Origin of the sequence: Streptomyces sp. NPDC050508, assembly GCF_040655155.1 — a bacterium.
Classification (GTDB): Bacteria; Actinomycetota; Actinomycetes; order Streptomycetales; family Streptomycetaceae; genus Streptomyces.
The window spans coordinates 516,469-572,256 of sequence record NZ_JBFAJJ010000006.1; the positions used below are offsets into that span (position 1 = coordinate 516,469).

Consider the following 55,788-nt stretch of genomic DNA (forward strand, 5'->3'; position numbering starts at 1 on the left):
GTTCACGACGACCGTCGAGGGGCACGGCCAGGCGGCGATCATGTCGGACGGCCCGGCGGTGGTGCTCCGGGTCAGCCGGCAGTACCCGCTGACCGTCGACCCCGGTGCCTACATCGCGCACCAGGGGAACCTGCAGCAGTCCTTCCAGTCCGGTGTGACCTTCCGCACCCTCTTCGGGGAGGGCGGCGGCGAGGCCTTCCAGATCCGCTTCGAGGGGGACGGGCTCGTGTACGTCCAGCCCAGCGAGCGGAACACGATCGCGGGGGACGTGTGACATGGCGTTCACCGAGATCAACTCGAAGATGATCCAGGCGACCGTGGTGCCGGGCCAGCGGCTGTACAGCCAGCGCGGCGCGATGCTCGCGTACAAGGGCGAGGTGTCCTTCACCCCCAACATCCAGGGCGGCCAGGGCGGCGTCATGTCGATGATCGGGCGCCGGGTGGCGAACGAGGCCACTCCCCTGATGTCCGTCGAGGGCAGCGGCACCGTGATGTTCGGGCACGGCGGCCACCACATCCAGATCATCGAGCTCACCGGCGACACCCTCTACGTGGAGGCCGACCGCCTGCTCGCCTTCGAGGGCACCCTCCAGCAGGGCACGATGTTCATGGGCTCGCAGGGCGGCGTCATGGGCATGGTCCGCGGCCAGGTCACCGGCCAGGGACTGTTCACGACCACCCTCCAGGGGCGCGGCTCGGTCGCCGTGATGGCCCACGGCGGTGTCTTCGAGGTGCCGATCACCCCCGGCAGACCCGTCCATGTCGACCCGCAGGCCTACGTCGCCCACCACGGCGACGTACGCAACAAGCTGTCCGCGGCGCTCGGTTGGCGCGACATGGTGGGCCGGGGCTCCGGCGAGGCGTTCCAGCTGGAGCTGAGCGGCAGCGGCGCGGTGTACGTCCAGGCGTCGGAGGAGAAGCTGTGAGCCAGTACGCGGGGTCCGGCCCCACGGTCCACGACCCGATGACGCTCCCGGTCGACGACAACGTCAACAAGTACACCTTCTGTGTGGAGCTCAAGGGGAGCCAGTGGTTCCTGCAGAAGGGGAAGATGATCGCCTACTACGGCTCGATGGAGTTCAACGGCATCGGGCACGGGCGACTCGACCGACTTGTCCGCACGTCGTTCCATTCGCCTCTGCACGCGAGCGACTGGGTCGTGGCGGAGGGCTCGGGCAAGATGCTGCTCGCCGACCGGGCCTTCGACGTCAACTCGTACGACCTCGAAGACGGCAACCTGACCATTCGCTCGGGCAACCTGCTCGCTTTTCAGCCAACTCTCGCTCTCAAGCAGTCGATCGTTCCCGGTTTTCTGACACTGATCGGAACCGGCAAGTTCGTGGCTGCCTCCAACGGCCCGGTGGTGTTCATGGAACCTCCGATCCGGGTGGACCCGCAGGCGCTCGTCGGCTGGGCGGACTGCCCCTCGCCCTGCCATCACTACGACCACGGCTACATGACCGGCCTGATGGGCGGTCTACGTGCGATGACGGGCATCGGCGGAGCCTCCGGGGAGGAGCACCAGTTCGAGTTCGTGGGGGCGGGTACGGTGCTGCTCCAGTCGTCGGAGACCCTCATGGCCGAGCAGGCCACGGGGGCCGTTCCGCACGAGCCCGGGGTACCCGGTGGGGGCGGGTCCTCCACAGGCCCTTCACAGCAAGCGGGCGCACCGCGCCTTCCCGGACAGCTGGGGGATCTCCAGCGTCGCTTCGGGCTGTGAGCGGTAGTCTGCGGAGTGTGACGTCGAACGTGTGCGCGCCGTCACGCCACCCTCACTAGTTCGCCTTTCAACATTTTAGGTAGACTTCATTTATGGAGACCGAGACGGCCACGCGCTGGCTGACCGATGAGGAGCAGTGCGCCTGGCGCACCCATCTGGAGGTCAACAGGCTGCTGACGTACCAACTCGAAAAGGACCTGCAGCCGTTCGGCCTGACGATGAACGACTACGAGATCCTGGTGAACCTCTCCGAGGCGGAGGACCAACGGCTGCGGATGAGCGACCTCGCGGCCGCCACCCTCCAGTCCAAGAGCCGCCTCTCGCACCAGATCACCCGCATGGAGAACGCGGACCTGGTACGACGTGAGAACTGCGAGTCGGACCGCCGGGGACTGTACGCAGTGCTCACGGAGCACGGGCTGGAGACGATGCAGAAGGTCGCGCCCCATCATGTGGCGTCCGTACGGCGGCACTTCATCGACCTCGTCTCCGCCGAGGGCCTGTCGGAACTCGACAAAACCCTGAAGCCGATCGCGGAACACCTGCGAGGCCAACGGGGTCGTCCCTAGGCTGGGCGGGACGTCTGGGGGCTGCCGCCCCCAGGCCCCCGCTTCGGCCTGAACGGCCTCGTCCTCAAACGCCGGACAGGCTGATTATGCCGGCCCAGTTGTCTCTTTCAGGGGCGCGGGGAACTGCGCGACCAGCCACAGCGCACCCGCAGACAAGACACAACCCCCGCAACACCCGCCACCACCCCGGCGATCACAAAACAAACCCCCACCGGCACCCGCCCAAGAACCAGACCCGTCACCACCGACCCACCCGAACTCCCCGCGTTCACCGCCATGTTGACCCACGCCCCCGCCTGCGTCCGCGCCTCCGGCGAAGCCACCTCGTCGGCGAGCAGATACGCGGTCGTCAACGCCGGCGCCACAAAGAACCCCGCACACACCACCGCCACGGTGAGTGACCACACCCCCGAGCTGAACCCGGCCGCGGCCAACGCCAGCCCAAGCCCCACCGCCGCCCCCGAAAGCCGAACCCGCGCGGCCACACGCCAGTTCACCGCACCGTTCAGCAACCCACCCACCGCACTGCCCGCCGACAGCACGGCCAGCACCCAGGGCACGACGTCCTCGCCGTACCCCCGCTGCTGAGCGAACGCCATCACCAACAGATCGACCGCACTCAACGCGAGCCCCATCCCCAGCGCCACGACGACCGGACCGAGCAGCCCGCGAACCCGGGCCGGCCTCAACCCCCGCCCGGCGCCCGCGGACACGCGTACGCCGGACAGCGCCGGTGACATGACGAAGGCGGTCGTCCCGGTCACGATCAGGGCCGCGCTGAGCAGGACCCCGGCAGCCGGTGGAGCGAAGGTGAGCAGCGAGCCGACCGCCAACGGGCCGATGACGTACAGGAGTTCCTCGGCCACGCCGTCGAGGCTGTACGCGCGCTGCAACAGCCCACGGTCATCGAGGAGTTCGGCCCACACGGAGCGCATGGTGGGTCCAAGTGGGGGCGCACACATGCCCGCCGGCGCGGCCACCGCGCCGAGCACCACCTCCGGCGTCCCCGGGCGCCAGGTCACCGTCGCGAGGACGCACAGGAGACCGCCGTAGAGCATCGCCATGGGGAGGAGGGCGCGGCGGGGGCCGTGGCGGTCGACCAGGGCCGCGCGCAGGGGCAGGAGGAGGACGGTCGCGGCGCCGAAGACGGCCATGATCGTGCCGGCGGCGGTGTACGAGCCGGTGGCGCGGACGACCGCGAGCAGGACCGCCAAGGAGACCATGCCGTACGAGAGGCGGCCGGTGAGCGCGGCGGCGAACGTGCGGCGGGCGTACGGGACTTGGAGCACGGCGGCATACGAAGGGCACGCCGAAGTCGGCGTGGAAGAAGACGCGGACATGCGAATGTTCCTCAACTGGAGGCATGGGAAAGGGACGCCGGTGTGTTCGGCGTGCCCTATGCCATGAGGAGGAACATGTCGGTCAACGTAGCAGCGCCACAAGGACGTTGACCAGCGACTTACCCCTCCGTGATGCCCGCGATCAGCTCGTCCGCCGCCCGGTACGGGTCCAGTTCGCCCGCCACGATCCGCTCCGCGAGCGCGCTCAGCCGGCGGTCTCCGTGCAGGTCGCCGATCCGCGCCCGCAGCGCCGTGACCGCGATCGTCTCGACCTCGCGGGCCGCACGGGCCGCGCGGCGTTCCGCGAGGACGCCGTGCTCCTCCATCCACGCCCGGTGCTTCTCCAGGGCCTCCACGACCTCGTCGATGCCCTCGGAGCGGGAGGCGACCGTCTTGACGATCGGGGGGCGCCAGTCGCCGGGGCCGCGGGACTCGCCGAGGCCGAGCATGTGGTTCAGCTCGCGGGCGGTCGCGTCGGCGCCGTCGCGGTCGGCCTTGTTGACGACGTAGACATCGCCGATCTCCAGGATTCCGGCCTTCGCCGCCTGGATGCCGTCGCCCATCCCCGGGGCGAGGAGCACGACGGAGGTGTCGGCCTGGGAGGCGATCTCCACCTCCGACTGGCCGACGCCGACCGTCTCCACCAGGATCACGTCGCAGCCCGCCGCGTCGAGGACGCGGATCGCCTGCGGGGCCGACCAGGCGAGGCCGCCGAGGTGGCCGCGGGTTGCCATCGAGCGGATGTAGACGCCGGGGTCGGAGGAGTGGTCCGACATGCGGACGCGGTCGCCGAGCAGGGCGCCGCCCGAGAACGGCGAGGACGGGTCGACGGCCAGGACGCCGACCCGCCTGCCCTGCTTGCGGTACGCCATGACCAGCGCGGACGTGGACGTCGACTTGCCCACGCCCGGCGATCCCGTGAGACCCACGACGTAGGCCCCGCCGGTCAGCGGTGCGAGCGTCGCCATGACCTCCCTGAGCTGGGGGGACGCCCCCTCCACCAGCGAGATCAGCCGGGCCACGGCCCGCGGCCGGCCTTCCCTGGCCTGGGCCACCAGCGAGGCGACGTCCTCCATCACAGCTCCGTTCCTAGATATGTCCGAGATATCCGAACGACATGCTCAGGCCTTGGGTACCCGCACGATCAGCGCGTCACCCTGACCGCCGCCGCCGCACAGCGCCGCCGCGCCGACCCCGCCACCGCGCCGCTTGAGCTCCAGGGCCAGGTGCAGGACCAGGCGGGCGCCCGACATGCCGATGGGGTGACCCAGGGCGATGGCCCCGCCGTTGACGTTCACCTTTTCCGTGGACACCCCGAGGTCCTTCATTGACTGCACCGCCACGGCGGCGAAGGCCTCGTTGATCTCGATCAGGTCGAGGCTCTCGACCTCCAGGCCCTCCTTCTTCAGGGCGTGCAGGATCGCGTTGGACGGCTGCGACTGGAGCGAGTTGTCGGGTCCCGCCACATTGCCGTGGGCGCCGATCTCGGCGATCCACTCCAGGCCCAGCTCCTGCGCCTTGGTCTTGCTCATCACGACCACGGCCGCCGCACCGTCCGAGATCTGCGAGGAGGTGCCGGCGGTGATCGTGCCGTCCCGGGTGAACGCGGGGCGCAGCTTGCCCAGCGACTCGACCGTGGTCTCCGCGCGGATGCCCTCGTCCTTGCTGAAGACGACGGCCTCGCCCTTCCGCTGCGGGATCTCGATCGGGGTGATCTCGGCCTCGAAGACGCCGTTCTGCTGGGCGGCCGCCGCCCGCTGGTGGGACAGGGCGGCGATCTCGTCCTGCTCAGGGCGGTCGATGCCGAGGCGCGTGTTGTGCTTCTCCGTGGACTCGCCCATCGCGATGTTCTCGAAGGCGTCGGTCAGGCCGTCGTGGGCCATCGCGTCGAGCATCTCGATCGCGCCGTACTTGAAGCCCTCACGGGACTTGGGGAGCAGGTGCGGGGCGTTGGTCATGGACTCCTGGCCGCCCGCGACGATCACGTCGAACTCACCTGCACGGATGAGCTGGTCGGCGAGTGCGATGGCGTCGAGGCCCGAGAGGCACACCTTGTTGATGGTGAGCGCCGGGACGCTCATGGGGATGCCCGCCTTGACGGCGGCCTGGCGTGCCGGGATCTGCCCTGCCCCGGCCTGGAGCACCTGGCCCATGATCACGTACTGCACCTGGTCGCCACCGATACCCGCACGGTCGAGGGCGGCCTTGATCGCGAAGCCGCCGAGGTCGGCTCCGGAGAAGGACTTCAGGGAGCCCAGCAACCGTCCCATGGGCGTCCGGGCGCCCGCGACGATCACCGAGGTCGTGCTGTTCGTTCCAGACATGAGGTGCGATCCCCTTCCAGCGTGTTTCAGCTGAGGAGTGAACGAGGGTTTACTTGAAATGTACTGAGCGGTAGACCACCCCGTCATCGGGCCGTCGGTGTGATCGCGCGCACGTTGCGTAACCACCCGGTGAGCGCTGCACTACATACATGCTGACGCGAATCGACCACATCGGGATCGCCTGCTTCGACCTCGACACGACCGTCGAGTTCTACCGGGCCACGTACGGCTTCGAGGTGTTCCACTCCGAGGTCAACGAGGAGCAGGGCGTACGCGAGGCCATGTTGAAGATCAACAACACGGACGACGGCGGCGCCTCCTACCTCCAGCTCCTCGAACCCACCCGCGAGGACTCCGCCGTAGGAAAGTGGCTGGCGAAGAACGGGGAGGGGGTCCACCACATCGCCTTCGGTACGGCGGATGTGGACGCAGACTCCGCGGACATCCGGGGGAAGGGCGTACGCGTTCTGTACGAGGAGCCCCGGCGCGGCTCCATGGGGTCACGGATCACGTTCCTGCACCCAAAGGATTGCCATGGCGTACTGACAGAACTGGTCACTTCGGCGCCTGTTGAGTCACCTGAGCACTGACCCTCGTACATATGGGCCGGTAGGGTTGGGGTCGGTCGTCGCTCGCAACCAGGACGACCGCATGCCGGGGTCCGGGTTTCGGGGGGCGAGCGTCGGGCAGCAGCCCATGCTCCGTCGTTGATCTGACACCATTCCCCGGGAGCACCGTTCGATGGATGGACGGAGCTCGTTGGAGTAAACCGCGACCAGGGGACGGATGGGACCGCGCAGTGCGGGGCTACGAACGCCAGGAGCGAGAGCCGGCGGCTGACGTCGACCACCTCTCTCGGTTCGAGGCCGAGATGGAGCGGCTGAAGACCGAGCGGGAAAAGGCGATCCAGCATGCCGAGGACCTCGGCTACCAGGTCGAGGTGCTGCGCGCCAAGCTGCACGAGGCGCGCCGCACCCTCATGTCCCGACCGGCTTACGACGGCGGTGACATCGGCTATCAGGCCGAGCAGATGCTTCGTAATGCCCAGGTCCAGGCCGACCAGTTGCGGCAGGACGCCGAGCGGGAGCTGAGCCAGGCCCGCGCGCAGACCCAGCGCATCCTCCAGGAGCACGCGGAGAACGCGGCCCGGCTCCAGGCGGAGCTGCACCAGGAGGCGGTGACCCGGCGCCAGCAGCTCGACCAGGAGCTGGCGGAGCGCCGGCAGACCGTCGAGTCGCACGTCAACGAGAACGTGTCGTGGGCGGAGCAGCTGCGCGCCCGCTCCGAGTCCCAGGCCCGCCGTCTCGTGGAGGAGTCCCGGACCGAGGCCGACCAGGCCCTGGCCGCCGCCCGCGCCGAGGCCGAGCGGGTCGCCACCGAGGCCCGGCAGCGGCTGGAGATGGACGCCGAGGCGGCCCGCGCGGAGGCCGAGCAACTCCTGCGCCGCGCCCGCACGGACGCCGAACGGCTGCTGAACGCGGCTTCCTCGCAGGCCCAGGAGGCCACCGACCACGCCGAGCAGCTGCGCAGCTCCACGGTCAACGAGTCGGACAGCGCCCGCCGTCAGGCCACCGAGCTGAGCCGGGCCGCCGAGACGCGCATGGCGGAGGCCGACACCTCACTGCGTGAGGCGCGCCTGGAGGCGGAGAAGGTCCTCTCCGAGGCCAAGGAGGCCGCCGCCAAGGCCCTCTCCAGCGCCGAGTCGGCCAACGAGCAGCGCACGCGCACGGCGAAGGAGCAGGTCGCCCGGCTGGTCACGGAGGCCACCAAGGAGGCCGAGACCACCAAGGCGGACGCCGAGCAGATCGTCGCCGAGGCCCAGGCCAAGGCCGACAAGATCGTCGCGGAGGCCGAGGAGAACGCCCGCAGCCTCACCGCCGAGGAGACCGCCTCCCAGCTCGCCAAGGCTGCCCGGACCGCCGAGGACGTTCTCGACAAGGCGTCCGAGGACGCCAAGAACACCACGAAGGCCGCGGCCGAGGAGGCCGAGCGGATCCGCTCCGAGGCGGAGGCCGAGGCCGACCGGCTGCGCGCCCAGGCGCACGACATCGCCGAGGGCCTCAAGGGCGCGGCGAAGGACGACACCAAGGAGTACCGCGCCAAGACGGTCGAGCTGCAGGAGGAGGCGCGCCGGCTGCGCGGCGAGGCCGAGCAGCTGCGCGCCGACGCGGTCGGCGAGGGCGAGCGCATCCGCGCCGAGGCACGCCGTGAGGCCGTCCAGCAGATCGAGGAGGCGGCCAAGACCGCCGAGGAACTGCTGTCCAAGGCCCGCGTCGACGCCGACGAGCTGCGCCAGACCGCCACCACGGACAGCGAGAAGGTCCGCTTCGAGGCCATCGAGCGCGCCACCACCCTGCGCCGGCAGGCCGAGGAGACCCTCGACCGCACCCGCAAGGAGGCGGAGCGGCACCGCTCGGAGGTCATCGAGCAGTCAGAGGGCATCAAGGCGGATGCCGAACAGGCCGCCCGCGACCTGCGCGACGAGACCGAGCGGGCCATAGAGGCACGCCGCGAGGAGGCCGCCGAGGGTCTGACGCGGCTGCACACGGAGACCGAGGAGCGGCTCACCGCTGCCGAGCAGGCGCTCACCGACGCCCGTGAGGAGGCCGAGCGGATCCGCCGCGAGGCCGCCGAGGAGTCGGAACGCCTGCGCGCCGAGGCCGCCGACCGCATCCGCTCCCTCCAGGCGCAGGCCGAGACGGAGGCCGACCGGCTGCGCAACGAGGCCGCGGGCGACGCGTCCGCGTCCCGTGCCGAGGGCGAGGCCATCGCCGTACGCCTGCGGTCCGAGGCGTCGGCCGAGGCCGAGCGGCTGAAGACCGAGGCGCAGGACACCGCCGACCGGGTCCGCGCGGAGGCGCAGGCCGCCGCCGAGCGGCTGGCCATCGAGGCGTCGGAGACGCTGGCCGCCGCCCAGGAGGAGGCCGTACGGCGTCGTCGTGAGGCCGAGGAGCTGCTCGGGTCGGCCCGTGAGGAGGCCGGGCAGGAGCGCGAGCAGGCCCGCGAGCAGAGCGAGGAGCTGCTGGCCTCGGCGCGCAACCGCGTGGAGGAGGCTCAGGCCGAGGCTGTACGGCTGGTCGAGGAGGCCGACCGGCGCGCCACCGAGATGGTGTCGGGCGCCGAGCAGCACGCCCAGCAGGTACGGGAGTCCGTCGCCGGGCTGCACGACCAGGCCCAGGAGGAGATCACCGGGCTGCGGTCGGCCGCCGAGCATGTCGCGGACCGGGTCAGGCGCGAGGCGCAGGAGGAGGCGGACCGGGTCCGCGCCGACGCCTACAGCGAGCGGGAGCGGGCCACCGAGGACGCCAACCGCCTGCGGCGGCGGGTGAGCGAGGAGACGGACGCCGCCAAGGCCCTTGCGGAGCGCACCGTTTCGGACGCCATCGCGGAGTCCGAGCGGCTGCGGTCGGAGGCCGCCGAGCACGCCCAGCAGGTGCGCACGGAGGCGTCGGACGCGATCGCGCAGGCCGACCAGGACGCGGCGCGGGCCCGGGCGGACGCCCGTGAGGACGCCAACCGCATCCGTTCGGACGCGGCGACGCAGGCCGACACCCTCATCACCGAGGTGACGGCGGAGGCGGAGCGGCTCCAGACGGAGACGATCAACGAGGCCGAGCGGGTGCGTTCGGAGGCCGTGGCCAAGGCGGAGAAGCTGATCTCGGACGCGACCGGGGACGCGGAGCGGCTGCGCGCCGAGGCCGCCGACACGGTGGGTTCCGCGCAGCAGCACGCCGAGCGGATCCGCAACGAGTCCAACCGTCTCAAGGCGGACGCGGAGGCGGAGGCCGAGCGGGTCACCTCGGCGGCGCGCGAGGAGTCCGAGCGGACGCTGGACGAGGCCCGCAAGGAGGCCAACAAACGGCGTTCCGAGGCGGCCGAGCAGGTCGACACCCTCATCACGGAGACCGCGGCCGAGGCCGACAAGCTGCTGAGCGAGGCCCAGCAGCAGGCGCAGAAGACGACGGCGGACGCCGAGGCGCAGGCCGACTCGATGGTCGGCGCTGCCCGCAACGAGGCCGACCGGCTGGTGTCCGAGGGCACCATCGAGGGCAACACCCGGGTGGAGCAGGCCCGTACGGACGCCGACGAGCTGCTCGTCGGCGCGCGCAGGGACGCCACCGCCATAAGGGAGCGCTCGGAGGAGCTGCGCGACCGCATCACGAACGAGATCGAGAACCTGCACGAGCGGGCCCGCCGTGAGTCGGCCGAGACGATGAGGTCGGCCGGCGACCGCTGCGACGCGCTCATCAAGGCCGCCGAGGAGCAGCTCGGCAAGGCGCAGGCGAAGGCCAAGGAACTGGTCTCGGAGGCCAACTCCGAGGCGGGCAAGGTCCGTATCGCCGCCGTGAAGAAGGCCGAGGGTCTCCTCAAGGAGGCAGAGCAGAAGAAGTCGACGCTCATCCGCGAGGCCGAGGAGCTGAAGGCGGAGGCGATCCGCGAGGCCCGGCGCACGGTCGAGGAGGGCAAGCGCGACCTGGAGGTGCTGGTCCGCCGCCGCGAGGACATCAACGCCGAAATCTCCCGTGTCCAGGACGTCCTGGAAGCGTTGGAGTCTTTCGAGGCCCCGACAGCGGCCAAGGACGGCGGGGTCAAGGCTGGAGTCACGGCGGGCGCAACTCGTTCGGGTGGCAAGTCTGTTGAAGGTTAAGAAAGCCCTGTGAGGTTCGGGGTGTTCTGGGGCCTTTGACCGAGTCTTTGGCAAGCGGTCGGACGGTTAGCCACTCAAAAGGGGTGTCATTCTCCAGATCAAACACGCATCCGCTCGATGACACACCGCTTCGGCCCCTAGGATTCCACCTATCACCTCACCGGTCTCATTCGACAGGAACCCCATGAGCGACACTTCCCCCTACGGCTTCGAGCTTGTGCGGCGTGGGTACGACCGCGCTCAGGTGGACGAACGCATCTCGAAGCTCGTCTCCGACCGTGACAGCGCTCTGGCTCGTATCACTGCTCTTGAAAAGCGCATCGAGGAGCTCCACCTCGAAACGCAGAACGCCGCGGCCCAGGTAAGCGACGCTGAGCCGTCGTACGCCGGTCTCGGCGCGCGGGTCGAGAAGATCCTCCGCCTCGCCGAGGAAGAGGCCAAGGACCTGCGCGAGGAGGCCCGGCGCGCGGCCGAGCAGCACCGCGAACTCGCGGAGTCCGCTGCTCAGCAGGTCCGCAACGACGCAGAATCGTTCGCTGCGGAGCGCAAGGCCAAGGCGGAGGACGAGGGCGTCCGGATCGTCGAGAAGGCCAAGAGCGACTCCTCCCAGTTGCGTGGCGAGGCCCAGAAGGACGCGCAGCAGAAGCGCGAGGAGGCCGACGCCCTCTTCGAGGAGACCCGCGCGAAGGCCGCGCAGGCCGCCGCCGACTTCGAGACGAACCTCGCCAAGCGGCGCGAGCAGTCCGAGCGCGACCTGGCGTCGCGTCAGCAGAAGGCCGAGAAGCGCCTCGCGGAGATCGAGCACCGCGCGGAGCAGCTCCGTCTTGAGGCCGAGAAGCTGCGTACGGACGCGGAGCGTCGCGCCCGTCAGACGGTGGAGACGGCTCAGCGCCAGGCCGAGGACATCGTGGCCGACGCGAACGCCAAGGCCGACCGCATCCGTTCGGAGTCCGAGCGCGAGCTGGCCGCCCTGACGAACCGTCGCGACAGCATCAACGCTCAGCTGACGAACGTGCGCGAGATGCTCGCCACGCTCACCGGCGCCGCGGTGGCCGCCGCGAGCTCGCCGGTCGAGGACGAGCCGATCTCTCGTGGAGTTCCGGCTCAGCAGTCCCGGTAAGCACCTGTTGTACGAGTGGGGCCCGCATTCCCTTCGGGGGTGCGGGCCTCAGCCGTGTCCGCGCAGCAGTAGGGCAGCAAGGGGGACCACACGGCCGTACGCAAGGTTGTTGCCTGCGGCGTCGGACTCTGTTTGCCCGTTCGGGTGGCATCCGCCGAACGCCCGTCTTAGCGTGGCCGCATGATCGAGCTTGAGGGGCTGACCAAGCGGTACGGCGAGAAGGTGGCGGTCAACAACCTCACCTTCGCCGTCAGACCCGGCATCGTCACGGGCTTCCTCGGCCCGAACGGCGCCGGCAAGTCCACGACGATGCGCATGCTGCTCGGTCTCGACCGGCCGACCGCCGGTGACGTGCGCATCGACGGCCAGCGCTACGACCAGCTCAAGGACCCGCTGAAGTACATCGGCGCCCTCCTCGACGCCAAGGCCATGCACGGCGGGCGCAGCGCCTTCAACCACCTGCTGTGTCTGGCGCAGAGCAACGGGATCCCCAACAGCCGGGTGCACGAGGTGCTCGACACCGTCGGGCTGACGTCGGTGGCGAAGAAGAAGGCCAAGGGGTTCTCGCTGGGCATGGGGCAGCGGCTCGGTATCGCGGGCGCGCTGCTCGGTGATCCGCGGATCCTGATGTTCGACGAGCCGGTCAACGGGCTCGACCCCGAGGGCATCCACTGGATCCGCAATCTGATGAAGTCCCTTGCCGCGCAAGGCCGTACGGTCTTCGTCTCCTCGCACCTGATGAGCGAGATGGCGCTGACGGCCGATCACCTGGTCGTCATCGGACAGGGCCGGCTCCTCGCGGACACCTCCATGGCCGACTTCATCCAGCAGAACTCGCGGTCGTACGTCCGGATCCGCTCCCCGCACCGCGAGCGGCTGCTCGACGTGCTGCACCAGGCCGGGATCACCGTCGTCGAGTCCGGCAACGGGACCCTTGAGGTCGACGGCGGCAGGTCCGAGCAGATCGGTGAGCTGGCCGCGCAGCACCAGCTCGTGCTGCACGAGCTGAGTCCCCAACAGGCCTCCCTGGAGGAGGCGTTCATGCAGTTGACCGCGGAGTCGGTGGAGTACCACGCGCATTCCGACGCACCACCGCCCACGGCACCTGCCCCGCAGCAGGGCTGGGGCGACGGCTGGAAGAAGGACTGAGCATGGCGGCGACCCAGGTCATCCGGTCGGAGTGGACCAAGATCCGTTCCGTCGCGTCGACGGTGTGGACGCTCTCCCTGGCCGTGGTGGTGACGGTCGGGCTCGGCATGCTGATCTCGGCGCTGTCGAAGAGCCAGTTCGACGACATGAGCGCCAAGGACAAGCTGTCCTTCGACCCGACGTTCATCAGCTTCGCCGGGATGAGTCTCGGGCAGCTCGCGATGATCGTGTTCGGGGTGCTCGTCGTGTCGAACGAGTACAGCACCGGCATGATCCGCACCTCGCTCGCGGCGGTCCCGCAGCGCGGCACCTTCCTGTTCGGCAAGATCGCGGTGGCCACCGGGCTCTGTCTCGCCGTCGGACTGGTGACCAGCTTCGTCACGTTCTTCCTCGGGCAGGCGATGCTCGGCTCCCACCGGGCGGAGATCGGCGACTCCGGCGTGCTGCGCGCGGTGATCGGCGGCGGGCTCTACATGACCCTGATCGCGATGTTCTCCATGGGCGTCGCCTCGATGCTGCGCTCGCCGATGCTGTCGCTGGGCATCCTGATGCCGTTCTTCTTCCTGATCTCCAACATCCTCGGCAACGTCTCCGCGACGAAGAAGGTCGGCCAGTACCTGCCGGACCAGGCCGGCAGCAAGATCATGCAGGTGGTCACGCCGGTGGACGACTCCGCGCCGTACGGACCGTGGGGCGGGTTCGGGATCATGGCCCTGTGGGTGGTGGCCGCGCTGGCCGGTGCCTACGTCCTGTTGAAGCGTCGGGACGCATAGCTTTACTTTCCCTTGGGCGGAACCGTCAGCGCCCCGATATCCTCCTAACCCTTACGGGGGCGTGTGCCCTGCTGTCCTGATCCTTTCGATGGGTGCGGAGCATGATCGAGGCTGTCGGCCTGACCAAGCGATACGGCGACAAGACCGCCGTGTACAACCTTTCCTTCCAGGTGCGGCCCGGTGCCGTCACCGGCTTCCTCGGGCCCAACGGCTCGGGCAAGTCGACGACGATGCGCATGATCCTCGGCCTGGACAACCCCACGTCGGGACAGGTGACGATCGGCGGCTTCCCCTACCGCAAGCTGCCGAACGCGCCCAGACAGGTCGGTGCCCTGCTCGACGCCAAGGCCGTGCACGGCGGTCGGAGCGCGCGCAGCCATCTGCTGAGCCTGGCCCAGCTGTCGGGCATCCCGGCCCGGCGCGTGGACGAGGTGCTCGGTGTGGTGGGCCTCCAGGATGTGGCGAGAAAGCGCTCCAAGGGCTTCTCGCTCGGCATGGGCCAGCGGCTCGGCATCGCCGCCGCGCTCCTCGGCGACCCGCAGGTCCTGCTCTTCGACGAGCCGGTCAACGGGCTCGACCCCGAGGGCATCCTCTGGGTCCGCAACCTGATGAAGGCGCTCGCGGCGGAGGGCCGTACCGTCTTCGTCTCCTCCCACCTCATGAGCGAGATGGCGCTGACCGCCGACCACCTCATCGTGATCGGGCGCGGACAACTGCTCTCCGACATGAGCGTGCGGGACTTCATCTCGGCGAACTCCGCCGACTTCGCGCGCGTGCGCACCCCCGACACCGAGCCCCAGCTGCGCGAGAAACTGACGTCCGCGCTGACCGAGGCGGGTGGCCATGTGCTGCCCGAGCAGGACGGCGGGCTGCGCGTCACGGGGCTGCCGCTGCCGCGCATCAGCGACATCGCGCACGACACGGACGTACGGCTGTGGGAGCTGTCCCCGCACCAGGCCTCGCTGGAAGAGGCGTACATGCGGATGACGCAGGGCGCCGTCGACTACCGCTCGACGATCGACCAGAAGGCCGGCCTGATGCAGCAGCTGCCGCCGGGCGCGCAGCCGCCGATGCCGGTACCGGGCCAGGGCCAGCCGGGCTGGTACGCCCCGCCGTCACCGCAGCACGGCGGCCAGCCGTTCGCCATGGGCCAGCCCCCGGCGAATCCTTACGGCACCCCGAACCCGTACGGCGCCCCTGCGGCGCCCGGCGCGGTCGCACCGGGCCCGTACGCGGCTCCGACTCCCCCGGTCCCGCAGACGCCAACACAGTCGCCTCAGGCCCCGGCTCCGAGTGCGGACACGCCCGCGCAGCCCTCGCCCCCCGCACCCGCCGCCGACCTGACCAAGCCCGAGGACGCCCGATGAGTACGCCCCAGCCCCCGATGCCGCAGGCAGCCGCGCCCAACTGGCAGGCGGCGGCCGGTCCTTCGTACGGCGGGTACACCTCGCCGATCCCGGTGGTGCGCACGCATCTCGGGCATGCGCTCGCCTCCGAGTGGACGAAGATCAAGTCGGTGCGCTCGACGATCTGGACGCTCGGCGTGTTCCTGATCCTCGTCGTCGGCATCGGCGCACTTGCCGCCGTCGTGGTCAGTAACTCGTCCTCGGAGCTGCACGGCGAGAACCCGCTGTCCTTCGGCTTCTTCGGGCTGCTGCTCGGCTGCATGTGCATCATCACGCTCGGCGTGCTGACCACGGCCTCGGAGTACGGCACCGGCATGATCCGCACGACGATGACCGCGTGCCCCAGCCGCGGCCGGGTCCTCGCGGCGAAGTCGATCGTGTTCTTCTCGGTCGCCTTCGTGGTGACGCTGGTGGCCTCGACGTTCATCGCCTTCGTGGACGCCTCGCTGCTGGAGGCCAACGGCGCGAAGGACCCGTCCGCCTCCGAGTGGCTGAAGGGGACCGTCGGCGTCTCCCTCTACGTCGCGCTGCTCGGGCTGCTCTCGCTGATCATCGGCTCTATCATCCGGCACTCGGCGGGCGCGATCACCGTCATGATCGGCGCGGTGCTCGCCCCGCTGGTCATCGCGCTGTTCATGTTCTCGCAGTCGCTGGAGGACGTACGCCAGAAGCTGTTCGAGTACTCGATCCCGAACCAGCTGAGCGTCTTCTACTCCAACTCCCTCACGGAATCCGGCCCTTCGGGCTGGGACCCGCTGTGGATCATCGTGGGCGTGACGGCCGTGGCGTTCGCGGGCGCCGTCGCCCTGCTGGAGCAGCGGGACGTGTAGGTCGTAGGACCCTCAGAACCTCGGCGCGTTCCTGGACCGCTGCACCCGTGTGGTGCGGCGGTCCTTCGCGTTCCAGCAGGCCTTGTGCCAGTGGCGGCGGTCGTCGACGCCCGCGTGCTCCGGCCAGGCCACGACGTGCGGGACGCCGGAGGGGATCTGCTGGTCGCAGCCGGGGCAGCGGTACGTCTTGCCCTGCGCGCTCGCCCCGGCGACATGGCGCACGCTCCACTCCTCGCCCTGCCAGTGCTCCGTGGACTGCCAGCCGCCGTAACGGCCCGACCGGTCCTCCTCGGCACTCTGGCCGGAGGAACCGGACTCCTTGGGTCGGTTGCGACGCGGGGACACAGAACACCTCACGGGGCTATACAGGAGGCAAGGGCTGTGTCCAGCGTACGTGCCCGTGACATGGGTACGCGAAGGGCATCAACCCATACAAGTCCCCCTCGGGGCCGCACATTCTGCAGACAATCCGCAAATCTCTCCGCCAGGCCGTGTCCTCGGCACGTGTCGGGCGGTTATGCCCGGTGGGGGAGCTCCGTGTCGGAGCCAAGGAAGCAGGAAGAACCATGCGCGTCGGAAGTTTTGTGTTGGCGGCCCAGTTCCCGGGGCAGGGCCAGGGGGAGGCGCTGCACCGCGCGGTCCGCTCGGTGGAGGTCGCGGAGGAGGCCGGTCTCGACACGGCCTGGCTGGCCGAGCACCACTTCGTGCCGTACGGCACCTGCCCGTCCGCGGTCACGCTGGCCGCGTTACTGCTCGGCCGCACCCAGCGCATCCGCGTCGGCACCGCGGTCAGCGTGCTGCCCACCGTCCACCCGGTCACCCTCGGCGAGCAGGCCGCGCTGCTACACGCGACGAGCGGGGGCCGCTTCTCGCTGGGCGTGGGGCGCGGCGGGCCGTGGGTCGACCTGGAGGTGTTCGGCACGGGCCTCGCCGCATACGAACAGGGATTCCCGGAATCACTCGATCTGCTGATGAGCTGGCTGCGCGAACCGTCGGTCGCGGGCACCGGTGACCGCTTCGCGTTCCGTGAAGTGCCCGTCGTACCAAGGCCGTCGGAGGCGCTGTCGGACGCGCCGGGCCCCGAGGTCGTCGTCGCCTGCACCTCGCCCACGAGCGTGCGACTGGCGGCCGAGCGGGGCCTGCCGATGCTGTTGGGCATGCATGTCGGGGACGAGGAGAAGGCCGAGATGGTCGCCCTGTGGCGGCAGTCGGCGCGGGCGGCCGGGCGGCCGGCGGACGAGATCCGCGGTGCGGCCCATGTGTCGGCCGGCGTCTGCCAGATCGCGGACCGGCGCGCCGACGCCGTGGAGGCGCTCGTGAAGGCGATGCCGGGCTGGTTGAAGCAGGGCCTCGACGCCCATGTGACGGTGGACGGCCGCGAGCGCCGGATGCGCGACCCCCTCGCGTACACCGAACTCCTCTGCGGACTGCACCCGGTGGGCACCCCCCGGCTGTGCGCCGACCGGCTCGCGGCGACCTCGGAGCGCACCGGCATCTCCCGCTTCGCGCTGCTCGTCGAGGGTTCGGGCGACCTCGCGGCGACCGAGGAGAACGTACGGCGGCTGGGTGCCGAGGTGCTCCCGCACCTCGGCTGAGCGACCTGCGGGGAGCTTGCCGCCCCAGTACAGATGCACCTCCCGCGTACGGGAGCGGCAAGCAGTGCACCACCGCCGCGTCAGCAGTCCCTGAACTCCGGGGACTGGTTCAGCAGTTGGCTGCGCACCGAGGTGAAGCGAGCCAGCTTCTCGTCGACCGAGCCGTCCATCGGGAACACCGCCACCCTGTGGCAGTTCTGGAAGGCAAGCCGTACACCGAAGTGCCGCTGCAGCGCGCCGCGTATCGCGTCACTCGCGAGCGCACGCAGCAACTGACCGCGCGCCTGCTCGTCCGGCGGCGGCGTCTGGTTGTCGGCGAACGCACCGCCGTCGACCTTCAGCTGAGCCACCAGGGAGCTGATCATCTCCCATGCGTAAGGCAGGGAGGTCCGGACGCAGTCGACGAATTCAGCTTCGTCGACCTCGCCTCGCTCGGCCTTTTCGAGTAGGGCCGGTGAGACGTCGAGCGACATGGGTTCTCCTCTCGCACCCCCAACGCGCAGGGGTTGCCGGACAGATAAGGGAGTCCGCGATTACGAACACGCTGCGTACACGTCTCGCGACCTCCCGTTTATACGGTAGGCAACAGAAGGAGGCGGCACCAGGAGAATGCGTACATACGGAACTCTCAATAGGCCCACAATCGGCCATGAATGAACAAGGGGCGTCACGGGTCTTCCAGGACAACAGGGGCGGCCCGCAGGGCCTCGGTTGAGGGTGGTGGCGGGAGACGGGTGGGCGAATCGCGTGCACCCATGCCCGTCGAGTAGCGTTGCCGACCATGCGTCTCGTCATTGCCCGGTGTTCCGTGGACTACGCGGGCCGGCTCACCGCCCACCTGCCCTCCGCCCCCCGTCTCATCCTGGTGAAGGCGGACGGCAGCGTCTCGATCCACGCGGACGACCGGGCCTACAAGCCCCTCAACTGGATGTCGCCGCCCTGCACGTTGAAGGAGGGTTCTGGCGACGACGAAGGCGTCTGGACCGTCATCAACAAGGCGGGCGAGAAGCTCATCATCACGATGGAGGAGATCCTCCACGACTCCTCGCACGAACTCGGCGTGGACCCCGGCCTGATCAAGGACGGCGTGGAAGCACACCTCCAGGAGCTGCTCGCCGACCGCATCGACACCCTCGGCGAGGGCTACACGCTGATCCGCCGCGAGTACATGACGGCCATCGGCCCGGTCGACATCCTGTGCCGGGACGCCGAGGGGCAGACCGTCGCGATCGAGATCAAGCGGCGCGGCGAGATCGACGGCGTGGAGCAACTCACGCGCTACCTGGAGCTGTTGAACCGCGACCCCCACCTGGCCCCGGTCCGCGGCATCTTCGCCGCCCAGGAGATCAAGCCCCAGGCCCGCGTCCTCGCCACCGACCGCGGCATCGGCTGCACGGTCCTGGACTACAACGCCCTGCGCGGCATCGAGGACGACAAACTGCGCCTGTTCTGATCAGACGTCGACAGACACGGACTTCGCACGGAGTTCACTACGACGAAAAGGGCCGGTTCCGATCATCGGAGCCGGCCCTTTTCGTGTCGTACGGAGGATCAGATCACGGCACCCGAAGCGCTCGGGGCGTCCACGCTGCTACTCGCGGGCGCGGCCGAACTGGTCGTCTCAATGGGGGCGCTGGAGCTCGCCGAGGTCTGGGTGGACGGGGTGATCGACGGCGTGACCGAGGGCGTGGGTGAATCGGACGGAGTCGACGATGTACTCGGCGAAGTCGAAGGCGAGTGCGACGTGGTCGGGCTCGACGAAGGCGGCTTGCTCGTCGCCGACTTGGACGGCGACGGAGACTTCGACCCGCCCCCCGACCCGCTCGTCCCGCTCGGGTTGTCGGACGGCTGTCCGCTGTCCGTCGGTGTCGGGTCGTCCGACGTGCCGTACGTCCCGTCCGGGCCGGGGTTGGTCGGGCTGCTGGTCGTGCCGGTGCTGCTGTCGCCCTTCTTCGCCTTGTCGGCGCCGAGGCTGTCGTCGTCGGTGCCCTGGCTGGCGGACGGGTTGACTCCGACCTTGTCGGACGGGTTGTCGGCGTTGTTGTTGGACGTGGCGCCGAGGGTCACGACGGTGCCGAGGACGGCGGCGAGCAGGGCGCCCGCACCGGCCGCGACGAGGTTGCGCCGGGCGTAGCCGCGGAGGCCGCCCCGCGCCTTGTTGTGGGGCGCCGGGGGCGAGGACTGGTGGGCGACGAGGGTGTAGGTGTCGCCGGAGGGCAGGAGCGGCGGGAAGGGTGCCGGTATGCCGCCGGGCGGCGAGGCCGACTCCTCGTAGCGCGCGTCGGGCACTTCCTCGCCGGCCGTGGAGCCGAGGCCGGGCGTGGTGCCGGAGCGGTCGGCGACCAGGGCGAGGGCGCGACGCCCCGCGACGGTGCCGCGCTTGTCGGCGGCTGCGCCGCGCAGGCCGATGGAGGACTCCAGCTCGGCACGAGCCAGGTCGAGGTCGCCCTCGCAGAGCGCGAGGACGCCCAACTCGTGCTGGAAATAGGCCTGTTCGCTCACGTCACCGGCGAGCTGGGCGGCCTCGGCACCGGAGCGCAGCGCGCGCTCCCAGGCGCTCCAGTGCAGTCCGGCGGCGAACGCGGGCGCTGCCGTGCGGGCCAGTTGGACGGTGGTGCTCTCCTCGCCCTCGCCGGGCGGTGTCGTCACCGGTACGAGGGTGACGAGGGCGGCGAGCAGGGCGTCCGCCTCGGCGCACACGCGCTCGGGAGTGACCGAGGGGTGTCCGGCCCACCAGGAGTAGTGCAGGGCGGCGATGAGGGCGCTGGAGTCGACCTCGTCGCCATATCCGGCGGCCTCCAGCTGGGTCTGGACGCCGGCGGCGAGCCGGTAGCGGGAGCCGACCGGGGAGACCAGTCCGCAGCCCGCGAGTTCGCCGAGGGCGGCGTCCGCGTGGGTGTCGCCGACGAGCGCGGGCAGGTGCGCCTGGTGCGGCACCTCGCCGTCGAGCGCGACGGCGAAGCGCAGGGTGGCGCGGGCCGAGGCGCTGAGCCGGGAGGCGAGCAGCGGGGCGGGTGCGGCGGCCTCGCCGAGGGACGGCAGGGGTACGGCGTCGATCTCGCCGGAGGCGAGGGGCGGGGCGTCGAAGGGTGCGTCGACCGGGAGCGCGTCCTGGAAGACGCCGAACTCCTCGACGGCGCTGGTGCCGACGCGCAGTTCGTCGCGCTGCCTCAGCAGGGCGCCGGCCTGGACGAAGCGCAGCGGCAGGCCCTCGGACTCGAAGTAGAGGTCGCCCGCCCAGTTCGCCTCCTCCTCGGTGAGGACGCGGCCCACGGCATGCTCCAGGACCTCCACGGCACCGGCCCGGTCCAGGCCGCCGAGGAAGACCTCCTCGATGACGGAGTCCGCGGCCGGGGCCGGGATGTCCGGGGTCGCGGCGACGAGGAAGGCGCACTCGGGCGTCGCGTCGAGCAGTTCGTCGAGGGCGGCGCCGCCCAACTCGATGTCGTCGAGGACGACGACCGCGCCGATCTCCCGCACCAGGGCGAGCAGTTCGTCCCGGTCGGGCCGGTGAAGGGGCGCGTCGTAGACGGCGTGGAAGAGGTCGTGGAGGAGGTCGGTGGCCGTGCGGTGGAAGCCGGTGAGGCGGACCACGCCGTCGGGGGCGAGGTCCAGGCAGTCGTCGGCGACGAGGTCGAGCAGGCTGGTGCGGCCCGAGCCCGAGGGGCCGGTGAGGCGGACGGAACGGCCGCGGGCGAGCAGCCGTACGAGACGCTCGCGCTCCTCCTGGCGTTCCAGGAGCGGCAGCGCGGGCCGGTTCAGGCCCGGTGGTACGGGCGGTTTGGCCGCGCGGTCGGTCTCGGCGCGGTCGGCGGCGCCGAGCTTCGCGGGCCGGCCGGGCCGTTGACCGGGCGGGCAGGCCTCGATCTCGCTGCCGTCGACGGGGTTGACGGTGAGCAGGAAGTCACCGGTGACCAGCTGCACGGTGCGGGCGAGCGCGGGCGTGTGCTGGCCGAAGTCGGGTGTGAGGGGTTCCCGGGGCGGGCGCTGACGCGACGACGTGTCGTCGCCGTCCTGGCCGTACTCCTCGGGTCCCCGGTTGATCGGGTCCATAGGTCCAAGCCCCCCAAAAGCGTCGTGTGCGGGTCGATGGGACCCAGGCCCCTCCCGGCCTTGCTGCACACCGCGCTGTCGCTTCTGGTCCGGGCCCGCTCGAAGGGTTGTCACACAGCGGGCGACCGAACCCTAAACCTTCGCACAGTATCTACGACAGGGCGGGGTACCGCGCCGTCCGAGACGTCACAGTCTCATGAGGATTGTGCTCGGCGGACGTCACACCCTGGGAAGCGACTCCACCCCGATGCCGCCCTCGATGGCCAGGATGCGGTGCAGCCGGGTGGCCACCAGCAGGCGCTGCATCTGCGGCGGTACGTCGCGCAGCACCAGGCGGCGGCCGCAGCGGCCCGCTCGTCGATGGGCTCCCATGATCACGCCGAGGCCGGTGGCGTCCCAGGAGTCGAGCTCGGACAGGTCCAGCACCAGATCGCCGACTCCGTCGTCGACGGCCGAGTGCAGGACCGTACGGGCGTCCGCCGCGCTGCGGACGTCGAGGCGGCCCCCGACGACCAGCTCGACGTGGTCGCCCCTGATGTACATATGCGCTCCCCGTGAGTGCGGTGGCGTACTCGGTGATGTCGACGAAGTCGGTGATGCAACCTCTGACTGCGCGAAGTGCCTGGAAGTTGCCGTCTGTAAGCGAACCGATACCGAATTCACTCCTGCGCGTGATGGCTCAGGGGCGTGTGCGGTTTCAGTGCTTGTAGAAGCCCTGCCCGCTCTTGCGTCCGATGTCACCGGCGTCCACCATTCGGCGCATCAGCTCCGGCGGGGCGAACTTCTCGTCCTGTGACTCGGTGTAGATGTTGCTGGTCGCGTGCAGCAGGATGTCGACGCCGGTGAGGTCCGCGGTGGCCAGCGGGCCCATCGCGTGGCCGAAGCCCAGCTTGCAGGCGAGGTCGATGTCCTCGGCGGTGGCGACGCCCGACTCGTACAGCTTCGCCGCCTCGACGACGAGCGCCGAGATGAGACGGGTCGTCACGAAGCCGGCCACGTCACGGTTGACGACGATGCAGGTCTTGCCGACGGATTCGGCGAACTCCCGCGTGGTGGCGAGGGTTTCGTCGCTCGTCTTGTAGCCGCGGACGAGTTCGCACAGCTGCATCATCGGCACCGGTGAGAAGAAGTGCGCGCCGACGACGCGCTCCGGGCGCTCCGTCACGGCCGCGATCTTCGTGATCGGGATGGCGGAGGTGTTGGAGGCGAGAACGGCGTCCTCGCGCGCGATCTTGTCCAGCGCGCGGAAGATCTCGTGCTTGACTTCCAGTTTCTCGAAGACGGCCTCGACGACGATGTCCGCGTCGGCGACGGCGTCCAGATCGGTGGTCGCGGTGATCCGGCCGAGGGCCGCGTCGGCGTCGTGCGCCTCCAGCCTGCCCTTGCTCACGAACTTGTCGTACGAGGCCTTGATGCCGTCGGTGCCACGCTTCAGGGCTTCGTCGGTGACATCGCGCAGGACGACGTCCCAGCCCGCCTGCGCGGAGACCTGGGCGATACCGGAACCCATGAGTCCGGCGCCGATGACGGCAAGCTTCCGTGCCACTGTGCGACTCCCCTTTGAAACGCTTACAGCGTGTATCCGTATGCCTCTGCGCGGACACTAGCGAAGGTGCGGCGCTGTGTGACCGGTAAGTAACGCGCGTCACGTCTCATCTGACGGACATCACACCGGCACGGGTCATTCGACCGCCCGTACGGCGTAGTTGAGGACCTTCTCGCTCAACAGGTCCTCCATGTCGTCGAGTAGCCCGAGGGCCTCGCGGGAGACCTCGCCGGGCGCGCGGCCTGCGGTCATACCGCGGCGGACGAAGTCCGTCAGGGTCTCGTGCAGCCAGTTGATCTGGCCTGCCATCAGGCGCGGGGTGATGTCCTCGTCCGGCGCTCCGGTCTCCTCACGGAGGGCGGCCTCCAGGCGTTGGAGGACTTCGTGGCGGACGGCCATGAGGCGCAGCCGCAGGGTGGGCGCGGCCTCGACGACCGACATGAACCGTTCGAATCCCGGCATCAGACCCACGCGCGGCGAGACGGCCTCCAGCTCGGCGCGCAGCTCACGCAGGACGGCCGCGGCGGCGGACTCCCCCGTGTCGCGGGCGCGCACCCAGCGCGCGAGCCGTTCGCGCATGTCGTCGGCGCGGTCGAGGAACAGGTCCTCCTTGGTGGAGAAGTAGTTGTAGACCGTGTTCACGGAGACGTCGGCCGCGTCGGCGACCTCGGCGACGGTGACGGCATCGAAGCCGCGCTCCATGAACAGGCCGGTGGCGACGTCCGAGATGTACTGCCGCGTCTGCCGCTTCTTCCGTTCCCTGAGCCCTTCGACCATGACCCCATGCTAGCTACTTTGATGTCGCTTGATTTTTGGTGTCATTGCAAAATTTCAGTGACTCTGTTTTTCTGGTGCCATGGCAATCATCAGCACGGCGGGCCTGGCCCGCGCCTTCCGGACGAAGCACGGCCTCGTGGAGGCGGTGCGCGGTATCGACCTCGTCGTACGGCCCGGCGAGATCCTCGGCCTCCTCGGACCGAACGGCGCGGGCAAGACGACAACCCTGCGCATGCTCACGACCCTGCTGGCACCCACCGGCGGCGCGGCCACCGTCGCGGGCTGCGACCTCGCGACCGACCCGGCCGGGGTACGGCTGGCGTGTGGTTACGTCGCACAGTCGGGAGGCGTGGACCCGCAGGTCACCGCGCGGGAGGAACTCGTCACCCAGGGCCGCCTCTACCGGCTGCCGAAAGCCCGGGCGGCCGAGCGCGCCGAGGAGTTGGCGCACGACCTGGGCCTCACCGGCCTCCTCGACCGCAGGACGGCCACACTCTCCGGCGGGCAGCGGCGCCGCCTGGACATCGCTCTCGCCCTCACCCATCACCCGAAGGTGCTGTTCCTCGACGAGCCGACGACCGGCCTGGATCCCGCCGGCCGCGCCGGCCTCTGGGACCTGGTCCGGCGGCTGCGCGACGAGCACGGCACCACGGTCTTCCTCACCACCCACTACCTCGACGAGGCGGACGCCCTCTCCGACCGTCTCGTGATTGTCGACAAGGGCGTGGTCGTGGCCGACGGCACACCGACCGCGCTGAAGCTGGAACACGGCGGCTCGATCGACGCGAGCCTCCAGGAGACGTTCCTCGCGATCACCGGGCGCGGCCCGGCCCCGGCCGACGCCACCCCCGTAGCCATATAGGAATCGGAACAAGGAAGCAGAGGACGTACGACGACATGCTGCTGCACGACACCGCGCTCATCTACGGCCGCCATCTCCGCCAGTCGCTGCGTTCCCGCTTCGGGCTGGTCTTCGGGATGCTGGTGCCGCTCCTCTATCTCCTCTTCTTCGGACCGCTACTGACGCATCTGCCGCTGCGCGCCCAGGGCAGTTCGTGGCAGACGCTCGTCCCCGGGGTGCTCCTCCAACTCGGGCTGTTCGGCTCGGCGTTCGCGGGTTTCTCGGTCATCGTCGAGAAGAACCAGGGCGTGCTGGAGCGGATGCGCGTGACCCCCGTGAGCCGACTGGCCCTGCTGCTCGGCCGGGTGCTCCGCGACGCCACGGTCCTCGTGGTCCAGGCGGTGGTGCTGGTCCTGGCGGCGGTGGTGCTGGGCCTGCGCGCTCCGCTGCCGGGCATCCTGATCGGCTTCGGGTTCGTGGCGCTGCTGACGGTGTCGCTCGGGTCGCTGTCGTACGCGACGGCCATGAAGGTGGCCACGCCCCAGGAGTTCGGCCCGCTGGTCAACGCGACGACGATGCCGTCGATGCTCCTGTCCGGCCTGATCCTCCCGATGACCCTCGCGCCGGGCTGGCTGAACGTCCTCTCGCACCTCATGCCGTTCCGCTACCTGGTGGACGCGGTGCGGGACGCGTACGTCGGCTCGTACACGACGGCCCACATGCTGTACGGCGTTCTCGTGGCCCTCGGCTTCGCGCTGGTCGCCGTGACGGTCGGCACACGCGTGTTCCGAACCGCCGGGGCCTAACTACGCTGGTCACATGGTCAATCTGACGCGCATCTACACCAGGACCGGCGACCAGGGCACCACCGCCCTCGGCGACATGAGCCGGGTCGCCAAGACCGATCCGCGGATCTCGGCGTACGCCGACGCCAACGAGGCGAACGCGGCGATCGGCACGGCCATCGCACTGGGCGGCCTCGACGAGGAGATCGTCCGGGTGCTCGGCCGCGTCCAGAACGACCTCTTCGACGTGGGCGCGGACCTGTCGACCCCGGTCGTGGAGAACCCGGAGTTCCCGCCGCTGCGGGTCGAGCAGTTCTACGTCGACAAACTGGAGGAGGACTGCGACCGCTTCAACGAGGAGCTGGAGAAGCTCCGCTCCTTCATCCTCCCGGGCGGCACACCGGGCGCGGCCCTCCTCCACCAGGCGTGCACGGTCGTACGGCGGGCCGAGCGGTCGACGTGGGCGGCGATGGAGGTGCACGGTGAGGTGATGAACGCCCTCACCGCGACCTACCTGAACCGCCTGTCCGACCTGCTGTTCATCCTGGCCCGCACCGCCAACAAGGAGGTCGGGGACGTGCTGTGGGTGCCCGGAGGTGAGCGCTAGCGGTTCGCGTCCTGGGCCGCGTCCTTGTCGGCCCGTGTGAGCGCGGACTCGGCGGCGGCCACCTTCTGCTGCATCTCCGTTTATCCGGAAGGGGTGGCCGAGGGGGACGTGCCCGCCGTGGTGCCGTGACCCGCGCAGCCCGCGGTGAGCACCGCCAGGAGGGCGATCCCCGCCGCCACGGCCGCCTTCCGGCGCATCAGCTCGCGCCCCCGTTGTCGTCCTGGCACCACGTCTTCACGTCGGTCAGGTCCTTCTGCCGCTGCTGGAGCGTCGGCAGCAGGGACTTGCGGAAGTCCAGCCGGTCCTGGAGATACGTGGCGATCGCGTCGTCGCCGGCCGACTTGGCGTTGTCCACGCGCTGCTGCAGGCGGGCGATCGAACCGCGGGTGCCGGCCCCGGCGTTGAGGCGTTCCAGGGCGCGGTCGATCCGGTTGTCGATCTTCGGCAGCCGCTTGCAGAGCGCCTGCGCGCCGTCACCGGTGGGTGTCGGCGCGGGGGTGCTCCCGGCGGTGGCCGCCGTCGTACCGGCCGTCAGCAGGGCCGCCGTGGCGAGCCCCACGAACAGCCGTTTTCCCCGTGCGTGCATGGTCTTCTCCGTTCCCGGACGGTCCCGTCGGCCGTCCGACGCGTCGGAGGCTAGGAGGCTTCTTTGGGGAAACTCTGTGACCGGTTTGCCCCGGCTGTGCCGATCAGCCAGTCGCGACGGCCGGGCAGTTCCCCGCCGGTCGACGGCAGCCGCACCTCGAAGCGGGCGCCCACGCCGGTCGGGCCCTCCGTCACCGTCACGCTCCCCCGGTGCAGCGCCGCCTGCTGGGCCACCAGCGTCAGACCGAGCCCGGAGCCGGAGCTTTCGGGGCCGCGCCGGAAGCGCTCGAAAACGCGCGAGCGCGCCTCCGGGGGTACACCTGGGCCCAGGTCGTCGACGGTGATCACGACCTGCTCCCCGGACCGCCGCACCCCGACCGCCACCGTCGCCTCGCCTCGCGCGTCCCGCCCGTGGGCCAGGGCGTTGGCCACCAGGTTGTCGAGGAGGAGACGGATGCCCGGCTCCCAGCCGTGGACCGTGAGCCCGGGTGCCGCGTCCAGGGCGATGCGCGCGTCCGGGTGGCGCCGCCGGGCCTCCGCCACCGACGCGTCCGCCGCCTCCGTCACGTCCACGCTCCGGAAGGCCTCCGCCTCCACCAGATCCCCTCGGCCGAGTTCCCGCAGCATGACCAACAGGCCCAGCAGCCGGGCGTGTTCACCGCGCAGGTCGGCCAGCACCTCCCTGCGGTCCGGCTCGGGGAGGCCGGGGTGGTCGGCGAGGATGTCGAGGTTGGTGCCCATGCTCATGAGCGGGGTGCGCAGCTCGTGGGAGGCCGCCGCCGAGAAGGAACGGGCCGTGCCGAGCGCCTCGGCCGTGCGGGCGGCCTGCTCGTCGTAGCGGGCGAGGACCGTGCGCAGGGTGGCGGCGAGTTCGTCGACCTCGGTGACACCGGTCGGTTCGTCGGGCGGCCGGGCGGCACTGGTGCGCGGGTCGAGTCCGGCGGTACGGCGGCCGAGACGGCGCAGGGGGCCGGTCGCGCCGGTGGCGATGCCCCAGGCGAGCAGACCGGACAGGGGTGCCGCGAGCAGCGAGGTGACGGCCACCCGCCGCCGTACCAGGCGGAGTTGGGCCCGGTCGGCCGCGTCGGGCGAGAAGACCCACAGGGTGCCCGAGCCCCGCACGGTGGTGATCGGCACGGACAGCGCGCGCCAACTGGTGCCCCCTGAGCGGACGGTGACCGGTCCCGAAGTCCCGCTCGGCAAGCGGACGTTCGCGTCGGGCTGCGGTCCGCCGGTGAAGGTGGCGTCCGGTCCCACGACGCGTACGCCGACGTCGAGGGCGGCGCTGAAGAGCCGCCGCTCCCGGGTGTCGGCGGCCTTGGGCCGGTCGGCGGAGGAGGCGCGCAGCAGAGCGCGGGCGTCCGGGGTCACGGCGGCGGCGCGGGTGCGCAGATGGTCGTCCTCGGCGTTGTGCAGGTCGTGGTCGACCAGCCGGAGCAGCAGCCAGCCGGAGGCCAGCACGAGCAGCGGCACGGTCAGCCCGACCGCGATCCCGATCCGGGTCGACAGCTTCACGACGGCACTTCCCGCAGCACGAAGCCCACCCCCCGCACGGTGTGCACCAGCCGGGGCCGCCCGTCCGTCTCCAGCTTGCGCCGCAGATAGCTGACGAAGGTGTCGACGGTGTCGGTGCGGACGTCGAAGTCGTAGCCCCAGACCCGTTCCAGAAGCTGGTCGCGAGTGAGGACGAGCCCGGCGTTGCGGGCGAGCACCTCAAGCAGTTCGAACTCGCGCCGGGTCAGCTCCAGGGCCCGCCCGTTCCGCACCGCCGTACGGGCCGCCGGGTCGATCACCAGTCCCGCCACCCGCAGCACCTCCCCCGTCGGCGGGCGGCGTCGCAGCAGCGCGCGCAGTCGCAGCACCAGTTCCTGGAGGGCGAAGGGCTTGACCAGATAGTCGTCCCCGCCCGCCTGGAGCCCGGCGATGCGGTCGGCGGTCTCGTCGAGCGCCGAGAGCATCAGCACGGGCAGGTCCTGGCCGTCGTCGCGCAGCCGGGCGCACACCTCGATGCCGCTCATCCCGGGCATCGACACGTCGAGGACGAGGACGTCGGGAGGCGTCTCGCGGATCGTGTCCAGAGCCTCCCGACCGCCCTCCGCCGTCCGCACCCGAAAGCCGCTCAGCCGCAGCCCGCGCTCCAGCGAGCGACGGATGGCCGGGTCGTCGTCCACCACCAGCACCGCCCCCGGGCTGCCACTGTCACTCATTCGGACAGCGTACGACCCGTATGAGCCAAGAACGCGGGGATCATGCGCTCCCAACTCCCAGGTGGTCCAGACCTATTGACCCGTGGTCCAGACCTTTCTATTCTCGCGGCACTGTGGGTGCGAAGGCTCAGTCGCGCCCCGACATCCCCGACACCCCCGAGGAGGCGCTCAATGCGCTTCAGACATCGAGCAGTTGCCGGGTTCGCGACCCTGCTGCTCCCGCTCGCCGCTCTCGTCGGCCTGGCCGCCCCCGCCCAGGCCGCGTCGACCGCCACGGCCACCTACACCAAGTCCAGCGACTGGGGCACCGGCTTCGGCGGCCAGTGGACCGTCAAGAACACCGGTACCAGCGCGATCAGTTCATGGACGGTCGAGTGGGACTTCCCCTCCGGCACGTCCGTCACCTCGGCCTGGGACGCGGACGTCACCAACTCCGGGAACCACTGGACCGCGAAGAACAAGTCCTACAACGGCACCATCGCCGCGGGCGCCTCCGTCTCCTTCGGCTTCAACGGCGCCGGCACCGGCTCGCCCTCCAACTGCCTGCTCAACGGCGGCAGTTGTGACGGCGGCACCACGGTCCCCGGTGACGCGGCCCCCTCCGCGCCCGGCACCCCCACCGCCTCCGCCGTCACCGACACCTCGGTGAACCTGTCCTGGTCGGCAGCGACCGACGACAAGGGCATCAAGAACTACGACATCCTGCGCGACGGCACCAAGGTCGCCACGGTGACGACGACGTCGTACACGAACACCGGCCTGACCGCCGGCACCGACTACTCGTACACCGTCCAGGCCCGGGACACCGCCGACCAGACCGGTCCGGTCAGCGGCGCGGTCGCCGTGCACACCACGGGCGGGACGACCACTCCCCCGGCCACCGGCAGCGCGGTCAAGCTCGGGTACCTCACCGAGTGGGGCACGTACCAGCGCAACTACCAGGTCAAGAACCTGGTGACCTCCGGCTCGGCCGCGAAGATCACGCACATCAACTACGCCTTCGGCAACGTGACGAACGGGCAGTGCGCGATCGGTGACGCCTACGCCGACTACCAGAAGACGTTCACCGCCGACCAGTCCGTCAGCGGTGTCGCCGACACCTGGGACCAGCCGATCGCCGGCAACTTCAACCAGCTGCGCGAGCTGAAGGCCAAGTACCCCAACCTCAAGATCCTGTGGTCCTTCGGCGGCTGGACATGGTCCGGCGGCTTCGCGCAGGCGGCGGCCAACCCGACCGCGTTCGCCGACTCCTGCTACAACCTGGTCGAGGACCCGCGCTGGGCCGACGTGTTCGACGGCATCGACATCGACTGGGAGTACCCGAACGCCTGCGGCCTGTCCTGCGACACCAGCGGCGCGGCGGCGTACAAGAACCTGATGCAGGCCCTGCGCGCCAAGTTCGGCTCCAGCAACCTGGTCACCGCCGCCACCACTGCGGACGGCACCTCCGGCGGCAAGATCGACGCCGCCGACTACGCGGGCGCGGCCCAGTACGTCGACTGGTACAACGTGATGACGTACGACTTCTTCGGTTCCTTCGGCTCCACCGCCACCGGACCGACCGCCCCGCACTCCCCGCTCACCTCGTACACCGGCATCCCGACCCCCGGCTTCACCTCGGCCGACGCGATAGCCAAGTTCAAGGCGAAGGGAGTCCCGGCGAACAAGCTGCTCCTCGGTATCGGCTTCTACGGCAGAGGCTGGACCGGCGTCACCCAGGACGCCCCGGGCGGCACCGCCACGGGCCCGGCCACCGGCACCTACGAACAGGGCATCGAGGACTACAAGGTCCTCAAGACGTCCTGCCCGGTCACCGGCACCATCGCGGGCACGGCGTACGCGCACTGCGGCACCAACTGGTGGTCCTACGACACCCCGAGCACGATCGCCGGAAAGATGAGCTGGGCCAAGGCCCAGGGTCTCGGCGGCGCGTTCTTCTGGGACTTCAGCGGCGACACCAGCAACGGCGAGCTGGTGAGCGCCATCAACAGCGGGCTGAGCTGAACCCCACGCTGCTCAGCGTCCCGCCGCGGACAGACCTCTCCGGTCTGTCCGCGGTGCGTTGTGCGTGTACGGCGCGTTGAGCGCGGCGCGCGCTCCCGGCGTGCACCCTCTGGGGACCTTCGGCCCGTGCCGCGGGCCGGATGGCGGGTGGGGACAGGACGCCGACCGGGCACATTGTGGGTCTCGCGACATTAAGCGGAATATCTCATTCGGGGGAAACCATGAAGCGCAGGCCCACCACGTCCCGCACCGCCAAGAGGCCCGTCAACTCCAGGATCGCGTCCGCCGGCGCCTTCGCCGGAGCGGCGGCAGCCGCACTCCTGGCCGCCAGCCCGGTCAACGTCACCGTGACGCTCAGCCCAGAGCCCCACACGGTCGTCGTCGGTCAGGCCGACGTACCCAACCCGGTGTGTCCGGTCAGGCCACGTTGACGCGCTGCCCGGGCGGAGCCGCCTCCAGCCAGGCGAGGAAACCGGTCAACGCGTCCTCGCTCATGGCGAGTTCGAGGCGGGTGCCGCGGTGCAGGCAGGTGAGGATGATCGCGTCGGAGAGGAGCGCCAGCTCTTCCTCGCCCTCGGGGAGGCGGCGGCCGGCCACCTCGATCGCCGAGCGTTCCAGGGTGCGGCGCGGGCGGTAGGCGTAGGAGAAGACGCGGTACCACTCGATGCGGTCGCCGTTGTAGCGGGCGACGCCGTAGCTCCAGCCCTTGCCGTTGGTGTCGGGTTTCTCCGGGACGTCCCAGCGGAGCGAACAGTCGAAGGTGCCGCCGGAGCGCTGGATGAGTCTGCGGCGCAGGCCGAAGACGAACAGCCCCACCACTACCAGGGCCACCACAATTCCGCACACAGTCAGAGCGAGGACCATCGACACCGACCTCCTCGTCTCCTAGGTAAAACAGGTAACGGAACGGAAAAAACACCCACATTCGCCTCAGCCGCGGCTGGGGCCGGATTCCTCCGGTCCCAGCCGCGGCTGAGTCACGTCATCGCGTCAAACGCAGGGTTCAGCGCGTCTCCACCGCACGCAGTCGGACGTCCGCGCGGCGCTCGGCGGACTCGTCGCCCTCCGCCTTCGCCTGCTCCAGCTCCCGCTCCACGCGCTGGACGTCGATCTCGTCCGACAGCTCGGCGATCTCGGCGAGCAGCGACAGCTTGTTGTCCGCGAACGAGATGAAACCGCCGTGCACCGCGGCGACGACCGTCCCGCCGTCGCTCGTGCGGATGGTCACCGGGCCCGACTCCAGCACACCGAGCAGCGGCTGGTGACCGGGCATGACGCCGATGTCGCCGGACGTGGTGCGCGCGACGACCAGGGTGGCCTCGCCGGACCAGACCTGGCGGTCCGCGGCGACGAGCTCGACATGCAGCTCAGCAGCCAAGGTGGGCTCCTCGGGTCACCACCCGGCGGTCGTGCCGGGTGTTGGTTCAAATTCTAATGGGCGTACATGAGGGGGTGGGACACACCCCACCCCCTCAAGGTGAAGCACGGGGTCAGGAGACGCCGAGCTCCTTCGCGTTCGCCTTCAGGTCCTCGATACCACCGCAGAGGAAGAACGCCTGCTCCGGGAAGTGGTCGTAGTCGCCGTCGATGATCGCGTTGAACGCCACGATCGACTCGTCCAGCGGTACGTCCGACCCGTCGACGCCGGTGAACTGCTTGGCGACGTGGGTGTTCTGGGACAGGAAGCGCTCCACGCGACGGGCACGGTGGACGGTGAGCTTGTCCTCCTCGCCCAGCTCGTCGATACCGAGGATCGCGATGATGTCCTGGAGGTCCTTGTACTTCTGGAGGACCGTCTTGACGCGCATCGCGGTGTTGTAGTGCTCCGCCGCGATGTAGCGCGGGTCCAGGATGCGGGACGTGGAGTCCAGCGGGTCCACGGCCGGGTAGATGCCCTTCTCGGAGATCGGACGGGAGAGAACCGTCGTCGCGTCGAGGTGGGCGAAGGTGGTGGCCGGGGCCGGGTCGGTCAGGTCGTCCGCGGGGACGTAGATCGCCTGCATCGAGGTGATCGAGTGACCGCGGGTCGAGGTGATGCGCTCCTGGAGGAGACCCATCTCGTCGGCCAGGTTCGGCTGGTAGCCCACCGCGGAGGGCATGCGGCCGAGCAGGGTCGAGACCTCGGAACCGGCCTGCGTGAAGCGGAAGATGTTGTCGATGAAGAACAGCACGTCCTGGTTCTGCACATCGCGGAAGTACTCCGCCATGGTCAGACCGGCCAGGGCCACGCGCAGACGGGTGCCCGGGGGCTCGTCCATCTGGCCGAAGACGAGCGCCGTCTTGTCGATGACGCCCGAGTCGGCCATCTCCTCGATGAGGTCGTTGCCCTCACGGGTGCGCTCGCCGACACCGGCGAACACGGAGACACCGTCGTGGTTGTTGGCGACGCGGTAGATCATCTCCTGGATGAGCACCGTCTTGCCGACGCCGGCACCGCCGAACAGGCCGATCTTGCCGCCCTTGACGTACGGGGTCAGCAGGTCGATGACCTTGACGCCGGTCTCGAACATCTCGGTCTTCGACTCAAGCTCGTCGAAGCGGGGGGCCTTGCGGTGGATGGACCAGCGCTCGCCCTCGTACTTCTCCTCGCTGTTCAGCACCTCACCAAGGGTGTTGAACACCTTGCCCTTGGTGAAGTCACCGACCGGGACGGTGATGCCGTCGCCGGTGTCGGTGACCGCGGCCTGGCGGACCAGACCGTCGGTGGGCTGCATCGAGATCGTGCGGACCAGGCCGTCACCCAGGTGCTGGGCGACCTCCAGGGTCAGCGTCTTCTTCGCACCGTCCAGGGCCGGGTCGGCCACCTCGACGTGCAGAGCGTTGTAGATCTCCGGCATCGCGTCGACGGGGAACTCCACGTCGACGACCGGGCCGATGACCCGGGCGACGCGGCCCGTGGCAACGGCCGTCTCAACTGTCGTCGTCATTACTTGTCACTCCCCGCGGTCGCGTCGGCCAGGGCTGCGGAGCCACCGACGATCTCGCTGATTTCCTGGGTGATTTCGGCCTGGCGGGCCGCGTTGGCAAGACGGGAGAGCGTGGTGATCAGGTCTCCCGCGTTGTCGGTCGCCGACTTCATCGCGCGGCGGGTGGCGGCGTGCTTGGAGGCAGCCGACTGGAGCAGCGCGTTGTAGATACGGCTCTCGACGTACCGCGGCAGCAGGGCGTCCAGGACGTCCTCCGCCGACGGCTCGAAGTCGTACAGCGGAAGGATCTCGCCCTGGGGCACAGCTTCTTCCGCAACCTCTTCGAGGCTGAGGGGCAGCAGCCGGCTGTCGATCGCCGTCTGCGTCATCATCGAGACGAACTCGGTGTAGACGATGTGGAGTTCGTCCACGCCGCCCTCCGCCGTGTCCCGCTCGATGGCCTCGATCAGCGGACCCGCGACCTTCTTCGCGTCCGCGTACGTGGGCTCGTCGGTGAAGCCCGACCACGACTCCACGACCTTGCGCTCGCGGAAGTTGTAGTGGGCGAGACCGCGGCGGCCGACGATGTACGTGTCGACCTCCTTGCCCTCGGCCTCAAGACGTGCGGTCAACTGCTCCGCGGCCTTGATGGCGTTGGAGTTGAAGGCGCCGGCCAGACCGCGGTCGCTCGTGAGGAGCAGCACCGCGGAACGGGTCGGCGTCTCCGCCTCGGTGGTCAGCGGGTGCCGGGTGTTCGAACCCGTACCGACCGCCGTGACCGCACGCGTCAGTTCCTTCGCGTACGGCGCCGAGGCCTGCACCTTGCGGTGCGCCTTGACGACACGCGAGGCGGCGATCATCTCCATCGCCTTGGTGATCTTCTTGGTCGCGGTGACGGATCGGATGCGACGCTTGTAGACCCGGAGCTGGGCTCCCATGAGTCAGGTCCCTTCCTTACGTCACTTGGCCGAGGCCGGGGCGTCCTCGCCGAGAAGCTTGCCGTCCGAGGTCTCGAACTGCTTCTTGAACTCGGCGATGGCGTCGGCGGCAGCGGTGAGGGTGTCGTCCGACATCTTGCCGCCCTCCTTGATGGAGGTCATAAGGCCCTGCTCCTTGCGGTGCAGGTACTCCAGCAGCTCCGTCTCGAAGCGGCGGATGTCGGCGACCGGTACGTCGTCCATCTTGCCGGTGGTCGCGGCCCACACGGAGACGACCTGGTCGGCGGTGGCCATCGGCTGGTACTGGGGCTGCTTGAGCAGCTCGACCAGACGCTGGCCGCGCTCCAGCTGGGCCTTCGACGCGGCGTCCAGGTCGGAACCGAAGGCGGCGAACGCCTCCAGCTCGCGGTACTGGGCGAGGTCGAGGCGCAGTCGGCCGGAGACCTGCTTCATCGCCTTGTGCTGCGCGGAACCACCGACTCGGGAGACGGAGATACCGACGTTCAGCGCGGGGCGCTGACCGGCGTTGAAGAGGTCCGACTCCAGGAAGCACTGGCCGTCGGTGATGGAGATGACGTTGGTCGGGATGAACGCCGAGACGTCGTTGGCCTTGGTCTCGACGATCGGCAGACCGGTCATCGAGCCCTTGCCCATCTCGTCGGAGAGCTTCGCGCAGCGCTCCAGCAGACGGGAGTGCAGGTAGAAGACGTCACCCGGGTAGGCCTCGCGGCCCGGCGGACGGCGCAGCAGCAGGGACACGGCGCGGTAGGCGTCGGCCTGCTTCGAGAGGTCGTCGAAGATGATGAGGACGTGCTTGCCCTCGTACATCCAGTGCTGGCCGATGGCCGAACCGGTGTACGGCGCCAGGTACTTGAAGCCGGCCGGGTCGGACGCCGGGGCGGCGACGATGGTCGTGTACTCCAGCGCGTTGGCCTCTTCGAGCGCACCACGCACGGAGGCGATGGTGGAGCCCTTCTGGCCGATGGCGACGTAGATGCAGCGGACCTGCTTGTTCACGTCGCCCGAGCGCCAGTTGTCGCGCTGGTTGATGATCGTGTCGACGGCCAGGGCGGTCTTGCCGGTCTGGCGGTCGCCGATGATCAGCTGACGCTGGCCACGGCCGATCGGGGTCATCGCGTCGACGGCCTTGTAGCCGGTCTCCATCGGCTCGTGCACCGACTTACGGGCCATGACGCCCGGAGCCTGCAGCTCCAGCGCGCGGCGACCGCTGGTCTCGATGTCGCCGAGGCCGTCGATCGGGTTGCCGAGCGGGTCGACGACACGGCCGAGGTAGCCCTCGCCGACGGCGACGGACAGGACCTCTCCGGTGCGGGTGACCGGCTGGCCCTCCTCGACGCCACTGAACTCACCGAGGATGACGGTACCGATCTCGCGCTCTTCGAGGTTGAGCGCAAGACCGAGGGTGCCGTCCTCGAACTTCAGCAGTTCGTTGGCCATGGCCGAGGGCAGGCCCTCGACCTTCGCGATGCCGTCGCCGGCAAGGGTGACCGTGCCGACCTCCTCGCGCGAGGCCGCGTCCGGCTTGTACGACTGGACGAAGTTCTCCAGCGCGTCCCGGATCTCCTCCGGCCGGATCGTGAGCTCCGCCATCTGGGTTCCCTGCTCTCCTTGTTGGGCCCGAAGTTTCACTTGGGGGGATGGGGGGACTCCCCCCATGAACGAGGTGAATCCTCTGCACGGCCCAACTCGGGCCGCCTTACTACGTCTTTGTTGTGGTGCTGCTAGCTCGCCATGCGGCGGGTGGCGTCGTCGAGGCGGTCCGCGACGGAGCCGTTGATGACCTCGTCGCCGACCTGCACCCGGATTCCGCCGAGGACCTCGGGGTCCACGTCGATGTTGAGGTGCATCTGGCGGCCGTAGAGCTTCGCGAGGGCGGCGCCCAGGCGCTGCTTCTGCGGGTCGCTCAGCGGGACCGCCGTGGTGACGACGGCTACCAGGCGACTACGGCGCTCGGCGGCGAGCTTGGACAGGGATTCGAGTCCCGCCTCCAGGCTACGTCCCCGCGGCGCGGTCACAAGGCGCGTCACCAGTCGCTCGGTGGCCGGCTTGGCCCGGCCGCCGAGCAGGCTGCCGAGCAGCTCGCTCTTGGCCGTGGTGCTCGCGGCGCGGTTGGTCAGCGCGGCGCGCAGCCCGGTGTTCGAGGAGACGATCCGGCCGAACCGGAACAGCTCGTCCTCGACGTCGTCGAGGTCGCCCGACTGCTGGGCGGCGGTGAGGTCGGCGGTGGCCGCCAGCTCCTCCAGCGCGTCCACCAGGTCGCGGGGCTGCGACCAGCGGGAGCGCACCATGCCGGACAGCAGGTCGAGGGCGGGACCGCCGACCTGGCCACCGAGCAGGCGCTCGGCCAGCCCGGCCTTGGACTCGCCGTCCTGCGCCGGGTCGGTGAGGACCCGACGCAGCGACACCTCACGGCCGAGCAGCGCGGTGACGGCGGCCAGCTCGTCGGCGAGCTGCGCCGCGTTCACGGACGTGGAGTCCGTCAGCGCGTCGAGACGCTCACGTGCGGCTGCCAGGGCCTCGCGGCTCGCTCCGTTCATCGCGCGGCCTCGGCCTTCTCCTCAAGTTCATCGAGGAAACGGTCGATCACACGGCTCTGCCGGGCGTGGTCCTCAAGGGACTCGCCGACGAGCTTGCCGGCCAGGTCGGTGGCGAGCTTGCCCACGTCCTGGCGCAGCGCCTGCGAAGCGGCCTTGCGGTCGGCCTCGATCTGCGTGTGACCGGCGGCGATGATGTCCTCACGCTGCCGCTGGCCTTCCGCGCGCATCTCGGCGATGAGCGTGGCGCCCTGCTCCTGCGCCTCCTGGCGCAGCCGCGCGGCCTCGTGCCGGGCCTCGGCGAGCTGAGCCTTGTACTGCTCAAGCACGCTCTGTGCCTCGGTCTGGGCGGCCTCGGCCTTCTCGATACCGCCCTCGATGGCCTCGCGCCGCTCGTCCAGAACCTTGTTGATGTTCGGGAGGAGCTTCTTGGCGAGGAAGCCGAAGACGATGACGAAGGCGATCAGGCCGATGACAAGCTCGGGAATCGGCGGGACGAGAGGGTTCTCCTTCTCGGCCGCCAGAATGAGCAGCTGGCTCATGTCAGTGCCTTTCGTCTAGTGGGCTGTTGCTGATCGACAGATCAGGTGCCGTAGACGAACGGCATGACCAGACCGATGAGGGCGAGCGCCTCACAGAAGGCGAAGCCGAGGATCTGGTTGGCGCGGATCAGGCCGGCAGCTTCGGGCTGACGGGCAAGAGCCTGGGTGCCGTTACCGAAGATGATGCCGACGCCGACGCCGGGACCGATGGCGGCGAGGCCGTAGCCGATCGAACCGAGCGAACCGCCGACGGCGGCGAGGGTCTCAATGGCAGCCATGCTGATTCTTCCTTATCTGTACGGACCGGTGGGGATTGGCCAACCGGACGCTAAGGGGGGTTCTGGAGGGTGTGCTCAGTGGTGCTCGGCGAGCGCGCCCTGGATGAAGGTGCAGGTCAGCAGCACGAAGACATACGCTTGCAGGGCCTGGATGAAGAGTTCGAAGGCCGTCATCACGATGACCATGACGAACGAGACACCCGCGTAGGCGATGCCGATGCCGTTGAGCAGGTACCAGCTGGCGATCGTGAAGAGCAGCAGCAGGGTGTGGCCCGCGAACATGTTGGCGAACAGTCGGACCGCGTGCGTGAACGGCCGGACGATCAGGTTCGAGAGCAGCTCGATGCCCATCGCCAGCGGGAGAACCGCGCCGAGCGACTTGTCGTAACCGCTGAAGTTCTTGAAGGCGCCGACGAATCCGTGTCGCTTGAACGTCAGCGAGACCCAGGTGATGTAGACGATCGCCGCGAGGACGATCGGGTACGCGATGATCGATGTCACCGGGAACTGGGCGACCGGGACGATCGACCAGAGGTTCATCATCCAGATGAAGAAGAACAGCGAGACGACCAGCGGTACGTACTTCTCGCCCTCCTTCTTTCCGATCGTCTCGTAGACGACTCCGCGGCGGATGAAGTCGTAGCCGGACTCGGCGACCATCTGCAGCTTGCCGGGGACGACCTTCGGCTTGCGGAAGGCGGCCCAGAAGAAGCCGACGACGATGACCGAGCCGAGCAGCGCCAGCAGCATCGGCTTATTGAAGTACACGTTGCTGTCGCCGTCCCCCAGGAGGGGCTTGAACAGGAACGAGTGCAGGCCGGGAGCCGGGAAGCCACAGCCGTCGAAGATGTGGCAGTCGGTCTCGAAGGCGAGCACCTGCGTCGGGTCAGCACTCACCGCGGGCTCCTTCAGCGTGGCGCATAGGTACGGCAACCTCGTTGTGTCGGCGCGGCGCATGGCCGCGGTTCGGCACTGGACTGGTGTTACGGATGTGGGGGCGGCAGTGGGGCATCAAGCCTCGCGATTGAGCAGGCGTCAGCTCAGATGCCCGCGCCCGCGATGCCGCAGTTGGCACCGGACGATAGCAGGATCTCTTACGCCCTCTTATCCCGGCCCTACCTCTCACGACGAATGCCCCGACTTCTCGGGCTCGACGTAGAGGATCTTGGCCTTCATGTGGGCACGGGTCTGCGCGACGATCCAGATGATGGTGCCGGCGAGCAGGGTGAACGCGAAGGCCTTGGGATTGAAGAGGGTGGTGTGCTTGAACGCGGCCAGGAAAATGAACAGCAGAAGAATCTGCGCCGCGAAGAGCATGAGGCCCATCGCCTGGAACAGGTGCGGAAGCGATTTGGCAGTGCGCTGCAGAACGTAGAGCCCGATTCCCATGAAGAGGATCACGATCAGCGTCGCAACGGCTGCCCCAATAGCTCCTTTGCCGCCGGCGACCACGCCACTGACGACGGCGGCAATCGCGCCGACGGCAGCTGTGGGCACAGCGGCTTGAAGGAGAATCCGGGCGTCATTGGACGGCATGGCGGCAACTCCGCTTGCTAAGGGGGGCGTGTCGTCATGGACGAGCGTAGTCCCGGGATGAGAGAGAACCTCACGCCAATGGACCGTCGCACTACGGTCCTTCGGCTCTGTCCCGGGTTCTCGTGAACCGTATCACAAACTATTTGATGCGGTCTTTACCTAGAAGGTGTGCTTGCTGTCACACATGAGAGTGACAGTGCGCGTCTGTGCAAAATAGCGGCCAACTTGTCTGGTATGGGGAGGCTTTGTCTGCCCACGAGATGGCAACGCTTTAGTCAGATTCTTACCTTGGCGTCAGCGCGAGGACTCCGCTTTACGTCCGTCCAGGAGCCGCGAACGAGGGCCGACAGCGGTCGCCCCGTTGACTCCTGACACTCCGGCGACAAGCGGGGGACGCGGGTCGCGGTCCTCCTCCGCCAGCACCACGACAGGGTCAACTCCGGTCCTGCGACGGCGATATCGCGGCGGCACCAGGTGCTCGGCCCAACGCGGCGCACGCGGCGTGAAGCGCGGCAGCAGGAGCAGCAGCAGGCCGATCGCGCTCAGGAAGACGATGCCGAGGACGATCCACATCGAGGCCGAGCTGACCGAGTAGGACAGCGCGCCGAACGCGATCAGCGCCGACCAGAAGTACATGATCAGCACCGCCCTGCTGTGCGAGTGGCCGATCTCCAGGAGCCGGTGGTGCAGATGGCCGCGGTCCGCGGCGAACGGCGACTGACCGCGCCAGGTGCGGCGCACGATCGCCAGCACCAGGTCGGCGGCCGGCACCGCGATGATCGTCAGCGGCAGCAGCAGCGGGATGTAGACCGGCACCGTCGAGTGCACGGCCGCCTTCTCGGAGTGCAGGAACAACTGCAGCGCGTCCGGGTCGACCTGTCCCGTGATGGAGATCGCACCCGCGGACAGGACGAGCCCGATCAGCATCGAGCCGGAGTCGCCCATGAAGATCCGCGCGGGGTGCATGTTGTGCGGCAGGAAGCCCAGGCACATGCCCATCAGGATCGCCGAGAAGAGCGTGGCCGGGGCGGCGGCCTCGATGCCGTACGAGTACCAGATCCGGTAGGCGTACAGGAAGAACGCGGCGGCGGCGATGCACACCATGCCGGAGGCCAGGCCGTCGAGGCCGTCGACGAAGTTGACCGCGTTGATGGTGATGACGACCAGGGCGACCGTCAGCAGGGTGCCCTGCCACTGGGTCAGCGCCACGTTGCCGACGCCCGGGATGGGCAGCCACAGGATCGTCAGACCCTGCATCACCATCACGCCGGCGGCGATCATCTGGCCGCCGAGCTTGATCAGGGCGTCGATCTCGAACTTGTCGTCCAGGACACCGATGAGCCAGATCAGGGCCGCTCCGGAGAGCAGGGCGCGCGGCTCGTTCGAGTTCTCGAAGACCTCGTTGAGGTTGGTCAGGTGGTCCGCGACCAGCAGTCCGGCGCACAGGCCGAAGAACATGGCGATCCCGCCGAGCCGCGGAGTGGGTTCCCGGTGCACGTCACGGGCCCTGATCTCGGGCATCGCTCCGGCCACGATCGCGAACTTCCGCACCGGCCCGGTCAGCAGATACGTCACCGCGGCCGTCACGCAGAGCGTCAGCAGGTATTCACGCACAGGCTTCCCCACAGGTCTCGCTGGCCATCACAGCCCCACACCCTAGCGAGGGACGCATATGGTTGGGGACTTCCGGGTAGCGAAGATGGTTGCACGTGTGGCTGTGTGCCCGGGTCCGGGTACCCCCGTTCAGCCCGGATACGGCGGAAATCCACCCACAAGATCCCGCACTTCGTCACGTGCCTTTCTGCTCTCCACCTCGTCCCGCAGCACCCCCGCGAGCAGCGCGCCGATCCGCGCCATCTCCTCCACGCCCATGCCCTGCGTGGTCACGGCGGCCGTACCCAGCCTGATTCCACGGGCGTCACCGTGCGGGAGCGCACAGCAGTCGAGCACCATCCCGGCCGCCGCGAGCCGGCCGCGCGCGGTGCGTCCGTCGACTCCGAGGGGTGCCGGGTCCGCGGTGATCAGATGGGTGTCGGTACCGCCGGTGGTGACGGCGAGCCCCTCGGCGGCGAGTCCCGCCGCGAGCACCCGGGCGTTGGAGACCACCTGATGGGCGTACGCCGTGAAGGCCGGGGTCGCCGCCTCGCCGAAGGCGACGGCCTTCGCCGCGATGGTGTGCATCTGCGCGCCGCCCTGCGTGAACGGGAACACCGCCCGGTCGACCCGCTCGGCCAGCTCGCTCCCGCACAGGATCATCCCGCCGCGCGGCCCGCGCAGCACCTTGTGCGTGGTGGCGCAGACGACGTCGGCGTACGGCACCGGGTTCGGCGCCGCTCCCCCGGCGACGAGGCCGATGGGATGGGCCGCGTCGGCGATGAGGTAGGCACCCACCTCGTCGGCGACCTCGCGGAAGAAGGCGTAGTCGAGGTGCCGGGGGTAGGCGATGGACCCGCAGACGATCGCCTTGGGCCGGTGCGTGCGGGCGAGGGCGCGCACCTGGTCGTAGTCGATGAGCCCGGTCTCCGCGTCCACGCCGTAGGCGACGAAGTCGAACCAGCGGCCGGAGAAGTTGGCGGGCGACCCATGCGTGAGATGACCGCCGTACGGTAGCCCCAGCGCGAGGACGGTGTCGCCGGGCCGCAGCAGCGCGGCGTAGGCGGCCAGCACGGCCGAAGACCCGGAGTGGGACTGCACGTTGGCGTGTTCGGCACCGAACAGCGCCTTCGCCCGGTCGACGGCGACGCGCTCGGCGACGTCGACGATCTCGCAGCCGCCGTGGTGGCGGGCGCCGGGGTATCCCTCGGCGTACTTGTTGGCGAGCGGGGAGCCGAGCGCGGCCAGCACGGCGGGCGAGGTGAAGTTCTCGGCGGCGACCAGCTGGAGCGTCGTCGACTGCCGTTCGAGCTCCCCGAGCAGGATCTCGGCCAGCTCGGGGTCCTGACGGCGCAGGACATCGGCCTCAAGGACAGGGGTGACCGACATGGTGGACTCCGGGGCGTCGACGGTGACGTACGTCCAATGTAGGCCCGGGGCGGGTGGGGCGCGCGGCCGTTGCTACGTCTTGGCCGGTACGCCTGTGAGGGCGGTGACCACGGGGTCGATCGCCTGGTTTATCTCGTCTCCGATGGAGCGGAAGAACGGGAGCGGGGCGCCGTACGGGTCGAAGACCTCGTCCGCTTCCGCTGTGGGGGCCAGGAGCCAGCCTCGTAGGGCCGCTGCCGCGCGGACCAGGGCGCGGGCGCGGGCCACCATGCCGTCCTCCAGGGGCGGGAGGGTCGCGGGGTCTATGGCCTTCACCAGGCGGGTGAACTCCTTGAGGGTGAAGGTGCGCAGGCCCGCCGAGTGGCCCATCGAGATGACCTGGGCCCGGTGGTCCCTCGTGGCCGTCAGCACCAGGTCGGCGCGGATCACGTGGTCGTCCAGCAGCTCGCGGCCGGTGAACCCGGAGGGGTCCGCGCCGAAGTCGGTGAGGACCGTCGCCGCGTTGGTCTCCATGGGCGCACCCTCATGGCCCCACGTACCGGCGCTCTCCACGATCAGCCCGCCCCACAGCGGGTCGCCGAGCCGGTCCGCCAGGGCATGACGGGTCAGCCGCTCGGTGATCGGCGAGCGGCACACGTTGCCGGTGCTGACGTGGAGGATGCGGAAGCTGTCCATGGGAAGCCCGAAGGTCCCCGTCACTTCCCCGTTGCCTATGCCACGCCCCGCGTCAGGGGCTGTCAATTCGCCACCTCAAGGTCGGGTACGACCTTCCGCAGCTCCTCCGCCGAGATCGCGCCCGCGCGCAGCAGCAGGGGCACCTCGCGCGTGACGTCGACGATCGACGACGGCACGTTGCCGGGCGTCGGACCGCCGTCGAGGTACACGGAGACCGAGTCGCCGAGCATCTGCTGGGCCGCGTCACAGTCCTCCGGCGCCGGGTGGCCGGTGAGGTTCGCCGAGGAGACCGCCATCGGGCCGACCTCGGTCAGCAGCTCGATGGCGACCGGGTGCAGCGGCATACGGACGGCGACCGTGCCCCGGGTGTCCCCCAGGTCCCACTGGAGCGACGGCTGGTGCTTGGCGACCAGCGTGAGGGCGCCCGGCCAGAACGCGTCGACGAGTTCCCAGGCCAGCTCGGAGAAGTCCGTGACGAGGCCGTGCAGCGTGTTCGGGGAGCCGATGAGGACGGGGGTGGGCATGTTGCGGCCCCGGCCCTTGGCGTCCAGGAGATCGGCGACGGCCTCCGAGGAGAACGCGTCGGCCCCGATGCCGTAGACCGTGTCGGTCGGCAGGACCACGAGTTCGCCCCGGCGGACGGCGGACGCGGCCTCGCGCAGACCCGTCGTGCGGTCGGTCGCGTCATTGGTGTCGTATCGCCGTGCCATGTCTAGCGGGCCTCCTCGTACACGTACTGCTGCGGGTCGAATGTCGGGGCGCTGGTCATGGCGTCGCCCGGCGGGCGGTCGCGAAGCGCGGGCGGTTGTTGAGATCGGGGTGGTCGGCCGCGTCGGCCCAGCCACGCTCCTCGGTGAAGATCCACGGCACCTGGCCGCCCTGGGTGTCGGCGTGCTCGATGACGACGACACCGCCCGGGCGGAGAAGTCGGTGTGCGGTGCGTTCGATGCCGCGGATCAGGTCGAGGCCGTCCTCGCCTGAGAACAGGGCGAGTTCGGGGTCGTAGTCCCGGGCCTCGGGCGCGACGTACTCCCATTCGGTGAGCGGGATGTACGGCGGGTTGGAGATGACCAGGTCGACATGGCCGTCGAGGTCGGGGAAGGCGTCCAGGGCGTTCCCCTGCCGCAGGTCGACCCTCGACCCCTCCATGTTCTTGCGGGTCCACTGGAGGGCGTCCTCGGACAGCTCCACGGCGTGCACCCGGGAGCGCGGGACCTCCTGCGCGAGGGCGAGCGCGATGGCGCCGGAGCCCGTGCACAGATCCACGATCAGGGGCTCTACGACGTCCATCGCGCGCACCGCGTCTATGGCCCAGCCGACGACCGACTCGGTCTCGGGGCGCGGCACGAACACCCCTGGCCCGACCTGGAGTTCCAGGTACCGGAAGAAGGCCCGGCCGGTGATGTGCTGGAGCGGCTCACGCTGCTCGCGCCGGGCGATGGTCTCCCAGTAGCGGGCGTCGAAGTCCACGTCCTTCACGGAGTGCAGCTCGCCCCGCTTCACACCGTGCACGAACGCGGCGAGCTCCTCCGCGTCGTTGCGCGGCGAGGGCACGCCGGCGTCGGCCAGCCGCTGGGTGGCCTGGGCCACCTCTGCGAGCAGCAGGTTCACGCAAGTCCTCCGTGTCGTACTCGTCCGTGCGATACGTGCCGTGCCTTACGCCGCCGCGAGCTTGGCGGCCGAGTCCGCGTCCACGCAAGCCTGGATCATCGCGTCGAGGTCGCCGTCCAGGACCTGGTCAAGGTTGTACGCCTTGAATCCGACGCGGTGGTCCGAGATGCGGTTCTCCGGGAAGTTGTACGTACGGATCTTCTCGGAGCGGTCGACCGTGCGGACCTGGCTGCGGCGGGCGTCGGCGGCGTTCTTCTCCGCTTCCTCCTGTGCCGCGGCGAGCAGCCTGGAGCGCAGGATACGCAGTGCCTGCTCCTTGTTCTGCAGCTGGCTCTTCTCGTTCTGGCAGGAAGCGACGACTCCGGTCGGAATGTGCGTGATGCGCACCGCGGAGTCGGTCGTGTTGACGGACTGCCCGCCGGGACCGGACGAACGGTAGACGTCGATGCGGAGGTCGTTCGGATTGACCTCGACGTCGACCTCCTCCGCCTCGGGGGTGACCAGGACACCGGCCGCCGAGGTGTGGATACGGCCCGCGGACTCGGTCGCCGGCACCCGCTGCACGCGGTGCACCCCGCCCTCGTACTTCAGCCGCGCCCAGACGCCCTGGCCGGGCTCGGTCGCGCCGTTGCCGCCCTTGGTCTTCACGGCGACCTGGACGTCCTTGTAGCCGCCCAGCTCGGACTCGGTGGCGTCGATGATCTCGGTCTTCCAGCCGACGCGCTCCGCGTACCGCAGGTACATGCGCAGCAGGTCACCGGCGAACAGGGCGGACTCGTCGCCGCCCGCGCCCGCCTTGACCTCAAGGATCACGTCCTTGTCGTCGTTGGGGTCACGCGGCACCAGCAGCAGCCGCAGCTTCTCCGTGATCTCGTCCCGCTGCTTCTCCAGCTCCTTGACCTCGGCCGCGAACTCCGGGTCGTCGGCGCCGAGTTCACGCGCGGTCTCGATGTCGTCGCCGGTCTGCTTCCAGGAGCGGTACGTGGCGACGATCGGGGTGAGCTCGGCGTAGCGCTTGTTCAGCTTGCGCGCGTTGGCCTGGTCGGCGTGGACCGACGGGTCGGCGAGCTTCGTCTCAAGGTCGGCGTGCTCGCCGATGAGGTCCTCGACAGCCTCGAACATCTTGGGCTCCTGAAATGCGTACGGAAGGGAAGGCGGGCGACCAAAAACGCCGGTCCCGGCACGCCGAAAAAAGGGCGTGGCCGTGGACCGGCGAAATGGAGCTCGCTACTTCGTGGAGCCGGCAGCAGCCTTGCCGAAGCGGGCCTCGAAGCGGGCCACGCGGCCACCGGTGTCGAGGATCTTCTGCTTGCCCGTGTAGAACGGGTGGCACTCGGAGCAGACCTCGGCGCGGATGTTGCCGCTCGTGATCGTGCTGCGGGTGGTGAACGACGCGCCACAGGTGCAGCTGACCTGGGTCTCGACGTACTCGGGGTGGATCTCGCGCTTCAAGGGTGTCTCCTAGTTTCGGGAGGGCTCCGGGTCGCTGCCGCGGGTGCGGTCGCGTGAACCGGGGCCGACTGTCCAGTCTGCCAGGACTGGAGCCATCTCCCAAAACGGGGGCCGTCTGTGATCTATTCCCTGCGGGTGCGTGGGGGCTGGGCGCGCAGTTCCCCGCGCCCCTGGGGGGTGTGCCCTAGCCAGCTGTTACGACGCCCTTGGCTTCGCCGGTTGCCGTGCCCTTGGTTGCCGCCACCGGGATCGGCTGGTCGTTCTTCAAGGCCGTCCAGACCAGCTGGGCCTTCGACTTCTCCACGATCACGCGGTTCGGGTTGGCCGGGTCGTACTCGACGGGCATCGTGACCATGGTCATGTTCTTGGAGCTGATGCTCTTGAGGCCGTTGGCGAAGGATGTGAGGGAGTTCACCGAGCCCAGGTCGGAGTCGGTGGTGACGGCCTTTGTGGCGGTGTTGGCGAGGTCGTAGAGCTTGGTCGGGCTGGTGAGGACGCCGATGTGCTTGACCTGGTTGACCAGGGCCTTGATGAAGGCCTGCTGGAGCTGGATACGGCCGAGGTCGGAGCCGTCGCCGACGCCGTGCCGGGTGCGGACCAGGCCGAGGGCCTGCTGGCCGTTCAGCGTGTGCGTGCCGGCCTTGAGGTCGAGGTGGCTCTGCGGGTCCTTGATGGCCTTGGTCGTGGTGACCGGGACGCCGCCGAGTTCGTCGATGAGCTTCTCGAAGCCGGCGAAGTCGACTTCGAGGTAGTGGTCCATGCGCAGCCCGGTGATGGACTCGACGGTCTTCACCGTGCAGGCGGCGCCGCCGGTGGAGTACGCCTCGTTGAACATCACGCCGGACGCCGCGTCGTACGTGACGCCCTTGGTGTCGGTGCACTCGGGGCGGTCGACGAGGGTGTCGCGCGGGACGGACACCACGCTGGCCTTCTTGTGGCCCTTGTAGACGTGCACGATCATCGCGGTGTCGGAGCGGGCGCTGCCGTCGTCGGTGCCGCCGCCGAGCTTCTTGTTGGTGCCGGAGCGGCTGTCCGAGCCCAGCACCAGGATGTTCTCGGAACCGTTGTCGACCTTGACCGGCCGGTCGGTGCCGAGGGCCTGGTTGATGTCGACGCTCTTGATGTTGCCGTTGAGCTTGAAGTACACGTACCCGGCGCCGGTACCGCCCAGCACCACGACACCGGCCGCGACCCAGGCCGTGATCAGCAGGGCCTTACGACGCGGACTGCGGTCCTTCTTGCGGCCTCCGGCGCGGTGGCGCGGGCCGCTGTTGCCGTCCTTGCCCGGTATGACGGGCTCCGGCGTGCTCTCGGCGGACATGGGCTCCTCGAATCTCGATCCGGTCGGGTACCCCCTGCTTTCAGGGTTCAGGCCTGGCCGAAGCGACCGATACCGCTCAATCCTCGCTCTATGGTCGCTCCGCCAGGTCAGACAGGGAAACTCGGGAAAGGGTTGCACAACGCAGAGTGCCCATCGCGTACTGCGATGGGCACTCTGCGTAGTCACTTCAGCGGGTTACGCCCCGCTCACCTGCGATTTCAGCCGAAGATGTCGTACTGCTGGAAACCGGTGCCGAGCGACTTCGGTGTGCCGAAGATCTCGCTCGTCGCCTTCCCGGTGCCCGGGTAGACGTAGAGCGAGCCGCTCGCGTTGCGGATCAGGAGGTCCGCCTTGCCGTCGCCGGTGAAGTCGCCGACCGAGTCGAACGCGTTGTAGCTGCCCCAGCTGCGCACCTTGACGCGGGCCGCGAAGGCACCCGAGCCGGACTTGCCGGCGCCCTTGTAGAGGTAGACGGCGCCGGTGCTCTTGTTGCGGGCGAGCAGGTCGGCCTTGCCGTCACCGTTGAAGTCGCCGTGGCCGACCAGCGCGTTGTACTGGCTCCAGCCCGCGCCGACGCGCGACGGCGAGCTGAAGGTGCCGTTGCCCTTGCCCGGGTAGATCCACAGGACACCGGAGCTGTCGACCGAGATCAGGTCGGGCAGGTAGTCGCCGGTGACATCGCCGGGGGCGACGATCCGGGTGCGGGTCTTCCAGTTGGTGAAGATCTTCGTGCTGGCCCAACTGCCGTCGTCCCGCGCGCTGTTGAGCACGAAGTGGTCCCAGTAGACCGCGCCGGCGGTGGTCCGGTAGATCCAGTCCTGGTAGCCGTCCCGGTTCAGGTCGGCGGACCGGACCAGGTTGACGCCGCCCCAGTCGCCCAGGGACTGGCGCGTGGCCAGCGAGGTGCCCTTGGAGTCCAGCTCGTAGCCCACCTTGGTGGAGGACTTGCGGGCGTAGATGTCGGCCTTGTTGTCGGTGTAGCTCAGGTTGCCGTCGTCGACCTGCGCGTAGGCCGCGCCGACGTAGGCGCTGACCTTGGTGAAGACACCGTAGGTGCCCTCGACGACGCAGTCGTTGACCGTGGTGGCGTCACCGTCGTCGCCGCTCCAGGAGACGACACCGACGATCCGGCCGCCGACGACCAGCGGGCCGCCGGAGTCGCCGTTGCAGATCGCCGTCGTACCGGTGTCGCTGCCGGTGGCGGGCGTGCCCGCGCAGACCATGTGGGCCTTGATGACCAGGCTGCCGTAGGCGCCGACGCAGGTGGCGTCCGACTGGATGGGCAGCGCGGCCGTCTTCAGCGTCTCGGAGATGTCCTCGGTCTGGGAGCTGGTGCGGCCCCAGCCGTAGACCGTGGCGGTCTTGGCGGGCGTGCCCGTGTACGACGCCGTGTCGCCGTTCGTCGTCATACGGATCGGGGTCGCCTTGACGGGGGCCGCCAGGGTGAGGACCGCGATGTCGTTGTCGACGGTCGTCGCGTTGTACGACGGGTGGTTCCACTGGCGCAGGACCGCGGTGGCCTGGCCGCCGTGCAGGTCGGTGGTGCCGTCGGTGGCCGTGGTCGGCAGCACGGTGGCGCTGGTGACGACGGCGCCGTTCTTGGCCCAGTTGTAGCCCTTGACGCAGTGCGAGGCCGTCAGGATCTTCGACGGCGAGATGACCGAGCCACCGCAGAAGAAGCCGATGTCGTCGGTCTCGGTGGTGGTGCCCTTGTCGTCGTAGTACCAGAGCTGCGCCATGAACGGCGCGGTGCTGATGGTGGTCTCGGTGCCGCCGATGATCTTCGGGCTGACGGCCGTGCCGGTGGTGCTCGCGCTCAGGGACGCCTTCTTGGTCGTCTCCCCGGCGGTGTCGTCACCGGCCTCGGCACCCGCGATGCGCTTCTTCAGCGTGGCGAGCGACGTCGTGCTGACGGCGGGCTTCACAGTCGGCGTCGGCAGCGCGGTGGCCGCACCGGCGGACGTCGTCATCAGTGCGGCGGCCACGGCGGCGGCGATACCGGCCGCGGCGACAGGCAGACCAAAACGCATCCGGCGTCTGTGCCGACCGGCCCCAGGCATGGGCGTACCCATTCAAGTCCCCCCTCGGGATCAGAAGTTCGGACGATTGTCGAAAGCAAGTCCGAAGGGCGCGATCGTACAGCGAGCCACTGACAACGCAGAGGGCCGCCCCCCTCAACAGGGGGCGGCCCTCTGCTAACGCTGACTTGCCTCAGTCGCCGTTTCCAGGAGTGGTCTTCTGGATCTGGAGCAGGAACTCGGCGTTCGACTTCGTCTGCTTCATTTTGTCGAGGAGCAGCTCGATCGCCTGCTGCTGGTCGAGCGCGTGCAGCACCCGGCGCAGCTTCCAGGTGACGGCCAGCTCGTCGCTGCCGAGCAGGATCTCTTCCTTACGGGTACCGGACGCGTCGACGTCCACCGCGGGGAAGATGCGCTTGTCGGCGAGCTTCCGGTCGAGCTTGAGCTCGGCGTTGCCCGTGCCCTTGAACTCCTCGAAGATGACCTCGTCCATGCGGGACCCGGTGTCGACGAGCGCGGTGGCGAGGATGGTCAGCGAACCGCCGTCCTCGATGTTGCGCGCGGCACCGAAGAAGCGCTTGGGCGGGTACAGCGCCGTCGAGTCGACACCACCGGACAGGATGCGGCCGGAGGCAGGCGCGGCGAGGTTGTACGCACGGCCGAGACGCGTGATCGAGTCCAGGAGTACGACGACGTCGTGGCCCAGTTCCACCAGGCGCTTGGCGCGCTCGATGGCGAGCTCCGCGACCGTGGTGTGGTCCTCGGCCGGGCGGTCGAAGGTCGAGGAGATGACCTCGCCCTTCACCGACCGCTGCATGTCGGTGACCTCTTCCGGACGCTCGTCGACCAGGACGACCATCAGGTGGCACTCGGGGTTGTTGTGCGTGATCGCGTTGGCGATGGCCTGCATGATCATGGTCTTGCCGGTCTTCGGCGGGGCCACGATCAGACCGCGCTGGCCCTTGCCGATCGGCGCAACGAGGTCGATGATGCGGGTCGTCAGCACACCCGGGTCGGTCTCCAGGCGGAGCCGGTCCTGCGGGTACAGCGGCGTCAGCTTGTTGAACTCCGGCCGCCCGCGGCCGGATTCGGCACCCATGCCGTTCGCCGAGTCGAGGCGGACCAGCGCGTTGAACTTCTCGCGACGCTCGCCGTCCTTGGGCTGGCGGACCGCGCCGGTGACGTGGTCACCCTTGCGCAGGCCGTTCTTGCGGACCTGGGCGAGGGAGACGTACACGTCGTTCGGGCCCGGCAGGTAGCCGGAGGTCCGGATGAACGCGTAGTTGTCGAGGATGTCGAGGATGCCCGCGACGGGGATCAGGACATCGTCGTCGGCGACCTGCGGCTCGCCCGCGGCGCCGCCACCGAACTCGTCGCGTCCACGACGGCCACGGCGGTCCCGGTACCGGCCGCGACGGCCGCGCCGACCGTCGCCGAACTCGTCGTCGTCCTGCGGGCCGTTGTCGCGCTGCTGCCGGTCCTGACGGCCGCCGCTCTGCTGCTGACGGTCCTGCTGCTGACCGCCCTGCTGACGGTCCTGACGGCCGCCGCTCTGCTGCTGGCCGCCGCCCTGCTGCTCGTCGCCCTTGCGGCGGTCGCCGCGGTCACGGTCCTGGCGGTCCTGACGGCCACCGCGGTCGCGACGGTCCCGGCGGCCCTGACGGCCGTCGTCACCGGCGTCGGCCCTGGCCTCGCCCTGCGCGGCGGCGGGCGTCTCGGCCTTCACCTCGGCGGTGATCGTCTCGGGGCTGCCGGCCTCGGCGGTCGCACGGCGACGGCGACGCTCGACCGGAGCGTCCTCGCTCGCGGGCTGACCGGGAATGTCGATCTGCTGCTGGGCCACGGCCTTCTCGGCGGCGACCTTCTCGGCCTTCTGCTCGGCCGGAGCGGCCGCCTCGTCGCCCGTACGGGCCTTGGAGGTGGCGCGGCGCTTGGGCTTGGTCTCGGTGGCGGTCTCGGCCTTGGCCGGAGCACCTCCTCCCCCAGAGGGGGCACCCCCAGCCTGCGCCTCCTTGATGACCTCGATCAGCTGGCTCTTGCGCATACGCGCGGTGCCCCTGATGCCGAGGCCGGATGCGACCTGCTGCAGCTCGGCCAGCACCATGCCGTCGAGGCCGGTACCGCGGCGCCGCCGGGAGCCGGCACCGGTGGCAGGCGCGGAGGCGTCCGTGGAGGGCGCGGCAGCGGTCTCCTCGACACGTGCGCCCATCAGATCGGTGGTGTCGCTCACGAAGGGTCCTTCCCTGGAGCGGACGTCGGCCTGTCTGGCTCGGCGACCGGTTGTGCTGTCCGGCTTCGGTTCTTGCTGTGTGAACCGTGCCGGGGCGGTGGTCCGCCTAAGCGGCGGAAGAGATTTCTGGTGACGGCGCTTCCCGAAGCAGTGGCACCGAGTGTCTGTGTCACGTGGCTTGGTCGCACCAATTCCGGAGCGTGCCCGGCGAACCGCTCAGTGCCCCTACAGAACACGGTGCGGCTTGGGAGGCTCCCGGAAGAATGTCTGTCCCTGACGGGGACAACAAGCACCTCGCCATGGTGGGGTCGGGTGCAGACTTGAGATTAACACTACCGGATCCAACAAACATTCCCCCTCTCGAAATCCGGCGACGGTACGTAGTCAATTGGCGCTCGGGGCCGCGAGTGGCAGTACGCAGGCGCCCTGTGCGTCGAGATCAAGACGGTTGGCGGCCCAGCCCTCACCGGCGAGGTGGGACACCTTGTCGGCGTTGTCGGCGTCGACCAGTGCGAGCACGGTCGGTCCGGCGCCGGAGATGACGGCCGGAACCCCGTCCGCCCTCAACCGGTCGACCAGCGCGGCGCTTTCGGGCATGGCCGGAGCCCGGTACTCCTGGTGCAGTCGGTCCTCGGTGGCGGGCAGCAGCAGCTCGGGGCGGCGGGTGAGGGCCTCGACGAGCAGTGCGGCGCGGCCCGCGTTGGCGGCGGCGTCGACGTGCGGAACGCTGCGCGGGAGCAGGCCGCGCGCGGTCTCGGTGAGGACCGGCTTCCCGGGCACGAAAACCACCGGAACGACGGAACCGGCGGGGTCCATCCTGATCGCGCGCGCGGCGCCGCCGTCCATCCAGGAGAGCGTGAAGCCGCCGAGCAGACAGGCCGCCACGTTGTCGGGGTGGCCCTCGATCTCGGTGGCGAGTTCCAGCAGGGCCGTGTCGTCGAGCTTGGAGTCCCCGCCTATGGTCACGGCGCGCGCGGCGACGATGCCGGCGCAGATGGCGGCGGAGGAGGAGCCCAGGCCGCGGCCGTGCGGGATGCGGTTGGCGCAGACGATCTCCAGGCCGCGCGGCTGTCCGCCGAGCAGGTCGAAGGCGGTGCGCAGGGCTCGTACGAGGAGGTGGTTCTCGTCGCGCGGGAGGGTCTCGCTGCCCTCGCCGGCGATGTCGATGAGCAGCCCGGAGTCGGCGACACGGACGACGACGTCGTCGTAGAGCCCCAGCGAGAGGCCGAAGGCGTCGAAGCCCGGGCCGAGGTTGGCGCTGGTGGCGGGGACGCGCACCCGGACGGCGGCGGCGCGGAAGGCTGGACCGGCCATCGCTCGATGACTCTCCTTGAGCTGCGTGATTGTCGAAGACATTCGATGAGATTCGATAGGTACGTGGAGACCCTCGGGCCGTGGAGACGGCGCGGTGCCGAGCCATGCGCGCAGGCATATGCGGCGGGCGGGTTCAGTACAGCCTATCGAAGGAAGGTTCTGTGGCGACATAGGGCGCACAGGAGGCGCACGATGCGTGTCGTAAGCCCCCTGTGCACCCCCCGTGGCGAATACCCGCCAGGCGGCTTTACGCCAGGCTTTACGCCAGACCGAGGCGCTCGGCCGCCGTCGGCGCGTCGACCGGGATCGTGACCGGCTGCGGGGCGCCCGCGACGGCCCAGTCGGGGTCTTTGAGGCCGTTTCCGGTGACCGTGCAGACGATGGTCTGGCCCGGGTCGACCTTGCCCTGCTCGGCCGCCTTCAGCAGACCGGCGACGGAAGCGGCGGAGGCGGGCTCGACGAAAACGCCCTCCTGAGCGGCCAACAGCCGGTAGGCGCGCAGGATCTCACGGTCCGTCACCTCGTCGATGAACCCGCCGGACTCGTCCCGCGCGGCCAGCGCGTACTGCCAGGACGCGGGGTTGCCGATGCGGATCGCGGTGGCGATCGTCGACGGGTCCTTGACGATCTCGCCGCGCACGATGGGCGCGGACCCGGACGCCTGGAACCCCCACATGCGCGGAGTCTGCCGGGCGATCCCGTCCCCGGCGTACTCCTTGTAGCCCTTCCAGTACGCGGTGATGTTGCCCGCGTTGCCCACCGGCAGGACGTGGATGTCGGGCGCGTCGCCGAGCATGTCGACGATCTCGAAGGCGGCCGTCTTCTGGCCCTCGATGCGCACCGGGTTGACCGAATTGACAAGCGCCACAGGGTAGTTGTCGCTCAGCTCGCGGGCGAGGGTGAGGCAGTCGTCGAAGTTTCCGTCGACCTGGAGGATCTTCGCGCCGTGCACGAGGGCCTGGCCCATCTTGCCGAGCGCGATCTTGCCGCGCGGCACGAGGACGGCGCAGACCATCCCGGCGCGTACGGCGTAGGCGGCGGCGGAGGCCGACGTGTTGCCGGTGGAGGCGCAGATGACGGCCTGCGCGCCCTCCTCCTTGGCCCGCGTGATGGCCATGGTCATACCGCGGTCCTTGAAGGACCCGGTGGGGTTGGCACCCTCCACCTTGAGGTGGACCTCGCAGCCGGTGCGCTCGGAGAGCACCTGCGCGGGCACGAGGGGCGTGCCGCCCTCGCGGAGGGAGACGACCGGCGTGCTGTCGGACACCGGGAGCCGGTCCCGGTACTCCTCGATGATTCCGCGCCACTGGTGGGTCATTGCTGGTTACTCTCCTTCAACCCGCATGATGCTGGCGACACCCCGCACGGTGTCGAGCTTGCGCAACGCCTCGACGGTCCCGGTGAGGGCGGCGTCGGACGCGCGGTGCGTGACGACGACGAGGGATGCCTCGCCGTCCTTCCCCTGCTGCCGAACCGTATCGATCGAGACACCGTGCTCGGCGAACACGGTGGCGACCTGTGCGAGAACACCCGGTTTGTCGGCGACGTCGAGGCTGATGTGGTACCGCGTGACGACCTCGCCCATGCCCGACACGGGAAGCGCGGCATACGCCGACTCGCCGGGCCCGGTGGTCGAGTTGAGCCGGTTGCGGCACACGGCCACGAGGTCACCCATCACCGCGGAGGCGGTCGGAGCGCCGCCCGCGCCGGGGCCGTAGAACATCAGCTGCCCGGAGGCGTCGGACTCGACGAACACGGCGTTGTAGGCGCCGCGGACGGAGGCGAGCGGGTGGCTCAGCGGGATCATCGCGGGATGCACACGCGCGGTGACGGATCCCCCGTCCTCAGCCCGCTCACAAATGGCAAGCAACTTAATCGTGCAGCCCATGTTCTTCGCGGAGGCGAAGTCGGAGGCGGTGACCTCGGTCATGCCCTCGCGGTAGACGTCGTCGAGCCGCACGCGCGTGTGGAAGGCGATTCCGGCGAGGATGGCGGCCTTGGCGGCGGCGTCGAAGCCCTCGACGTCGGCGGTGGGGTCGGCCTCGGCGTATCCCAGGGCGGTGGCCTCGTCGAGGGCCTCCTGATAACCCGCCCCCGTGGAGTCCATCTTGTCGAGGATGAAGTTGGTGGTCCCGTTGACGATCCCGAGCACCCGGTTGACCTTGTCACCGGCGAGGGACTCGCGCAGCGGCCGGATCAGCGGAATCGCCCCGGCGACGGCGGCCTCGTAGTACAGGTCCTTGCCCTGCTGCTCGGCGGCGGCATGCAGCGCGGCGCCGTCCTGGGCGAGCAGCGCCTTGTTCGCGGAGACGACGGAGGCGCCGTGCGCGAAGGCGGAGGTGATGAGAGAGCGCGCCGGCTCGATCCCACCGATGACCTCGACCACGACGTCGATGTCCCCGCGCTCGACGAGCGCGGTCGCGTCGGTGGTGACGAGCGCCGGGTCGATGCCTTCCCTGAGCTTGGAGGGCCGCCGCACGGCGACCCCCGCGAGCTCGACCGGTGCGCCGATGCGGGCGGCGAGGTCGTCGGCGTGCGTCGTCATGATGCG

At 69.6% G+C, this 55,788-nt stretch carries 53 protein-coding genes (2 of these 53 cut by a window edge); 18 read left to right on the forward strand and 35 right to left on the reverse strand.

The genetic code is table 11. The features are described from left to right. The 4 genes from AB0I69_RS20590 to AB0I69_RS20605 form a co-directional block, all read left to right on the forward strand. Window positions 1–274, forward strand: the 3' portion of a protein-coding gene (locus AB0I69_RS20590; RefSeq protein ID WP_363097132.1) for an AIM24 family protein. It extends 359 nt beyond the left edge of the window; only the last 274 of its 633 coding nucleotides appear in the window; the start codon falls outside the window, past its left edge; it ends in the stop codon at window positions 272–274. Window position 275: 1 nt separating this feature from the next. Further along, window positions 276–926, forward strand: a complete 651-nt coding sequence (locus AB0I69_RS20595; protein ID WP_363097057.1) for an AIM24 family protein — start codon at window positions 276–278, stop codon at window positions 924–926. Further along, complete coding sequence (locus AB0I69_RS20600; RefSeq protein ID WP_363097058.1) at window positions 923–1,720, forward strand: AIM24 family protein; 798 nt, start codon at window positions 923–925, stop codon at window positions 1,718–1,720. The genes AB0I69_RS20595 and AB0I69_RS20600 overlap by 4 nt, the downstream gene beginning before the upstream one ends. 92 nt (window positions 1,721–1,812) lie before the next feature. Further along, window positions 1,813–2,289 carry a MarR family transcriptional regulator gene (locus tag AB0I69_RS20605; RefSeq protein ID WP_363097059.1) on the forward strand — a complete coding sequence of 159 codons (477 nt, stop codon included), beginning with the start codon at window positions 1,813–1,815 and terminating at the stop codon, window positions 2,287–2,289. 107 nt (window positions 2,290–2,396) lie between these two features. Here the strand turns inward: AB0I69_RS20605 and AB0I69_RS20610 are convergent, their stop codons facing one another. From AB0I69_RS20610 to AB0I69_RS20620, 3 genes are all read right to left on the reverse strand, one after another. Continuing rightward, window positions 2,397–3,629 carry an MFS transporter gene (locus tag AB0I69_RS20610; protein ID WP_363097060.1) on the reverse strand — a complete coding sequence of 411 codons (1,233 nt, stop codon included), beginning with the start codon at window positions 3,627–3,629 and terminating at the stop codon, window positions 2,397–2,399. 119 nt (window positions 3,630–3,748) lie between these two features. Beyond that, a complete protein-coding gene (meaB, locus tag AB0I69_RS20615) occupies window positions 3,749–4,705 on the reverse strand; it encodes a methylmalonyl Co-A mutase-associated GTPase MeaB (protein WP_363097061.1) in 957 nt (318 codons plus the stop codon). A 45-nt stretch (window positions 4,706–4,750) separates the two neighbouring features. After that, on the reverse strand, window positions 4,751–5,953 hold the full coding sequence (locus tag AB0I69_RS20620; protein WP_363097062.1) for an acetyl-CoA C-acetyltransferase: 1,203 nt from the start codon (window positions 5,951–5,953) through the stop codon (window positions 4,751–4,753). A 149-nt stretch (window positions 5,954–6,102) separates the two neighbouring features. Between AB0I69_RS20620 and mce the strand changes: the two genes are divergently transcribed. From mce to AB0I69_RS20655, 7 genes are all read left to right on the forward strand, one after another. After that, window positions 6,103–6,543, forward strand: a complete 441-nt coding sequence (mce, locus tag AB0I69_RS20625) for a methylmalonyl-CoA epimerase (RefSeq protein ID WP_363097063.1) — start codon at window positions 6,103–6,105, stop codon at window positions 6,541–6,543. A 209-nt stretch (window positions 6,544–6,752) separates the two neighbouring features. Next, complete coding sequence (gene scy, locus AB0I69_RS20630; protein ID WP_363097064.1) at window positions 6,753–10,601, forward strand: polarized growth protein Scy; 3,849 nt, start codon at window positions 6,753–6,755, stop codon at window positions 10,599–10,601. Window positions 10,602–10,785: 184 nt separating this feature from the next. Further along, the gene (locus tag AB0I69_RS20635; RefSeq protein WP_043683045.1) at window positions 10,786–11,721 is read left to right on the forward strand and encodes a cellulose-binding protein; all 936 of its coding nucleotides are present in this window, start codon (window positions 10,786–10,788) and stop codon (window positions 11,719–11,721) included. Window positions 11,722–11,901: 180 nt separating this feature from the next. Then, a complete protein-coding gene (locus AB0I69_RS20640; RefSeq protein WP_363097065.1) occupies window positions 11,902–12,870 on the forward strand; it encodes an ABC transporter ATP-binding protein in 969 nt (322 codons plus the stop codon). Between the two features lie 2 nt (window positions 12,871–12,872). Then, window positions 12,873–13,643: an ABC transporter permease gene (locus AB0I69_RS20645; RefSeq protein WP_363097066.1), complete on the forward strand. Its 771-nt coding sequence runs from the start codon at window positions 12,873–12,875 to the stop codon at window positions 13,641–13,643. Window positions 13,644–13,744: 101 nt separating this feature from the next. Further along, window positions 13,745–15,010: an ABC transporter ATP-binding protein gene (locus AB0I69_RS20650; protein ID WP_363097067.1), complete on the forward strand. Its 1,266-nt coding sequence runs from the start codon at window positions 13,745–13,747 to the stop codon at window positions 15,008–15,010. Beyond that, on the forward strand, window positions 15,007–15,879 hold the full coding sequence (locus AB0I69_RS20655; protein ID WP_363097068.1) for an ABC transporter permease: 873 nt from the start codon (window positions 15,007–15,009) through the stop codon (window positions 15,877–15,879). Before AB0I69_RS20650 ends, AB0I69_RS20655 begins: the two co-directional genes overlap by 4 nt. A 12-nt stretch (window positions 15,880–15,891) precedes the next feature. On the opposite strand, the gene AB0I69_RS20660 is transcribed toward AB0I69_RS20655, so the two are convergent. After that, on the reverse strand, window positions 15,892–16,224 hold the full coding sequence (locus tag AB0I69_RS20660) for an ATP/GTP-binding protein (RefSeq protein WP_363097069.1): 333 nt from the start codon (window positions 16,222–16,224) through the stop codon (window positions 15,892–15,894). Between the two features lie 221 nt (window positions 16,225–16,445). On the opposite strand from AB0I69_RS20660, the gene AB0I69_RS20665 reads away from it, so the two are divergent. Next, window positions 16,446–17,474 (forward strand): LLM class flavin-dependent oxidoreductase, encoded by a 1,029-nt coding sequence (locus AB0I69_RS20665; protein ID WP_363097070.1) that lies wholly within the window; start codon window positions 16,446–16,448, stop codon window positions 17,472–17,474. Window positions 17,475–17,554: 80 nt separating this feature from the next. Here the strand turns inward: AB0I69_RS20665 and AB0I69_RS20670 are convergent, their stop codons facing one another. Beyond that, window positions 17,555–17,947, reverse strand: coding sequence for an SCO5389 family protein (locus AB0I69_RS20670; protein ID WP_363097071.1), 393 nt, complete (start codon window positions 17,945–17,947; stop codon window positions 17,555–17,557). Between the two features lie 308 nt (window positions 17,948–18,255). Between AB0I69_RS20670 and nucS the strand changes: the two genes are divergently transcribed. After that, window positions 18,256–18,927 (forward strand): endonuclease NucS, encoded by a 672-nt coding sequence (nucS, locus tag AB0I69_RS20675; protein ID WP_363097072.1) that lies wholly within the window; start codon window positions 18,256–18,258, stop codon window positions 18,925–18,927. A 98-nt stretch (window positions 18,928–19,025) separates the two neighbouring features. Here the strand turns inward: nucS and AB0I69_RS20680 are convergent, their stop codons facing one another. From AB0I69_RS20680 to AB0I69_RS20695, 4 genes are all read right to left on the reverse strand, one after another. Then, window positions 19,026–21,527, reverse strand: coding sequence for an ATP-binding protein (locus AB0I69_RS20680; RefSeq protein WP_363097073.1), 2,502 nt, complete (start codon window positions 21,525–21,527; stop codon window positions 19,026–19,028). Between the two features lie 219 nt (window positions 21,528–21,746). Beyond that, window positions 21,747–22,070, reverse strand: a complete 324-nt coding sequence (locus AB0I69_RS20685; protein WP_043683078.1) for an STAS domain-containing protein — start codon at window positions 22,068–22,070, stop codon at window positions 21,747–21,749. Between the two features lie 154 nt (window positions 22,071–22,224). Further along, entirely contained in the window at window positions 22,225–23,073 is an 849-nt protein-coding gene (locus AB0I69_RS20690; protein ID WP_363097074.1) for a 3-hydroxyacyl-CoA dehydrogenase family protein, read from the reverse strand. A 135-nt stretch (window positions 23,074–23,208) separates the two neighbouring features. Then, the gene (locus tag AB0I69_RS20695; RefSeq protein WP_363097075.1) at window positions 23,209–23,850 is read right to left on the reverse strand and encodes a TetR/AcrR family transcriptional regulator; all 642 of its coding nucleotides are present in this window, start codon (window positions 23,848–23,850) and stop codon (window positions 23,209–23,211) included. A 79-nt stretch (window positions 23,851–23,929) separates the two neighbouring features. Between AB0I69_RS20695 and AB0I69_RS20700 the strand changes: the two genes are divergently transcribed. The 3 genes from AB0I69_RS20700 to AB0I69_RS20710 are packed head-to-tail and all read left to right on the forward strand — an operon-like array spanning window position 23,930 to window position 26,083. Further along, window positions 23,930–24,712, forward strand: coding sequence for an ATP-binding cassette domain-containing protein (locus AB0I69_RS20700; protein ID WP_363097076.1), 783 nt, complete (start codon window positions 23,930–23,932; stop codon window positions 24,710–24,712). A gap of 35 nt (window positions 24,713–24,747) precedes the next feature. Continuing rightward, window positions 24,748–25,497: an ABC transporter permease gene (locus tag AB0I69_RS20705; protein ID WP_363097077.1), complete on the forward strand. Its 750-nt coding sequence runs from the start codon at window positions 24,748–24,750 to the stop codon at window positions 25,495–25,497. Between the two features lie 13 nt (window positions 25,498–25,510). Further along, window positions 25,511–26,083 (forward strand): cob(I)yrinic acid a,c-diamide adenosyltransferase, encoded by a 573-nt coding sequence (locus AB0I69_RS20710; protein WP_363097078.1) that lies wholly within the window; start codon window positions 25,511–25,513, stop codon window positions 26,081–26,083. A gap of 196 nt (window positions 26,084–26,279) precedes the next feature. On the opposite strand, the gene AB0I69_RS20715 is transcribed toward AB0I69_RS20710, so the two are convergent. From AB0I69_RS20715 to AB0I69_RS20725, 3 genes are read right to left on the reverse strand one after another with little or no spacing between them, the layout of a single operon-like run. Next, window positions 26,280–26,669, reverse strand: a complete 390-nt coding sequence (locus AB0I69_RS20715) for a hypothetical protein (protein WP_363097079.1) — start codon at window positions 26,667–26,669, stop codon at window positions 26,280–26,282. Between the two features lie 50 nt (window positions 26,670–26,719). Then, the gene (locus tag AB0I69_RS20720; protein ID WP_363097080.1) at window positions 26,720–28,183 is read right to left on the reverse strand and encodes a HAMP domain-containing sensor histidine kinase; all 1,464 of its coding nucleotides are present in this window, start codon (window positions 28,181–28,183) and stop codon (window positions 26,720–26,722) included. Beyond that, window positions 28,180–28,875 (reverse strand): response regulator transcription factor, encoded by a 696-nt coding sequence (locus tag AB0I69_RS20725; RefSeq protein ID WP_363097081.1) that lies wholly within the window; start codon window positions 28,873–28,875, stop codon window positions 28,180–28,182. Before AB0I69_RS20725 ends, AB0I69_RS20720 begins: the two co-directional genes overlap by 4 nt. A gap of 171 nt (window positions 28,876–29,046) precedes the next feature. On the opposite strand from AB0I69_RS20725, the gene AB0I69_RS20730 reads away from it, so the two are divergent. Continuing rightward, entirely contained in the window at window positions 29,047–30,879 is a 1,833-nt protein-coding gene (locus AB0I69_RS20730) for a glycoside hydrolase family 18 chitinase (protein WP_363097082.1), read from the forward strand. Between the two features lie 221 nt (window positions 30,880–31,100). Continuing rightward, window positions 31,101–31,310, forward strand: coding sequence for a hypothetical protein (locus tag AB0I69_RS20735; RefSeq protein WP_363097083.1), 210 nt, complete (start codon window positions 31,101–31,103; stop codon window positions 31,308–31,310). On the opposite strand, the gene AB0I69_RS20740 is transcribed toward AB0I69_RS20735, so the two are convergent. The 23 genes from AB0I69_RS20740 to AB0I69_RS20850 form a co-directional block, all read right to left on the reverse strand. Beyond that, complete coding sequence (locus tag AB0I69_RS20740; RefSeq protein WP_026179234.1) at window positions 31,297–31,743, reverse strand: DUF2550 domain-containing protein; 447 nt, start codon at window positions 31,741–31,743, stop codon at window positions 31,297–31,299. The two genes, AB0I69_RS20735 and AB0I69_RS20740, sit on opposite strands and share 14 nt — an antisense overlap. A gap of 139 nt (window positions 31,744–31,882) precedes the next feature. Continuing rightward, window positions 31,883–32,257: a F0F1 ATP synthase subunit epsilon gene (locus AB0I69_RS20745; protein WP_363097084.1), complete on the reverse strand. Its 375-nt coding sequence runs from the start codon at window positions 32,255–32,257 to the stop codon at window positions 31,883–31,885. A gap of 112 nt (window positions 32,258–32,369) precedes the next feature. Continuing rightward, window positions 32,370–33,806, reverse strand: a complete 1,437-nt coding sequence (atpD, locus tag AB0I69_RS20750) for a F0F1 ATP synthase subunit beta (protein ID WP_363097085.1) — start codon at window positions 33,804–33,806, stop codon at window positions 32,370–32,372. Further along, window positions 33,806–34,723, reverse strand: a complete 918-nt coding sequence (locus tag AB0I69_RS20755) for a F0F1 ATP synthase subunit gamma (protein ID WP_363097086.1) — start codon at window positions 34,721–34,723, stop codon at window positions 33,806–33,808. Before AB0I69_RS20755 ends, atpD begins: the two co-directional genes overlap by 1 nt. A 21-nt stretch (window positions 34,724–34,744) precedes the next feature. After that, window positions 34,745–36,334 (reverse strand): F0F1 ATP synthase subunit alpha, encoded by a 1,590-nt coding sequence (gene atpA, locus AB0I69_RS20760; RefSeq protein ID WP_363097087.1) that lies wholly within the window; start codon window positions 36,332–36,334, stop codon window positions 34,745–34,747. Between the two features lie 131 nt (window positions 36,335–36,465). Next, window positions 36,466–37,281, reverse strand: coding sequence for a F0F1 ATP synthase subunit delta (locus tag AB0I69_RS20765; protein ID WP_363097088.1), 816 nt, complete (start codon window positions 37,279–37,281; stop codon window positions 36,466–36,468). After that, window positions 37,278–37,820: a F0F1 ATP synthase subunit B gene (locus tag AB0I69_RS20770; RefSeq protein WP_363097089.1), complete on the reverse strand. Its 543-nt coding sequence runs from the start codon at window positions 37,818–37,820 to the stop codon at window positions 37,278–37,280. The genes AB0I69_RS20765 and AB0I69_RS20770 overlap by 4 nt, the downstream gene beginning before the upstream one ends. Before the next feature lie 41 nt (window positions 37,821–37,861). Beyond that, the gene (locus tag AB0I69_RS20775; RefSeq protein ID WP_093629141.1) at window positions 37,862–38,098 is read right to left on the reverse strand and encodes a F0F1 ATP synthase subunit C; all 237 of its coding nucleotides are present in this window, start codon (window positions 38,096–38,098) and stop codon (window positions 37,862–37,864) included. A 75-nt stretch (window positions 38,099–38,173) separates the two neighbouring features. Then, window positions 38,174–39,010: a F0F1 ATP synthase subunit A gene (gene atpB, locus AB0I69_RS20780; RefSeq protein ID WP_363097133.1), complete on the reverse strand. Its 837-nt coding sequence runs from the start codon at window positions 39,008–39,010 to the stop codon at window positions 38,174–38,176. Between the two features lie 210 nt (window positions 39,011–39,220). Next, window positions 39,221–39,634: a hypothetical protein gene (locus tag AB0I69_RS20785; RefSeq protein ID WP_363097090.1), complete on the reverse strand. Its 414-nt coding sequence runs from the start codon at window positions 39,632–39,634 to the stop codon at window positions 39,221–39,223. 294 nt (window positions 39,635–39,928) lie between these two features. Then, complete coding sequence (locus AB0I69_RS20790) at window positions 39,929–41,248, reverse strand: MraY family glycosyltransferase (protein WP_363097091.1); 1,320 nt, start codon at window positions 41,246–41,248, stop codon at window positions 39,929–39,931. Between the two features lie 129 nt (window positions 41,249–41,377). After that, on the reverse strand, window positions 41,378–42,616 hold the full coding sequence (gene glyA, locus AB0I69_RS20795; RefSeq protein ID WP_363097092.1) for a serine hydroxymethyltransferase: 1,239 nt from the start codon (window positions 42,614–42,616) through the stop codon (window positions 41,378–41,380). A gap of 72 nt (window positions 42,617–42,688) precedes the next feature. After that, window positions 42,689–43,357 carry a low molecular weight phosphatase family protein gene (locus AB0I69_RS20800; protein ID WP_026150979.1) on the reverse strand — a complete coding sequence of 223 codons (669 nt, stop codon included), beginning with the start codon at window positions 43,355–43,357 and terminating at the stop codon, window positions 42,689–42,691. Next, the gene (locus AB0I69_RS20805; protein ID WP_019060715.1) at window positions 43,354–44,001 is read right to left on the reverse strand and encodes an L-threonylcarbamoyladenylate synthase; all 648 of its coding nucleotides are present in this window, start codon (window positions 43,999–44,001) and stop codon (window positions 43,354–43,356) included. Before AB0I69_RS20805 ends, AB0I69_RS20800 begins: the two co-directional genes overlap by 4 nt. A gap of 55 nt (window positions 44,002–44,056) precedes the next feature. Then, on the reverse strand, window positions 44,057–44,902 hold the full coding sequence (gene prmC, locus AB0I69_RS20810) for a peptide chain release factor N(5)-glutamine methyltransferase (protein WP_019073183.1): 846 nt from the start codon (window positions 44,900–44,902) through the stop codon (window positions 44,057–44,059). A gap of 45 nt (window positions 44,903–44,947) precedes the next feature. Beyond that, entirely contained in the window at window positions 44,948–46,024 is a 1,077-nt protein-coding gene (gene prfA / locus AB0I69_RS20815) for a peptide chain release factor 1 (RefSeq protein ID WP_363097093.1), read from the reverse strand. 105 nt (window positions 46,025–46,129) lie between these two features. After that, the gene (rpmE, locus tag AB0I69_RS20820; RefSeq protein ID WP_019060712.1) at window positions 46,130–46,354 is read right to left on the reverse strand and encodes a 50S ribosomal protein L31; all 225 of its coding nucleotides are present in this window, start codon (window positions 46,352–46,354) and stop codon (window positions 46,130–46,132) included. Between the two features lie 184 nt (window positions 46,355–46,538). Then, window positions 46,539–47,675: an LCP family protein gene (locus AB0I69_RS20825; protein WP_363097094.1), complete on the reverse strand. Its 1,137-nt coding sequence runs from the start codon at window positions 47,673–47,675 to the stop codon at window positions 46,539–46,541. A 218-nt stretch (window positions 47,676–47,893) separates the two neighbouring features. Further along, the gene (locus AB0I69_RS20830) at window positions 47,894–49,705 is read right to left on the reverse strand and encodes a trypsin-like serine protease (protein WP_363097095.1); all 1,812 of its coding nucleotides are present in this window, start codon (window positions 49,703–49,705) and stop codon (window positions 47,894–47,896) included. Window positions 49,706–49,886: 181 nt separating this feature from the next. Beyond that, entirely contained in the window at window positions 49,887–51,923 is a 2,037-nt protein-coding gene (gene rho / locus AB0I69_RS20835; RefSeq protein WP_363097096.1) for a transcription termination factor Rho, read from the reverse strand. A 384-nt stretch (window positions 51,924–52,307) separates the two neighbouring features. Continuing rightward, complete coding sequence (thrB, locus tag AB0I69_RS20840; RefSeq protein ID WP_363097097.1) at window positions 52,308–53,237, reverse strand: homoserine kinase; 930 nt, start codon at window positions 53,235–53,237, stop codon at window positions 52,308–52,310. Window positions 53,238–53,496: 259 nt separating this feature from the next. Next, the gene (thrC, locus tag AB0I69_RS20845) at window positions 53,497–54,555 is read right to left on the reverse strand and encodes a threonine synthase (RefSeq protein WP_363097098.1); all 1,059 of its coding nucleotides are present in this window, start codon (window positions 54,553–54,555) and stop codon (window positions 53,497–53,499) included. Between the two features lie 6 nt (window positions 54,556–54,561). Beyond that, window positions 54,562–55,788: the 3' portion of a homoserine dehydrogenase gene (locus AB0I69_RS20850; RefSeq protein WP_363097099.1), read on the reverse strand. It continues 66 nt past the right edge of the window; only the last 1,227 of its 1,293 coding nucleotides appear in the window; its start codon lies off the right edge, out of view; its stop codon occupies window positions 54,562–54,564.

What these genes read in the sequence shown, in the direction of transcription:
- AB0I69_RS20805 (WP_019060715.1), bottom strand. Translation starts at nt 44,001, where the DNA reads ATGGCACGGCGATACGACACCAATGACGCGACCGACCGCACGACGGGT.
- AB0I69_RS20785 (WP_363097090.1), bottom strand. Translation starts at nt 39,634, where the DNA reads ATGCCGTCCAATGACGCCCGGATTCTCCTTCAAGCCGCTGTGCCCACA.
- AB0I69_RS20710 (WP_363097078.1), top strand. Translation starts at nt 25,511, where the DNA reads ATGGTCAATCTGACGCGCATCTACACCAGGACCGGCGACCAGGGCACC.
- AB0I69_RS20725 (WP_363097081.1), bottom strand. Translation starts at nt 28,875, where the DNA reads ATGAGTGACAGTGGCAGCCCGGGGGCGGTGCTGGTGGTGGACGACGAC.
- AB0I69_RS20715 (WP_363097079.1), bottom strand. Translation starts at nt 26,669, where the DNA reads ATGCACGCACGGGGAAAACGGCTGTTCGTGGGGCTCGCCACGGCGGCC.
- thrB (WP_363097097.1), bottom strand. Translation starts at nt 53,237, where the DNA reads ATGGCCGGTCCAGCCTTCCGCGCCGCCGCCGTCCGGGTGCGCGTCCCC.
- AB0I69_RS20650 (WP_363097067.1), top strand. Translation starts at nt 13,745, where the DNA reads ATGATCGAGGCTGTCGGCCTGACCAAGCGATACGGCGACAAGACCGCC.
- glyA (WP_363097092.1), bottom strand. Translation starts at nt 42,616, where the DNA reads ATGTCGGTCACCCCTGTCCTTGAGGCCGATGTCCTGCGCCGTCAGGAC.
- AB0I69_RS20620 (WP_363097062.1), bottom strand. Translation starts at nt 5,953, where the DNA reads ATGTCTGGAACGAACAGCACGACCTCGGTGATCGTCGCGGGCGCCCGG.
- AB0I69_RS20740 (WP_026179234.1), bottom strand. Translation starts at nt 31,743, where the DNA reads ATGGTCCTCGCTCTGACTGTGTGCGGAATTGTGGTGGCCCTGGTAGTG.
- prfA (WP_363097093.1), bottom strand. Translation starts at nt 46,024, where the DNA reads ATGTTCGAGGCTGTCGAGGACCTCATCGGCGAGCACGCCGACCTTGAG.
- AB0I69_RS20685 (WP_043683078.1), bottom strand. Translation starts at nt 22,070, where the DNA reads ATGTACATCAGGGGCGACCACGTCGAGCTGGTCGTCGGGGGCCGCCTC.
- AB0I69_RS20765 (WP_363097088.1), bottom strand. Translation starts at nt 37,281, where the DNA reads ATGAACGGAGCGAGCCGCGAGGCCCTGGCAGCCGCACGTGAGCGTCTC.
- AB0I69_RS20655 (WP_363097068.1), top strand. Translation starts at nt 15,007, where the DNA reads ATGAGTACGCCCCAGCCCCCGATGCCGCAGGCAGCCGCGCCCAACTGG.
- AB0I69_RS20705 (WP_363097077.1), top strand. Translation starts at nt 24,748, where the DNA reads ATGCTGCTGCACGACACCGCGCTCATCTACGGCCGCCATCTCCGCCAG.
- atpD (WP_363097085.1), bottom strand. Translation starts at nt 33,806, where the DNA reads ATGACGACGACAGTTGAGACGGCCGTTGCCACGGGCCGCGTCGCCCGG.
- AB0I69_RS20755 (WP_363097086.1), bottom strand. Translation starts at nt 34,723, where the DNA reads ATGGGAGCCCAGCTCCGGGTCTACAAGCGTCGCATCCGATCCGTCACC.
- AB0I69_RS20595 (WP_363097057.1), top strand. Translation starts at nt 276, where the DNA reads ATGGCGTTCACCGAGATCAACTCGAAGATGATCCAGGCGACCGTGGTG.
- AB0I69_RS20730 (WP_363097082.1), top strand. Translation starts at nt 29,047, where the DNA reads ATGCGCTTCAGACATCGAGCAGTTGCCGGGTTCGCGACCCTGCTGCTC.
- AB0I69_RS20610 (WP_363097060.1), bottom strand. Translation starts at nt 3,629, where the DNA reads ATGTCCGCGTCTTCTTCCACGCCGACTTCGGCGTGCCCTTCGTATGCC.
- AB0I69_RS20830 (WP_363097095.1), bottom strand. Translation starts at nt 49,705, where the DNA reads ATGCGTTTTGGTCTGCCTGTCGCCGCGGCCGGTATCGCCGCCGCCGTG.
- AB0I69_RS20700 (WP_363097076.1), top strand. Translation starts at nt 23,930, where the DNA reads ATGGCAATCATCAGCACGGCGGGCCTGGCCCGCGCCTTCCGGACGAAG.
- AB0I69_RS20665 (WP_363097070.1), top strand. Translation starts at nt 16,446, where the DNA reads ATGCGCGTCGGAAGTTTTGTGTTGGCGGCCCAGTTCCCGGGGCAGGGC.
- AB0I69_RS20605 (WP_363097059.1), top strand. Translation starts at nt 1,813, where the DNA reads ATGGAGACCGAGACGGCCACGCGCTGGCTGACCGATGAGGAGCAGTGC.
- atpA (WP_363097087.1), bottom strand. Translation starts at nt 36,334, where the DNA reads ATGGCGGAGCTCACGATCCGGCCGGAGGAGATCCGGGACGCGCTGGAG.
- meaB (WP_363097061.1), bottom strand. Translation starts at nt 4,705, where the DNA reads ATGGAGGACGTCGCCTCGCTGGTGGCCCAGGCCAGGGAAGGCCGGCCG.
- AB0I69_RS20735 (WP_363097083.1), top strand. Translation starts at nt 31,101, where the DNA reads ATGAAGCGCAGGCCCACCACGTCCCGCACCGCCAAGAGGCCCGTCAAC.
- nucS (WP_363097072.1), top strand. Translation starts at nt 18,256, where the DNA reads ATGCGTCTCGTCATTGCCCGGTGTTCCGTGGACTACGCGGGCCGGCTC.
- AB0I69_RS20635 (WP_043683045.1), top strand. Translation starts at nt 10,786, where the DNA reads ATGAGCGACACTTCCCCCTACGGCTTCGAGCTTGTGCGGCGTGGGTAC.
- AB0I69_RS20640 (WP_363097065.1), top strand. Translation starts at nt 11,902, where the DNA reads ATGATCGAGCTTGAGGGGCTGACCAAGCGGTACGGCGAGAAGGTGGCG.
- mce (WP_363097063.1), top strand. Translation starts at nt 6,103, where the DNA reads ATGCTGACGCGAATCGACCACATCGGGATCGCCTGCTTCGACCTCGAC.
- AB0I69_RS20680 (WP_363097073.1), bottom strand. Translation starts at nt 21,527, where the DNA reads ATGGACCCGATCAACCGGGGACCCGAGGAGTACGGCCAGGACGGCGAC.
- AB0I69_RS20670 (WP_363097071.1), bottom strand. Translation starts at nt 17,947, where the DNA reads ATGTCGCTCGACGTCTCACCGGCCCTACTCGAAAAGGCCGAGCGAGGC.
- AB0I69_RS20770 (WP_363097089.1), bottom strand. Translation starts at nt 37,820, where the DNA reads ATGAGCCAGCTGCTCATTCTGGCGGCCGAGAAGGAGAACCCTCTCGTC.
- AB0I69_RS20645 (WP_363097066.1), top strand. Translation starts at nt 12,873, where the DNA reads ATGGCGGCGACCCAGGTCATCCGGTCGGAGTGGACCAAGATCCGTTCC.
- AB0I69_RS20695 (WP_363097075.1), bottom strand. Translation starts at nt 23,850, where the DNA reads ATGGTCGAAGGGCTCAGGGAACGGAAGAAGCGGCAGACGCGGCAGTAC.
- AB0I69_RS20825 (WP_363097094.1), bottom strand. Translation starts at nt 47,675, where the DNA reads ATGTCCGCCGAGAGCACGCCGGAGCCCGTCATACCGGGCAAGGACGGC.
- thrC (WP_363097098.1), bottom strand. Translation starts at nt 54,555, where the DNA reads ATGACCCACCAGTGGCGCGGAATCATCGAGGAGTACCGGGACCGGCTC.
- AB0I69_RS20775 (WP_093629141.1), bottom strand. Translation starts at nt 38,098, where the DNA reads ATGGCTGCCATTGAGACCCTCGCCGCCGTCGGCGGTTCGCTCGGTTCG.